This is a genomic window from Rhodovulum adriaticum (assembly GCF_004345735.1).
GTDB lineage: Bacteria > Pseudomonadota > Alphaproteobacteria > Rhodobacterales > Rhodobacteraceae > Rhodovulum > Rhodovulum adriaticum.
The window spans coordinates 1-55276 of record NZ_SLXL01000003.1; the positions used below are offsets into that span (position 1 = coordinate 1).

Annotated in this window: 58 protein-coding genes and 1 tRNA gene (1 of these 59 cut by a window edge); 30 read left to right on the forward strand and 29 right to left on the reverse strand. The window is 65.5% G+C overall.

The window, feature by feature from the left end:
* Positions 1-459: 459 nt before the first annotated feature.
* Positions 460-536 (reverse strand) — tRNA-Ile (locus EV656_RS06105).
* A gap of 103 nt (positions 537-639) precedes the next feature.
* On the opposite strand from EV656_RS06105, the gene purM reads away from it, so the two are divergent.
* From purM to rnd, 3 genes are all read left to right on the forward strand, one after another.
* Entirely contained in the window at positions 640-1686 is a 1047-nt protein-coding gene (purM, locus tag EV656_RS06110; RefSeq protein WP_132600965.1) for a phosphoribosylformylglycinamidine cyclo-ligase, read from the forward strand.
* Positions 1683-2273 (forward strand): phosphoribosylglycinamide formyltransferase, encoded by a 591-nt coding sequence (gene purN / locus EV656_RS06115; protein WP_132600968.1) that lies wholly within the window; start codon positions 1683-1685, stop codon positions 2271-2273. Before purM ends, purN begins: the two co-directional genes overlap by 4 nt.
* Before the next feature lie 90 nt (positions 2274-2363).
* Positions 2364-3524 (forward strand): ribonuclease D, encoded by a 1161-nt coding sequence (rnd, locus tag EV656_RS06120; protein WP_132600971.1) that lies wholly within the window; start codon positions 2364-2366, stop codon positions 3522-3524.
* 21 nt (positions 3525-3545) lie between these two features.
* Here the strand turns inward: rnd and EV656_RS06125 are convergent, their stop codons facing one another.
* The gene (locus EV656_RS06125; protein ID WP_132600974.1) at positions 3546-4013 is read right to left on the reverse strand and encodes a hypothetical protein; all 468 of its coding nucleotides are present in this window, start codon (positions 4011-4013) and stop codon (positions 3546-3548) included.
* A gap of 128 nt (positions 4014-4141) precedes the next feature.
* Between EV656_RS06125 and EV656_RS06130 the strand changes: the two genes are divergently transcribed.
* A complete protein-coding gene (locus tag EV656_RS06130; RefSeq protein ID WP_132600976.1) occupies positions 4142-4573 on the forward strand; it encodes a SufE family protein in 432 nt (143 codons plus the stop codon).
* Positions 4574-4664: 91 nt separating this feature from the next.
* Here EV656_RS06130 and EV656_RS06135 read toward each other — a convergent pair whose 3' ends face one another.
* From EV656_RS06135 to EV656_RS06150, 5 genes are all read right to left on the reverse strand, one after another.
* Complete coding sequence (locus EV656_RS06135) at positions 4665-5300, reverse strand: DUF1638 domain-containing protein (RefSeq protein WP_132600979.1); 636 nt, start codon at positions 5298-5300, stop codon at positions 4665-4667.
* Positions 5297-5455: a hypothetical protein gene (locus EV656_RS16500; RefSeq protein ID WP_165918948.1), complete on the reverse strand. Its 159-nt coding sequence runs from the start codon at positions 5453-5455 to the stop codon at positions 5297-5299. The genes EV656_RS06135 and EV656_RS16500 overlap by 4 nt, the downstream gene beginning before the upstream one ends.
* A gap of 52 nt (positions 5456-5507) precedes the next feature.
* The gene (locus EV656_RS06140) at positions 5508-6212 is read right to left on the reverse strand and encodes a corrinoid protein (protein ID WP_132600982.1); all 705 of its coding nucleotides are present in this window, start codon (positions 6210-6212) and stop codon (positions 5508-5510) included.
* Between the two features lie 119 nt (positions 6213-6331).
* The gene (gene bmt, locus EV656_RS06145) at positions 6332-7342 is read right to left on the reverse strand and encodes a betaine--homocysteine S-methyltransferase (protein ID WP_132600985.1); all 1011 of its coding nucleotides are present in this window, start codon (positions 7340-7342) and stop codon (positions 6332-6334) included.
* Between the two features lie 134 nt (positions 7343-7476).
* The gene (locus EV656_RS06150; RefSeq protein WP_132600988.1) at positions 7477-7791 is read right to left on the reverse strand and encodes a DUF1476 domain-containing protein; all 315 of its coding nucleotides are present in this window, start codon (positions 7789-7791) and stop codon (positions 7477-7479) included.
* Between the two features lie 198 nt (positions 7792-7989).
* On the opposite strand from EV656_RS06150, the gene purC reads away from it, so the two are divergent.
* The 6 genes from purC (at position 7990) to EV656_RS06180 (ending at position 16037) form a co-directional block, all read left to right on the forward strand.
* Complete coding sequence (purC, locus tag EV656_RS06155; RefSeq protein ID WP_132600991.1) at positions 7990-8751, forward strand: phosphoribosylaminoimidazolesuccinocarboxamide synthase; 762 nt, start codon at positions 7990-7992, stop codon at positions 8749-8751.
* A 14-nt stretch (positions 8752-8765) separates the two neighbouring features.
* On the forward strand, positions 8766-9005 hold the full coding sequence (purS, locus tag EV656_RS06160) for a phosphoribosylformylglycinamidine synthase subunit PurS (protein WP_132600994.1): 240 nt from the start codon (positions 8766-8768) through the stop codon (positions 9003-9005).
* Between the two features lie 21 nt (positions 9006-9026).
* A complete protein-coding gene (gene purQ / locus EV656_RS06165) occupies positions 9027-9695 on the forward strand; it encodes a phosphoribosylformylglycinamidine synthase subunit PurQ (protein WP_132600997.1) in 669 nt (222 codons plus the stop codon).
* Between the two features lie 46 nt (positions 9696-9741).
* On the forward strand, positions 9742-11502 hold the full coding sequence (locus EV656_RS06170; protein WP_132601000.1) for a sensor histidine kinase: 1761 nt from the start codon (positions 9742-9744) through the stop codon (positions 11500-11502).
* Between the two features lie 7 nt (positions 11503-11509).
* Positions 11510-12841, forward strand: coding sequence for a sigma-54-dependent transcriptional regulator (locus tag EV656_RS06175; RefSeq protein ID WP_132601003.1), 1332 nt, complete (start codon positions 11510-11512; stop codon positions 12839-12841).
* A 409-nt stretch (positions 12842-13250) separates the two neighbouring features.
* Entirely contained in the window at positions 13251-16037 is a 2787-nt protein-coding gene (locus EV656_RS06180) for a ribonuclease E/G (RefSeq protein ID WP_132601006.1), read from the forward strand.
* A gap of 60 nt (positions 16038-16097) precedes the next feature.
* Here EV656_RS06180 and EV656_RS06185 read toward each other — a convergent pair whose 3' ends face one another.
* A complete protein-coding gene (locus EV656_RS06185; protein ID WP_132601009.1) occupies positions 16098-16325 on the reverse strand; it encodes a sulfurtransferase TusA family protein in 228 nt (75 codons plus the stop codon).
* Positions 16326-16431: 106 nt separating this feature from the next.
* On the opposite strand from EV656_RS06185, the gene EV656_RS06190 reads away from it, so the two are divergent.
* The 4 genes from EV656_RS06190 to EV656_RS06205 all read left to right on the forward strand — a co-directional run bounded on the left by EV656_RS06190 (position 16432) and on the right by EV656_RS06205 (position 20819).
* Positions 16432-17184 (forward strand): cytochrome c biogenesis CcdA family protein, encoded by a 753-nt coding sequence (locus tag EV656_RS06190; RefSeq protein WP_132601012.1) that lies wholly within the window; start codon positions 16432-16434, stop codon positions 17182-17184.
* Positions 17185-17226: 42 nt separating this feature from the next.
* Complete coding sequence (locus EV656_RS06195; protein WP_132601015.1) at positions 17227-18438, forward strand: lipase family protein; 1212 nt, start codon at positions 17227-17229, stop codon at positions 18436-18438.
* Positions 18435-19781 (forward strand): cytochrome P450, encoded by a 1347-nt coding sequence (locus EV656_RS06200; RefSeq protein ID WP_132601018.1) that lies wholly within the window; start codon positions 18435-18437, stop codon positions 19779-19781. The genes EV656_RS06195 and EV656_RS06200 overlap by 4 nt, the downstream gene beginning before the upstream one ends.
* Positions 19782-20060: 279 nt before the next feature.
* Positions 20061-20819 carry a helix-turn-helix transcriptional regulator gene (locus EV656_RS06205; protein ID WP_132601021.1) on the forward strand — a complete coding sequence of 253 codons (759 nt, stop codon included), beginning with the start codon at positions 20061-20063 and terminating at the stop codon, positions 20817-20819.
* Between the two features lie 370 nt (positions 20820-21189).
* Here EV656_RS06205 and tsf read toward each other — a convergent pair whose 3' ends face one another.
* Both tsf and rpsB read right to left on the reverse strand, forming a co-directional pair.
* Entirely contained in the window at positions 21190-22065 is an 876-nt protein-coding gene (gene tsf, locus EV656_RS06210; RefSeq protein WP_132601783.1) for a translation elongation factor Ts, read from the reverse strand.
* Positions 22066-22145: 80 nt separating this feature from the next.
* A complete protein-coding gene (gene rpsB, locus EV656_RS06215; RefSeq protein WP_132601024.1) occupies positions 22146-22928 on the reverse strand; it encodes a 30S ribosomal protein S2 in 783 nt (260 codons plus the stop codon).
* A gap of 310 nt (positions 22929-23238) precedes the next feature.
* On the opposite strand from rpsB, the gene EV656_RS06220 reads away from it, so the two are divergent.
* The 3 genes from EV656_RS06220 to EV656_RS06230 all read left to right on the forward strand — a co-directional run bounded on the left by EV656_RS06220 (position 23239) and on the right by EV656_RS06230 (position 24914).
* Positions 23239-23991: a DUF502 domain-containing protein gene (locus EV656_RS06220; RefSeq protein WP_132601027.1), complete on the forward strand. Its 753-nt coding sequence runs from the start codon at positions 23239-23241 to the stop codon at positions 23989-23991.
* A gap of 8 nt (positions 23992-23999) precedes the next feature.
* Positions 24000-24608, forward strand: coding sequence for a LysE/ArgO family amino acid transporter (locus EV656_RS06225; RefSeq protein ID WP_132601030.1), 609 nt, complete (start codon positions 24000-24002; stop codon positions 24606-24608).
* Between the two features lie 126 nt (positions 24609-24734).
* Positions 24735-24914 carry a hypothetical protein gene (locus tag EV656_RS06230; RefSeq protein WP_132601033.1) on the forward strand — a complete coding sequence of 60 codons (180 nt, stop codon included), beginning with the start codon at positions 24735-24737 and terminating at the stop codon, positions 24912-24914.
* A gap of 66 nt (positions 24915-24980) precedes the next feature.
* Here EV656_RS06230 and EV656_RS06235 read toward each other — a convergent pair whose 3' ends face one another.
* Positions 24981-25754 carry a 3-hydroxybutyrate dehydrogenase gene (locus tag EV656_RS06235; protein ID WP_132601036.1) on the reverse strand — a complete coding sequence of 258 codons (774 nt, stop codon included), beginning with the start codon at positions 25752-25754 and terminating at the stop codon, positions 24981-24983.
* Positions 25755-25828: 74 nt separating this feature from the next.
* On the reverse strand, positions 25829-26608 hold the full coding sequence (locus EV656_RS06240) for an ion channel (protein WP_132601039.1): 780 nt from the start codon (positions 26606-26608) through the stop codon (positions 25829-25831).
* Positions 26609-26764: 156 nt separating this feature from the next.
* Here EV656_RS06240 and ssb point away from each other — a divergent pair, with 156 nt between their 5' ends.
* Entirely contained in the window at positions 26765-27280 is a 516-nt protein-coding gene (gene ssb / locus EV656_RS06245) for a single-stranded DNA-binding protein (protein ID WP_132601042.1), read from the forward strand.
* Between the two features lie 40 nt (positions 27281-27320).
* Entirely contained in the window at positions 27321-28406 is a 1086-nt protein-coding gene (locus EV656_RS06250; RefSeq protein WP_132601045.1) for a site-2 protease family protein, read from the forward strand.
* Between the two features lie 6 nt (positions 28407-28412).
* Here EV656_RS06250 and lpxB read toward each other — a convergent pair whose 3' ends face one another.
* The 13 genes from lpxB to pyrH form a co-directional block, all read right to left on the reverse strand.
* On the reverse strand, positions 28413-29579 hold the full coding sequence (lpxB, locus tag EV656_RS06255) for a lipid-A-disaccharide synthase (protein WP_132601048.1): 1167 nt from the start codon (positions 29577-29579) through the stop codon (positions 28413-28415).
* Positions 29576-30415 carry an LpxI family protein gene (locus tag EV656_RS06260; RefSeq protein ID WP_132601051.1) on the reverse strand — a complete coding sequence of 280 codons (840 nt, stop codon included), beginning with the start codon at positions 30413-30415 and terminating at the stop codon, positions 29576-29578. Before EV656_RS06260 ends, lpxB begins: the two co-directional genes overlap by 4 nt.
* Positions 30412-31212 carry an acyl-ACP--UDP-N-acetylglucosamine O-acyltransferase gene (gene lpxA, locus EV656_RS06265; protein WP_132601054.1) on the reverse strand — a complete coding sequence of 267 codons (801 nt, stop codon included), beginning with the start codon at positions 31210-31212 and terminating at the stop codon, positions 30412-30414. Before lpxA ends, EV656_RS06260 begins: the two co-directional genes overlap by 4 nt.
* A 6-nt stretch (positions 31213-31218) precedes the next feature.
* Entirely contained in the window at positions 31219-31680 is a 462-nt protein-coding gene (fabZ, locus tag EV656_RS06270) for a 3-hydroxyacyl-ACP dehydratase FabZ (protein WP_132601057.1), read from the reverse strand.
* An 87-nt stretch (positions 31681-31767) separates the two neighbouring features.
* Positions 31768-32367, reverse strand: coding sequence for an OmpH/Skp family outer membrane protein (locus EV656_RS06275; RefSeq protein ID WP_132601060.1), 600 nt, complete (start codon positions 32365-32367; stop codon positions 31768-31770).
* The gene (gene bamA, locus EV656_RS06280) at positions 32367-34742 is read right to left on the reverse strand and encodes an outer membrane protein assembly factor BamA (protein WP_132601063.1); all 2376 of its coding nucleotides are present in this window, start codon (positions 34740-34742) and stop codon (positions 32367-32369) included. The genes EV656_RS06275 and bamA overlap by 1 nt, the downstream gene beginning before the upstream one ends.
* A 124-nt stretch (positions 34743-34866) precedes the next feature.
* Complete coding sequence (locus EV656_RS16885) at positions 34867-34992, reverse strand: hypothetical protein (protein ID WP_274610539.1); 126 nt, start codon at positions 34990-34992, stop codon at positions 34867-34869.
* Positions 34993-35070: 78 nt separating this feature from the next.
* Positions 35071-36417 carry an RIP metalloprotease RseP gene (gene rseP, locus EV656_RS06285; protein ID WP_132601065.1) on the reverse strand — a complete coding sequence of 449 codons (1347 nt, stop codon included), beginning with the start codon at positions 36415-36417 and terminating at the stop codon, positions 35071-35073.
* A 15-nt stretch (positions 36418-36432) separates the two neighbouring features.
* Positions 36433-37614, reverse strand: coding sequence for a 1-deoxy-D-xylulose-5-phosphate reductoisomerase (gene dxr, locus EV656_RS06290; RefSeq protein ID WP_132601067.1), 1182 nt, complete (start codon positions 37612-37614; stop codon positions 36433-36435).
* Between the two features lie 4 nt (positions 37615-37618).
* Positions 37619-38416, reverse strand: coding sequence for a phosphatidate cytidylyltransferase (locus EV656_RS06295; RefSeq protein WP_132601069.1), 798 nt, complete (start codon positions 38414-38416; stop codon positions 37619-37621).
* On the reverse strand, positions 38416-39141 hold the full coding sequence (gene uppS / locus EV656_RS06300) for a polyprenyl diphosphate synthase (RefSeq protein ID WP_279432458.1): 726 nt from the start codon (positions 39139-39141) through the stop codon (positions 38416-38418). Before uppS ends, EV656_RS06295 begins: the two co-directional genes overlap by 1 nt.
* 41 nt (positions 39142-39182) lie before the next feature.
* Entirely contained in the window at positions 39183-39749 is a 567-nt protein-coding gene (gene frr / locus EV656_RS06305; RefSeq protein ID WP_132601071.1) for a ribosome recycling factor, read from the reverse strand.
* 46 nt (positions 39750-39795) lie between these two features.
* A complete protein-coding gene (gene pyrH, locus EV656_RS06310; RefSeq protein WP_132601073.1) occupies positions 39796-40533 on the reverse strand; it encodes a UMP kinase in 738 nt (245 codons plus the stop codon).
* Positions 40534-40621: 88 nt separating this feature from the next.
* On the opposite strand from pyrH, the gene miaA reads away from it, so the two are divergent.
* Together miaA and EV656_RS06320 are read left to right on the forward strand one after the other, a co-directional pair.
* The gene (gene miaA, locus EV656_RS06315) at positions 40622-41497 is read left to right on the forward strand and encodes a tRNA (adenosine(37)-N6)-dimethylallyltransferase MiaA (protein ID WP_132601075.1); all 876 of its coding nucleotides are present in this window, start codon (positions 40622-40624) and stop codon (positions 41495-41497) included.
* A gap of 132 nt (positions 41498-41629) precedes the next feature.
* Positions 41630-42418 carry a helix-turn-helix domain-containing protein gene (locus tag EV656_RS06320; RefSeq protein ID WP_132601077.1) on the forward strand — a complete coding sequence of 263 codons (789 nt, stop codon included), beginning with the start codon at positions 41630-41632 and terminating at the stop codon, positions 42416-42418.
* 19 nt (positions 42419-42437) lie between these two features.
* Here EV656_RS06320 and EV656_RS06325 read toward each other — a convergent pair whose 3' ends face one another.
* The gene (locus EV656_RS06325; protein WP_425057168.1) at positions 42438-43052 is read right to left on the reverse strand and encodes a helix-turn-helix domain-containing protein; all 615 of its coding nucleotides are present in this window, start codon (positions 43050-43052) and stop codon (positions 42438-42440) included.
* A gap of 69 nt (positions 43053-43121) precedes the next feature.
* Between EV656_RS06325 and EV656_RS06330 the strand changes: the two genes are divergently transcribed.
* The 3 genes from EV656_RS06330 to EV656_RS06340 all read left to right on the forward strand — a co-directional run bounded on the left by EV656_RS06330 (position 43122) and on the right by EV656_RS06340 (position 46575).
* Positions 43122-44651, forward strand: coding sequence for a class I adenylate-forming enzyme family protein (locus tag EV656_RS06330; protein ID WP_132601081.1), 1530 nt, complete (start codon positions 43122-43124; stop codon positions 44649-44651).
* Positions 44638-45291 (forward strand): DsbA family oxidoreductase, encoded by a 654-nt coding sequence (locus EV656_RS06335; protein ID WP_132601083.1) that lies wholly within the window; start codon positions 44638-44640, stop codon positions 45289-45291. Before EV656_RS06330 ends, EV656_RS06335 begins: the two co-directional genes overlap by 14 nt.
* A gap of 87 nt (positions 45292-45378) precedes the next feature.
* Positions 45379-46575, forward strand: coding sequence for a multidrug effflux MFS transporter (locus EV656_RS06340; RefSeq protein WP_132601086.1), 1197 nt, complete (start codon positions 45379-45381; stop codon positions 46573-46575).
* A gap of 72 nt (positions 46576-46647) precedes the next feature.
* Here EV656_RS06340 and rpsI read toward each other — a convergent pair whose 3' ends face one another.
* Together rpsI and rplM are read right to left on the reverse strand one after the other, a co-directional pair.
* Positions 46648-47139, reverse strand: a complete 492-nt coding sequence (gene rpsI, locus EV656_RS06345; protein ID WP_132601787.1) for a 30S ribosomal protein S9 — start codon at positions 47137-47139, stop codon at positions 46648-46650.
* On the reverse strand, positions 47139-47603 hold the full coding sequence (gene rplM, locus EV656_RS06350) for a 50S ribosomal protein L13 (protein ID WP_132601089.1): 465 nt from the start codon (positions 47601-47603) through the stop codon (positions 47139-47141). Before rplM ends, rpsI begins: the two co-directional genes overlap by 1 nt.
* A 372-nt stretch (positions 47604-47975) precedes the next feature.
* On the opposite strand from rplM, the gene speD reads away from it, so the two are divergent.
* The 4 genes from speD to EV656_RS06370 all read left to right on the forward strand — a co-directional run bounded on the left by speD (position 47976) and on the right by EV656_RS06370 (position 50665).
* On the forward strand, positions 47976-48482 hold the full coding sequence (speD, locus tag EV656_RS06355) for an adenosylmethionine decarboxylase (RefSeq protein ID WP_132601092.1): 507 nt from the start codon (positions 47976-47978) through the stop codon (positions 48480-48482).
* Positions 48479-49324: a polyamine aminopropyltransferase gene (speE, locus tag EV656_RS06360; RefSeq protein ID WP_132601095.1), complete on the forward strand. Its 846-nt coding sequence runs from the start codon at positions 48479-48481 to the stop codon at positions 49322-49324. Before speD ends, speE begins: the two co-directional genes overlap by 4 nt.
* Before the next feature lie 233 nt (positions 49325-49557).
* On the forward strand, positions 49558-49821 hold the full coding sequence (locus EV656_RS06365; protein WP_132601098.1) for a YjhX family toxin: 264 nt from the start codon (positions 49558-49560) through the stop codon (positions 49819-49821).
* Positions 49822-49918: 97 nt separating this feature from the next.
* Positions 49919-50665: an SAM-dependent methyltransferase gene (locus EV656_RS06370; RefSeq protein WP_132601101.1), complete on the forward strand. Its 747-nt coding sequence runs from the start codon at positions 49919-49921 to the stop codon at positions 50663-50665.
* A gap of 84 nt (positions 50666-50749) precedes the next feature.
* Here EV656_RS06370 and EV656_RS06375 read toward each other — a convergent pair whose 3' ends face one another.
* Positions 50750-51622 carry an NAD(P)-dependent oxidoreductase gene (locus EV656_RS06375; RefSeq protein WP_132601104.1) on the reverse strand — a complete coding sequence of 291 codons (873 nt, stop codon included), beginning with the start codon at positions 51620-51622 and terminating at the stop codon, positions 50750-50752.
* 76 nt (positions 51623-51698) lie between these two features.
* On the opposite strand from EV656_RS06375, the gene EV656_RS06380 reads away from it, so the two are divergent.
* Entirely contained in the window at positions 51699-54167 is a 2469-nt protein-coding gene (locus EV656_RS06380; protein WP_132601107.1) for a penicillin acylase family protein, read from the forward strand.
* Positions 54164-55276: the 5' portion of a trimethylamine methyltransferase family protein gene (locus tag EV656_RS06385; protein ID WP_132601110.1), read on the forward strand. The gene runs 402 nt beyond the window's last position; 1113 of the gene's 1515 nt are visible here — the first part of the coding sequence; it begins with the start codon at positions 54164-54166; its stop codon lies off the right edge, out of view. The genes EV656_RS06380 and EV656_RS06385 overlap by 4 nt, the downstream gene beginning before the upstream one ends.

The following is a 55276-nucleotide window of genomic DNA, read 5'->3' on the forward strand; positions in this document are numbered from 1 at the left end:
CCCTCCACGTAAGAGACGTCATTTGCGACGTCGCTATGCACGTGTCTTAGGCGATCACGCCACCTTCAGGCAGGCGGTGCAAATCGGGGGCTTACCTTGCAAGAATGACAAGGCAGGCTCTTGATGAATGACGGTTGCGGCGCGTCAGCGGAACGGGCGGACCTCCCGCCACGACCGGTTCCGAGATGAAGCGCCGCCCCAGCCCCGCAGAACAATCCTGAGCGAGAGTTTTTCCAAAGTTTTCAATGCTACCGCATGAAAACGTAAGGCGCTTAAAACCGGGGGTTTACGTTGGAAATCACCCGTAGCCTTTGAAAAACGGCCCGCTTAATATATTCACCTGACCGAAACGGAACCGGTACGGGTCCAACATTGACCTCTGGCCAGATGGACCACGTCACTTTTCCGCTGCTCACAGTCGCCTACAGGTCATTGTAAATCATGCACAAATAATCGGAATGGTAGGCCCGGAGGGACTCGAACCCCCAACCAAAGCGTTATGAGCGCTCTGCTCTAACCAATTGAGCTACAGGCCCGACCTGACCCTTTGCCTAGGGCGCCTCGCGCGGGGCGTCAAGCGGGGGCGTGGACAGCCGGCGGGGGATCGGCTAACGCATGCGCGACATCAGGAGGGCGGCGATGAGCGAGCGCAAGAACGGTCTGACCTATTCGCAGGCGGGCGTCGATATCGAGGCGGGCAACGAACTGGTAGAGCGGATCAAACCCGCCGCCAAGCGCACCGCGCGGCCGGGGGTCATGGCGGGGCTGGGCGGCTTTGGCGCGCTGTTCGATCTGCGCGCGGCGGGCTACACCGATCCGGTGCTGGTGGCCGCGACCGACGGGGTCGGCACCAAGCTGCGGATTGCCATCGACACCGGCCAGGTTGGCGGCGTGGGCATCGACCTGGTGGCGATGTGCGTCAACGATCTGGTCTGCCAGGGGGCAGAGCCGCTGTTCTTCCTCGATTACTTCGCCACCGGCAAGCTGGCGGTGGACGAGGCCGCGCAGGTGGTCGAAGGGATCGCCGAAGGCTGTTCGCGGGCGGGCTGCGCGCTGATCGGCGGCGAAACGGCCGAGATGCCGGGTATGTATGGCGACGGCGATTTCGACCTGGCCGGGTTCGCCGTGGGTGCGATGGAACGCGGCGCGGATCTGCCCGCCGGGGTGGCCGAGGGCGACGTGCTGCTGGGGCTGGCCTCGGACGGGGTGCATTCCAACGGCTATTCGCTGGTGCGCAAGGTGGTGGAACGGGCCGGTTTGGCCTGGACCGACCCGGCGCCCTTTGCCGAGGGCCGCCTGGGCGCGGCGCTGCTGACGCCCACGCGGCTGTATGTGAAACCGGCGCTGGCCGCGATCCGGGCGGGCGGCGTGCATGCGCTGGCCCATATCACCGGCGGCGGGCTGACCGAGAACTTGCCGCGCGTGTTGCCCGAGGGGCTGGGCGCTGACATCGACCTGTCCGCCTGGGATCTGCCGCGCGTCTTTGCCTGGATGGGCGAGGTCGCGGGACTGGACCAGCCCGAGATGCTGAAGACCTTCAATTCCGGCATCGGCATGGTGCTGTCCGTGGCACCCGACCGGGCCGACGCCTTGGCGGATCTGCTGACGGCAGAGGGGGAAACCGTGTTCCGCATCGGCAAGGTCACGCCGGGGCAGGGCATCCGCTACAGCGGGAGCCTGGTTTGAAACGCGTCGCGATCCTGATTTCCGGCTCGGGCTCCAACATGGTGGCGCTGGCCGAAAGCATGGTGGGCGACCACCCCGCGCGGCCCGTTCTGGTGCTGTCGAACGTGCCGGGTGCGGGCGGGCTGGCCAAGGCCGAAGCACTTGGAATTCCCACCGCGCTGGTCGATCACAAGCGCTTTGGCAAGGATCGCGCGGCGTTCGAGGCCGCGTTGCAGGCCGAGTTGGACAAGGTTCAGCCCGACATCCTGTGCCTTGCGGGGTTCATGCGGGTTCTGACCGAGGGGTTCGTTTCCTTTTGGGAAGGGCGGATGCTGAACATTCATCCGTCGCTTTTGCCGAAATACCGCGGGCTGAACACCCACGCCCGCGCGATCGAGGCAGGCGACGCCGAGGCCGGGTGCAGCGTGCACGAGGTCACCGCCGAACTGGATGGCGGCCCGGTGCTGGGACAGGCGCGGGTGCCGATCCTGCAAGGCGATACCGCCGACACTCTGGCCGCGCGGGTTCTGCCGATGGAACACCGGCTGTATCCGGCGGTTTTGCGCCGCTACGCGGCAGGCGACAGGACGCCCCTGCACCTGCCCTGAGCGACGGGCCGGGCGATGTGCCCTTTCATTGGCGGCGCCTTTTCCGTATCAGGGGCGGGTGCCGGACTGCGGCAATCGAAACGGGCGACCATGAGAACACTGACCACGACCCAAGACCTTGCGGCATTTTGTGACGCGGCGGCCAGCGCGCCATATGTCACGCTCGACACCGAATTCCTGCGCGAACGCACCTATTACGCCAAGCTGTGCCTCGTTCAGATGGCACTGCCCGGGGACGAGGGCGAGGCGGTGCTGATCGACCCGCTATCCGAAGGCCTGTCACTGGAACCGTTGTTCGAATTGTTCCGCAACCGCGATGTGGTCAAGGTGTTTCACGCCGCGCGGCAGGATCTGGAAATCTTCTTCACCGAGGGCAAGGTTTTTCCCGAACCGCTGTTCGATACCCAAGTTGCGGCAATGGTCTGCGGCTTTGGCGAACAGGTCGGGTATGAAACCCTCGTGCGCAAGATCGCCAAGGCGAACCTGGACAAGACATCGCGCTTTACCGACTGGTCGCGCCGCCCCCTGACCGATGCGCAAAAAACCTATGCCCTGGCCGATGTCACGCATCTGCGGATGATCTACGAACACTTGGCCGCGGAACTGGAACGCACCGGCCGGGCCAAGTGGCTGCATGAGGAACTGGGGGTTCTGACCGATCCCGAAACCTATATCGTGCGCCCCTCCGAGGCGTGGCAGCGGATCAAGACCCGCACGCAATCGGGCCGGTTCTTGGCCGTGGTCCGCGAATTGGCCCGTTTCCGAGAGGCCTATGCCCAGTCGCGGAACATCCCGCGCAACCGCGTGTTCAAGGATGATGCGCTGCTGGAGCTGGCCTCCAGCAAGCCGACCGGCGTGGCGGACCTGTCGCGGGCCCGGCTGCTGCTGCGCGAGGCGCGGCGCGGAGAGATCGCAGAGGGGATCGTCGCGGCCGTGACCGCCGCGATGGAGGTGCCGCCAGAAGAGTACCCCCAGGTCGATCGCAGCAACCAGAAGATGCAGGTCAACCCCGCCCTGGCGGATCTGTTGCGCGTTCTGCTGAAGGCTAAGTCCGAACAGGCAGGTGTCGCACAAAAGCTGATCGCCACGGCGGCGGATCTGGATGCCATCGCCGGCGGGCGGCGCGACGTGCCCGCCCTGCGCGGCTGGCGCAAAGAGGTCTTTGGCAATGACGCACTGCGCCTGTGTGCGGGCGAAATCGCCCTGGCGGCGCGCGGCAACGATGTCATCGTCGTGACGATGGCGGAATAGGGCAGGTGTAGGGCGCGCGCCTCAGCGGCGCGTGCTGCGCTGGTTCTGGGCGCCCCGCACAACGATCTGCCGTATCGGCGCCAAATCCTGATCCGACAGGTACAACGCCACGTCGATTGCACGCGATTGCGGCTGGCCGACGGGTGTCTGCCCGGTCGGCGCCTCTGCCCGCAGGTCGTAGACGCGCAGTCCCTCGCGCTCATCCGGGACGGGGACCAGCGCGGCGTTCCAATACCCCTGCCGCGGCGGCAGGCCGGTCGCCCGCAGGATGGCGCCGCCGGGGATGCGCTCGATCGTCAGGGCGGTGATCTCAGCCACCAGCTGACGCGGATCGGCCTTGGCAGGCTGTTCGCTGGCGGGTGCGGTCCTGACCCGCGTTTCCTGCGAGTTCCCGAACCAGTTGAAGGGGTTCAGTCGCGAGTCCTTTACCGTGGAACAGGCGGCGAGGCCCAGGCTTGCGGACAGGAGGATGACGAGCGGTGCGCGCATGAAAGCTCCGGATCTGTGTATCTCTTTCGGTAGCCCAATCGGCGCGGCTTGAAAAGGGCATCTCCCCCGGTCTGGACCTTGCGCGGCGTTGCGCATAATTGGGAAAGGGGCAGCAAGGAGACAGGGCCATGGCAAGCGCGGCATTCGAAGAGATCGTGGAAACCTTCGAGTTCCTGGAGGATTGGGAAGATCGGTACCGCCACGTGATCGAGATGGGCCGGACCATGGAACCGCTGGAAGAGGCGTTCAAGGTGCCTGCGACCAAGGTCGATGGCTGTGCCAGCCAGGTCTGGCTGATGGCCGATATCGACGGTGCCGGGCCGCAGGCGGTCTATCGCTTCAAGGGGGACAGCGACGCCATGATCGTGCGCGGGCTGATCGCGGTCTTGCGCGCCCTCTATGACAGCCTGCCGGTGGCAGAGGTGCTGAAGGTCGACGCCGGGGGCGAGTTGGCCAGGCTGGGGCTGAACGACCACCTTTCCTCGCAGCGGTCCAATGGGTTGCGGGCAATGGTTGAACGCATCCGTGAACAGGCCGCCGGCGCGGCGGCCGGAATCTGACAGCGCCGAAGGGTTTTTTTTACAAAAACCCTTCGGGCGGAAAAATCTTCGGGAAGATTTTTCCTTTTGGGTATTTAGACCAAGAAGAAGATCAGCCGCGCGGCGTCAAGAACCGTTCGAGATCGCCGTAGCCGGTCAGGCGGCGTTCATAGGCCAGCCCAAGCCGCGCCGCGCATTCCCGCGCACGTGTGTCGAGTGCCGCGTCCTCGGTCTGGGCGAGGTAGACGAGTTTCTCGTAATTCCCGAAATAAGCCTGGATCAGGTCGGGGAAGCGATCCAGACCAAGGGGGCGCCAGACAAAGGCCTCGAACTGCCGGGCCAGAAAGTCGGTCAGATAAAAGGCGGTGACCTCGTCCTCATGGGCGGCAAAGCGGTCGGTCCCCTCGAAAAAGGCATAGCAATGGGGGGCCTCGATCATCTGGACGCCAAGTTCGGCACAGGTGCGGGCCAGCCCCCCGCCGGTGCCGCAATCGCCATAGGCCACCAGGATCGTGTCATAGGCGGCGCGATGCCGGGCCACGGCCTGGGCGACGCCGGGTGCGATCCGTTCGGGGTGGTTGTGCCAGATCGCGGGCAGGCAGGTCAGGTCAAGGTGATCCCAGCCATTCATCCGCTTGAGCGCCAGGATTTCATGGGCCAGCGCCCCGCAGGCCAGCACCAGCACACGGCCAGCGCCGGACGGGGGCAGCCCGCGATCGGTCAGGGTCGCATCGTCGGGGAGGTTCATTTGCGTGAAACCAGCCGCAGCACCAGCGCACCGATGAGTGCCAGCGGCAGAAGAACCGCGATCCCATGGCCGGGCAGGGCGGTTATCAGGGCAACGGTCAGTGCAGCGGCCCCCAGAGCGGCGCACAGGATCGCGGCGAAACGGTGAAATGGCATGACGGCCTCCTCCGCTAGGGAGGTGGGGCCGCCAGGCGGCCCCGGCAAGGGCTTAGCCCGCGGGCATCTGGTTGTGACGCCGCGCGACGAACGACTTGGCAGTTTCCACGGCGACCGCCGCATCCCGGCAATAGGCATCGGCGCCGATGGCCTTGCCGAATTCCTCGTTCAGGGGCGCGCCGCCCACCAGCACGATGTAATCGTCGCGGATGCCTTTCTCGGCCATCGTGTCGATGACGATCTTCATGTAGGGCATGGTGGTGGTCAGCAGCGCCGACATCCCCAGGATATCTGCCTGCTCGCGGGCCAGCGCGTCGATATATTCGTCGGCATCGGTATTGATGCCCAGATCGACAACGTCGAAGCCCGCGCCCTCCATCATCATGCCGACAAGGTTTTTGCCGATGTCGTGGATGTCGCCCTTGACGGTGCCGATCACCATCTTGCCCATCTTGGGCGCGCCGGTTTCGGCCAGCAGCGGTTTGAGAAGGCCCATCCCGGCCTTCATCGCGTTGGCGGCCTGCAGCACCTCGGGAACGAAAAGGATGCCGTCGCGGAAATCGTTGCCGACAACGGTCATGCCGGAGACCAGCGCCTCGGTCAGGATGCGGTAGGGCGCCCAACCGCGATCCAGCAGGATCTGCACCCCTTCGGCGACCTCGTCCTTCAGGCCGTCGTAAAGGTCGTCGCCCATCTGCGGGACAAGTTCGTCATCGGGCAGTTCCGAGAGGATGAGATCGTCTTCTTCCTCGGCCATGGTTTGTTCTCCGGTTCCCGTGGCGCGTGGATCGCGCCTTGATTGCTCAAGTCTTCAGTCTTTTCTTGCCGATCACTCGACCGGTTGCGACATCGCGCATCCCGCGGGCGACCTTGACCTCAGCGGCGGCGCCGACGGTTGCGGGCTGGGGCGGGGGCCGCCTCGCCCGTGCCGTCGCTGGCCGAGGAGAAGCCGCCCAGTTTTCCGGCGATCTCGTCAAGGCTTGGGCGCGGGCCGGCGGGGCGGGTTTCCAGGGCCTCGCGCATCGCCTTGAGGTGTTCGGGCGTGGTGCCGCAGCAGCCGCCGATGATGCGGGCACCGCAATCGCGGGCCAGCACGGCGTAATCGGCCATCAGCTCTGGCGTTCCGTCGTAGTGGATATGGCCGTCTTCGTAGCGCGGGATGCCGGCGTTGCCCTTGGCGATGATCGGGCGTTCGGTGCCGGCGGCGGCAAAGCCCTGCACCGTGCGCAGCAGGTCCGAGGCCCCGACACCGCAATTGGCCCCGAAGGCAAGCGGCGGGTAGGGCAGCTTGTCGACCATTTCCGCCAGATCGGTGGCGGTGACGCCCATCATGGTGCGCCCGGCGGTGTCAAAGCTCATGGTGCCGCACCAGGGCATGCCAGCCAGTTTCGCGGCCTCGCCGGCGGCCTTGAATTCGTCGGGCGCGCTGATGGTTTCGACCCACAGCACGTCGACGCCGCCCTCTTTCAGGCCCTCGGCCTGTTCGTGGAAGATTTCCACGGCGCTGGAATAGGACAGCGGGCCCATCGGTTCCATGATTTCGCCGGTGGGGCCCATGGACCCCGCAACGACGATCTCGCGTCCGGCGGTGTCGGCCAGGTCGCGGCCCAGTTCGGCGGCGACGCGGTTCAGTTCCCGCACGCGGTTCTGGGCGTCGTGCAGTTTCAGGCGCGCGGCGTTGCAGCCGAAGGAATTGGTCAGGAAGATGTCCGACCCGGATTCCACCGCGCCACGGTAGAGCGCGCGGATATTGTCCGGCTTCTCGACGTTCCACAGTTCCGGCGCGTCGCCGGAGCTGAGCCCCATGTTGAACAAATTCGTTCCCGTGGCCCCGTCGGCCATCAGCCAGTCGCGGCTGGCCAGCATGCGGGAAAGCGTGTCGGTCATCTTTCAACTCCTCGCGGAATCAGTGCGGCGGCCAGGGGGCCGCCGGTGATGCAAAGGGGTGCCATGGGCGATGACCCTTCGCAAATGCGTTTTCGTCATAATGATCTTGAGGCCGGGTCCGCGGATCCAGTCGCTCAGGATTCGCTCATGACCTGGTCTTTGGCCACGGCCAGCAGTTCGGTCATCTTGGTGCGGATCGTTGTTTCATCCGCCTTGTCGCCCAGATCGCCGGCCAGTTTGCGGTAGACATCTTCGTCGCCGACCTCTTCGAAATCGGCCTTGACGACTTCCTTGGCGTATTCCAGCGAGGCCTCTTCGGACAGGCCCATCAGTTCGGCCGCCCACAGGCCCAGCAGCTTGTTGCGCCGCGCCTCGGCCTTGAACTGCATTTCCGAGTCATGGGCGAATTTGTTTTCGAATGCGTTCTCGCGGTCATCGAAGGTGGTCATCAGCCTTGCTCCTCCTGTTATCTGGTATTCCGTGCCATTTAAGGGAATATCGCGCCGATGCCTAGCCTTCACGGGGCTCAAAGCGCGCCCATCGGGGGACGGCCCGTCATCGCGCGCCTTGCGGCAGGCCCGGCCTTGCCCTAAAAGCGCAGCCAAACCGCGCGGGCGCCGCCCGTGCGCCCTGAACCCGGAGTTTCCATGGCACGGCGCAAGAAGATCTATGAAGGCAAGGCGAAGGTTCTGTACGAAGGCCCCGAGCCGGGGACGCTGGTGCAGTACTTCAAGGACGACGCCACCGCCTTCAATGCCGAAAAGCATGACGTGGTCGAGGGCAAGGGCGTGCTGAACAATCGCCTGTCGGAATTTTTCATGACCGGCCTGAACGCGATCGGGGTGCCGACCCATTTCATCAAGCGCATCAACATGCGCGAACAGCTGATCCGCTCGGTCGAGATCATTCCGCTGGAAGTGGTGGTGCGCAACGTGGCCGCAGGCAGCATGTCCAAGCGGCTGGGCATCGAAGAGGGCACCGCGCTGCCCCGTCCCATCATCGAATTTTACTACAAGGACGATGCCCTGGGCGATCCGCTGGTCACCGAGGAACACATCATCGCATTTGGCTGGGCCAGCCAGCAGGACCTGGACGACATGGTCGCGCTGGCCCTGCGGGTGAACGACTTTCTGTCCGGCGTGATGATGGCGGTCGGGATCAAGCTGGTCGATTTCAAGATCGAGATCGGGCGCATCTGGGAAAACGACTTCATGCGGCTGATCGTGGCCGACGAAATCAGCCCCGACTCCTGCCGGCTGTGGGATATGAAGACCGGGCAGAAGCTGGACAAGGACGTGTTCCGGCGCGACCTGGGCAACCTGGCTGACGCCTATACCGAGGTGGCCAGGCGGTTGGGCGTTCTGCCCTCCAACGTGACCCACGCCACCAAGCCCACGCTGATCAACTGAAAGGACCGCCGCCGATGAAAGCCCGCGTTCATGTCATGCTGAAAGACGGCGTTCTGGACCCGCAGGGGGCGGCGGTGGCCCATGCCCTGGGTGCGCTTGGCTTTGACGGGGTCGAGGGCGTGCGCCAGGGCAAGGTGATCGACCTGGAACTGGTAGAAACCGATACCGCCGCTGCTGAGGCCCGCGTGCGCGAGATGTGCGAAAAGCTGCTCGCCAACACGGTGATCGAACGCTACGACATCGAGATCGGCTGAGCCGGACGCAGGAGTGACCCGATGAAAGCCGCCGTTCTCGTCTTCCCCGGCTCTAACTGCGACCGTGACCTGGCCGTGGCGTTCCGCAATGCGGGCGCCGATGTCACCATGGTCTGGCACAAGGACAGCGCCCTGCCGCAGGGCGTTGATATCGTTGGCATTCCCGGCGGTTTTTCCTTTGGCGACTACCTGCGCTGCGGCGCGATTGCCGCGCGTTCGCCCATTACCGCGGCGGTGATCGACCATGTGCATCGCGGCGGTTACGCCTTGGGGATCTGCAACGGCTTTCAGGTGTTGACGGAAACCGGCCTGCTGCCCGGCGCGCTGATGCGCAACGCGGGCCTGAAATTCGTCTGCAAACCTGTTGATCTGACGGTTGAAACCACTGACAGCGCCTTTACCGCCGACTATGGCAAGGGGCAGGGCATTACCATCCCGGTGGCCCATCACGATGGGAATTACGTCGCTGCCCCGGACACGCTGGCCATGCTGCGGGACGAGGATCGCATTGCCTTCACCTATCGTGACAACCCAAATGGCTCGGTGGACGATATTGCCGGCATTCTCAGTCAGAACCGGCGTGTTCTTGGCCTGATGCCGCACCCCGAGCGGGCCGCCGAACCCGCCCATGGCGGCACGGACGGGGCTGCAATGTTCACGGGGCTGATCGGCGCCCTGGCGCCGGCCTGAGCGGGCGGCGCTTGAGCCGGCCGCGCGCGCGGCGTAACCTTTGCCCATGACACGCAGCACCATCCCCGCCCGGCTGGCGCTGCCCCCGGGTCGGGGGTGGCACGTCCGGATTGCGCTGCTGCTGATGCTGTGCCTGGCCGTGGCGACGGTCTGGGTCACCAACCGCTGGCTGTCAGAGCGATTTACAGAAACCACCCGCAACCGCGCCGAGGTGCGGCTGGCGCTGTATTCCGGCAATATTATCAGTGAGTTGCAGCGCGCCTCTGTGGTGCCGCTTTTGCTGTCACGCGACCCCACGCTGATCGGTGCGCTGGACTCGGACGATTTCAGCATGAGTTCCCAGCGGCTGATTTCCTATGTCGACGAGATCGGCGCCGCCTCGCTGCGGCTGCTTGACAATACCGGCCGCGTGGTGGCGGCGACGGACCGCGCGCGGATCGGCACGAACCTGCGTAACACCCCGGTCTTTGTCGAGGCGCAGCGGTCCAACGAAACCGTGTTCATCACCTCACGTCGGGATACCGGGGCGTTTTCCTTCAACTACGCCCGTGCGATCCGGGCCGACGGCCGGCAATTGGGCGTGATCGTGGTGGGGGTGGACCTGGCCAAGTTCGAGCAGAGCTGGGCCGGCATCTCAGATGCGATCCTGGTGACCGACAGCGAGGGCCAGATCATCCTGGCGACCGAACCCCGCTGGCGGGGTCGCACGGTGCAAGACGCGCTGGCCGTCACCTCGCCGCCCTCGGCCATCGCGCGTGCGTTGCAGGCCACCACCGACTGGGGCACGTTGCCGCCCGACGCCTATCTGCGGGGCGAGGCGGTGATGCGCAACGAGGCGCGCATTCCCTTCCGCGGCTGGCGGATGACCTCTTTCACCTCTTACATGTCGATCCGCGACCGGGTGAACGCGGTGTTGGCGCTGGAAATCATGGGCTTTGCCATCCTTCTGGCGCTCAGCTTTTACCTGCTGTCGCGGCGCGCGCAGTCCCGATCAGTGGTGTTCCAGCGCGAAACCGCCGAATTGCGAGAGTTGAACGCCCGCCTGCAACGCGAAATCGCCGAGCGCGAGCGCGCGGAAAAGAACCTGGAGGTCGCCGAGCAGACCCTTGCGCAAAGCTCCAAGCTGGCGGCCCTGGGCGAAATGTCCGCCGCCGTCAGCCATGAGTTGAACCAGCCCCTGGCCGCGATGAAGACCTACCTGGCCGGGGCACGCCTGCTGGTGCAACGTCGTCGCCCGGACGAGGCGATGGCCTCGTTCCAGCGCATCGACGATCTGATCGAACGGATGGGCGCCATCACCCGCCAACTGAAAAGCTATGCGCGCAAGGGCGCCGACGCGGTGGAGCCGATGGACCTGCGCGCCAGCGTTTCCGAAGCGCTGTCGATCATGGAACCGCAACTGAAGCGGCGGCGCGTGACGATCACGCGGTCGGTGCCAAGGGAAAAAGTGCTGGTGATGGGCGACCGGTTGCGGCTGGAGCAGGTCATCATCAACCTGTTGCGTAACGCACTGGACGCCACCCGCGCCGTTTCCGACCCCCAGATCGACATCCTGCTGTCGGCGGGGGAAACGGCCACGCTGACGGTGCGCGACAACGGCCACGGCATAGAAGAGATCGAGCGCCTGTTCGAACCTTTCTACACGACCAAGCCGGCCGGCGACGGCGTGGGGCTGGGGCTGGCGATATCCTCGGGCATCGTGGCGGAACTGGGCGGGCGCCTGACCGCACGCAACGGTCGCGAGCGCGGGGCGGTCTTCGAGGTGCAGTTGCCCATTCTCGGGCGTGGAATAGAAGCGGCGGAGTAATGCGGAAATGCCTCAATCCCTGAAGATCGCCATCGTGGACGACGAGCAGGACATGCGCCAGTCGATCAGCCAGTGGCTGGCGCTCAGCGGGTTCGACACCGCCACCTATGCCAGCGCCGAGGACGCGCTGAAAGAAATCGGCGCCGATTTTCCCGGCGTCGTGGTCACGGATATCAAGATGCCCGGCATGGATGGCATGGCCTTTCTGAAACGGCTGATGAGCGCGGATTCGGGCCTGCCGGTCATCATGATTACCGGGCATGGCGACGTGCCCATGGCCGTAGAGGCCATGCGCATCGGCGCCTTCGACTTTCTGGAAAAGCCGTTCAATCCCGACCGCATGACCGAACTGGCCAAGCGCGCCTTGCGCACCCGCCGCCTGACGCTGGATAATCGCGCCCTGCGCCGGGAACTGGCCGCCGGGCCGGAGATGGTGCAAAAACTGATCGGCTCATCCCCGGTGATGCAGCGCCTGCGCGAGGATATCCTGGATCTGGGGCAGGCCGACGGGCATGTGCTGATCGAGGGCGAGACCGGCACCGGCAAGACGTTGGTGGCCCATGCCCTGCATGCGGTGGGGCCGCGGGCTGCGCGCAAGTTCGTGCAGGTCGCCTGTTCTGCCTATGCCCCCGATGCGCTGGCCGCGCGGCTGTTCGGGCCCGCCACCGACGGCGCGGCGCTGCCCGCCGTCGAAGAGGCCCGCGGCGGCACCCTGTGCCTGGAGGATGTCGAGGCGCTGTCGCAACCGCTTCAGGCGCAGTTGCTGACCTTCCTCAATGCGCAGGGCACCCCGGCGGAAACGCGCATCATCGCAGTGTCCAACCTGCAGGAACAGGACAAGACGCTGGAGGACTTGCTGCGCTCGGACCTGTTTTACCGGCTGGCCGCGATGCGGATCACCCTGCCGCCCCTGCGTGCGCGCGGCGAGGATGTGCTGAGCCTGTTCACCCGTCTGTCCGAGCAATTCGCCGAAGAATACGGCTGTAGCGCGCCCGAGGTCAGCGCACAGGAGGCCGCGCAGCTGATGCAGGCGCCCTGGCCGGGCAATGTGCGGCAGCTGATCAACATCGCCGAACGCGCAGTGCTGCAGAACCGTCGTGGTTCGGGGACGATCGCCAGCCTGCTGATGTCGGACAATGCCGCCGCGCAGCCGGTGATGACCACCGAGGGCAAGCCGCTGAAGGAATATGTCGAGGCGTTCGAGCGGATGCTGATCGACAACGCCATGCGCCGGCACAAAGGGTCCGTCGCGGCGGTCATGGAAGAGTTGTGCCTGCCGCGTCGCACCCTGAACGAGAAGATGGCGAAATACGGACTTAGCCGTTCCGCCTATCTGTGATCCTGCTGCAACAGGAAAAAGGGCATTGTGTTCCAAGGGACTTCCCCGCTAATGTCGCAGGGTAGCGGACCGCGCCCCGGTGTGACCGCTTTCATTCGAGATTCGCTGTTTTTCGTGCATAGCCGCGGCCAAATCGCCCGGAGCGGCGCGAAACAGACCGATAGGGCCCATTGGGGCCCACCGCATGCCCGGGGTCGCCGACGATCACCGGGATCCACCAAAGGATGCTGTGCACGACATGGCATCGGAGAAGAACCGCGATGGATCGCGCGAGGCATGACAGGCAGGGATCGGGCCGGCCAGGCGCCGCCGCCCGCGTCGCGCACATGCGCATCCTCGCCCCAACAAGACACCCATGGCTGTGCGGCGCCCCGCCGGGGCCGGCCGTTCCATGGTGCAAAGAGTTCAAATGGCTAAGAAAATGCTCATCGACGCCACCCACGCGGAGGAAACCCGCGTGGTCGTGGTGGACGGAAACAAGGTTGACGAGTTCGATTTCGAGAGTGTCAACAAACGGCAACTCGCCGGCAATATCTACCTAGCGAAGGTCACCCGCGTGGAGCCTTCGCTCCAGGCGGCATTTGTGGATTACGGCGGCAATCGCCACGGGTTCCTGGCCTTCTCGGAAATCCACCCGGATTATTACCAGATCCCGGTCGCCGACCGCGAAGCGCTGCTGGCAGAGGAACGCGCCTACGCTGAATCGCTCCACGAAGAGGAGCCGCCGGTCAAGGAAAAGCCCAAACGTTCGCGTTCGCGGCGGAAATCCAGCCGGAGCAAGGCCGACGCGGCGAGCAATGCCGCCGAAACGCCGGTAACCGAAGGGGCAGAGCCCCAGGAAACGGCCACCCCCGCCGAGGCGGCTGTCGAACAACACCCCGCGCCCGAAGCGCCTGCACAAGATGCACCCGTCGCAGACCCTGCGCCTGACAGCCCGTTGCGCCAGGACGATGCCGCCCCGCAGACCGATGACGCCCCCGAAGCGGCAGACACCGGTGACGGCGAAGAGGGCACCAAGGCGACGCCCTCTCAGGTCGAGGATGACAGCGACAAGGGCACGCCGCCTACGACCATGGCCGCGGCGGCGCGCAGCGACGACCCGGTGGAAACCCGCGAACCGTCGGGGGATATCCCGGGCATGGACGTGGTCGAGCCCGAGGGCGACATCGCCCCCGAAGGCACCATTCCCGAGGAAGATGCCGCGCCCGAGGCGCATGACCACGAAGATGACGCCGAGCCCCAGGCCAAGGGCAGCGATGCCACCGAGCGTGACGACCAGATCGAATCGGTCGCCGATGAAGACGTGACCGAGGAAATCCGCCCGCGCAAACCGCGCCCGCGCCGCTACAAGATCCAGGAGGTCATCAAGGTCCGCCAGATCATGCTGGTGCAGGTCGTCAAGGAAGAGCGCGGCAACAAGGGCGCGGCGCTGACCACTTACCTGTCGCTGGCCGGGCGCTACTGCGTTCTGATGCCGAACACCGCGCGGGGCGGCGGCATCTCGCGCAAGATCACCAATGCGACCGACCGCAAGAAGCTGAAGGAAATCGCCGCCGACCTGTCCGTGCCCGAGGGCGCGGGGCTGATCATCCGCACCGCCGGCGCGCAGCGCACCAAATCGGAAATCAAGCGCGACTACGAATACCTGATGCGGCTGTGGGAACAGATCCGCGAGTTGACGCTGAAATCCATCGCGCCCGCCCCGATCTACGAAGAGGGCAACCTGATCAAGCGCGCGATCCGCGACCTTTATAACCGCGAGATCGACGAAGTGCTGGTCGAGGGCGAGGCCGGGTATCGCGTGGCCAAGGACTTCATGAAGATGATCATGCCGTCCCACGCCAAGAACGTGAAACACTACAACGAGGCGATGCCGCTTTTCGCGCGCTACCAGGTGGAAAGCTACCTGTCCTCGATGTTCAACCCGACCGTGCAGCTGAAATCGGGCGGCTACATCGTCATCGGCGTGACAGAGGCGCTGGTGGCCATCGACGTGAACTCGGGCAAGGCGACCAAGGAAGGCTCGATCGAGGAAACCGCGCTGAAGACCAACCTGGAGGCCGCCGAAGAGGTGGCGCGCCAGTTGCGCCTGCGCGACCTGGCCGGGCTGATCGTCATCGACTTCATCGACATGGAAGAGCGGAAGAATAACACCGCCGTCGAGAAGCGCCTGAAAGACAAGCTGAAAAACGACCGTGCCCGCATCCAGGTGGGGCGCATCTCGGGCTTTGGTCTGCTGGAGATGTCGCGCCAGCGCCTGCGTCCGGGTATGATCGAGGCGTCGACCCAGCCTTGCCCGCATTGCCACGGAACGGGCCTGATCCGGTCGGATGACAGCCTGGCGCTGTCGATCCTGCGCCAGATCGAGGAAGAGGGCGTGCGCGGCCGCTCGAAAGAGGTGCTGGTCAAGGCGCCGGTGGGAATCGTCAACTACCTGATGAACCAGAAGCGCGAGCACGTCGCGCAGATCGAACTGCGCTACGGCGTGTCCGTGCGGATCGAGGCTGACGCCTTCATGATCCCGCCGGACTTCACGATCGAACGGCTGAAGACGGCGACCCGGGCGGTCCCCGAGGTCAACGCGCCGGTAATCTCGGTCGACAGTTCGGAATTGCCCGAACCGGCACAGGCCCCGCAAGAGGCCGCGCCTGAGGAAAGCACTGCGGAAAAACCCGCCGAAGACAAGCCCAAGAAACGCCGCCGCCGCAGCCGCAAAAAGAAAAAGCCCAGCCAGACCGGCGAGGGTGGAAACGGGCAGGGGCAAGACGCCCAGGCCCGGGCCGGTGACGGTCAGGGCGAGGCCACAACCCCGGATCAGGGCGCGGACGCCCAACCGGACGCGGCGACAGACCAGCCGCAGCACCAAGAGGTGCCGCAACAGCCCGCCCCCGAGCAGGCCCCCGTTGCGTCCGAGGATGCCCCCCAGCCGCAAGAGGACGCGCCGGTTGCCGCCAGCACGCATGCACCCGACGCCCAGACAGCGGCAGAGGCCCCTCAGCCCGAGGCAGACACAGATGCGCCGCAGCCCCAGGCCGAGGTCTCGCATCAGCCAGCCCCGGAACCGGCCCCCGAACCCGTTGTTCCCACGCAAACGACCTGGCAGCCCGCTCCGGACCCGTCGCCCAGCCAAGGCACGTCCGAAAGCGATGAAGACGACAAGCCCAAGAAGCGGGGCTGGTGGTCGTTGGGCCGCTAGGAAAACCGCATCTGCGCCCGCGTCCCTAGGGGCGCGGGCGGCACACCGTTCGCAGCCGGATTATCCCCGGCGGACCCGGTATCGCTGGGCGCGGCCGACAGGTTCGGTCCCCAGCAGGATGTGCCCCTCTTGGGTGCAGAAATGCGGGATATCCACCACCGCGACAGGATCATCGGCCAGCAGGTGCAGTTCCGCACCCGGCGGCAGCGATTGCAGGGCCTTGCGCAACCATAGCACCGGCAGGGGGCAGCGCAAGCCGCGCGCGTCGATTTCCAATGCATCGCTCATGGGCGCGGGGTAGGGCGGATGCGTCGCCCTGTCCACGGCTTTGTGAGCGGGGGCCGCGTGACGAAGCGTCCGGTCTGGGCTATGCGGGGCGCAAGGAGGACAGGCAATGTTCGGAATCGAGCTGATCGACGCGGGGCTCTTGCCCGCCATGCTGGTCGCGCTGGCCGCGGGGCTGTTGAGCTTTCTCAGCCCCTGCGTGCTGCCCATCGTGCCGCCCTACCTGGCCTATATGGGGGGCATTTCGCTGGGCGAGTTGACCGGTGGCATGGCGGCGCGGCGGCGTGCCGTGATCGCGGCGCTGTTCTTCGTGCTGGGGCTGTCCACCGTGTTCCTGATCCTGGGCTTCACCGCCTCGGCCTTTGGGGCGTTCTTCTTGCAGAACCAGCAATTGTTCGGCCGGATCGCCGGTGTTGTCGTCATCGTCTTTGGCCTGCATTTCCTGGGCGTGTTCCGCATCTCGATCCTCGATCGCGAGGCACGGCTGGACGCGGGCGACAAGGGGGGATCGGCGCTTGGGGCCTATCTGCTGGGGCTGGCCTTTGCCTTTGGCTGGACCCCCTGCATCGGCCCGCAACTGGGCGCGATCCTGTCGCTTGCCGCGTCAGAGGCCAGCGTGACCCGCGGCACCGTGCTGCTGGCCGTTTATGCCGCGGGCCTGGGCATTCCGTTCCTGCTGGCTGCGATCTTCATCCAGCGGGCGATGGGGGTGATGAACCGGCTGAAACGTCACATGGGCCTGATCGAAAAGGTCATGGGCGCGCTGCTGATCGCGGTGGGCCTGGCGCTGGTGACCGGGGCGTTCAGCGCGCTGTCCTACTTCCTGCTTGAGACATTTCCGACACTGGCCACACTGGGCTGAGGGGCCTAGTCTGCGCGCGGTTGCACAGAACCGGGGGCAGACATGGCGGAAAATCCGGTGCAGGTCCGGCGCAGGCATGTGTTCTACATCCCGGGCTACGATCCGATACATCCGCGCCGCTATCGCGAATTGTACCGGCGCGAAGGGGCCGCCCAGGCCGCCATTTCAGGCTATGAAATCGCTTTGAGCCCCAAGCACGCAGGTGGCGCCTATGGCTGGCATGTGGACGCGCGGATTGATGGGCAGGCGGTCGAAAGCGATTTCGAGGTTCTGGTCTGGTCCGATCTGGTCCGCGACTCGATGGGGCAATCGATTGCGGCGACCTATTGGCAGATGGCGCGCACCGCCTGGACCTATATCGCCTCGGGCGCGCTGTTCCGGCTGGCCCGCCTGCGCAAGGGGCCGACGATTGCCGCGCTGTATCCGGTGGCCTTTCTGCTGGGGCAGCTGGCGCTTGCGCTGATGGTGGCGCGCGGGGCAGGGGCGGTGCTGGCGCTGTCGGGCCTGCCTTTCGTCGGTTGGCTGGGCCTGGGTGCGGTCTGGCCCGTGCTGGCGTGGTTCCGGGCCCATGACAACAAGGTTTTCGCCTATTACCTGATGCATGATTACGCCCATTCGGCCAGCCGCCGGGGCGCCTATCCCCCGGACCTGGAGGCACGGCTGCGCGATTTCGCCGATCGCATCGCCGAGGCCACCGCCAAAGGGGCCGACGAGGTTCTGATTGTCGGCCATTCCTCTGGGGCGCATCTGGCCGTGTCGATCCTGGCCGATCTGATCCGCGCCGACCGGCTGCCCAAGAACGGCCCGGCCGTGGCGTTGCTGTCACTGGGGCAGGTGGTGCCGATGATCAGCTTTCTGCCGCGTGCGGACCGGCTGCGGGCGGACCTTGCGCTGATGGCCGCGCAGGATCGGGTGCCGTGGGTCGATGTGACCGGCCCCGGTGATGGCTGCGCCTTTGCGCTGTGCGACCCGGTCGCGGTGTCCGGGGTGGCGCCCGCGGGCCAGCGCTGGCCGCTGGTGGTTTCGGCCGCGTTCACCCAGACCCTCAGCCCAGAGCGTTGGCGCGAATTGCGCTGGCGCTTCTTCCGGCTGCATTTTCAATACCTCTGCGCCTTCGACCGGCCTGGGGATTACGATTATTTCCGTCTTACCGCCGGGCCGCGCACATTGGGCGCGACCTATGCCGGGCGCAAACCGTCACCCAGCCGGATTACCGCGCCGCTCAGCCCCTATATCACGACGGAGGCCCCATGACCCTGCCGCCCAAGCCCGCGACCCGGCCCGAAAAAGTGTCGCTGATCGACTACCTGCGCCGGTTCCGCCGGGACATCCTGTCGGCGCAGCCGGCCAAGCTTTACCGCGCGCGGATGGCAGAGTTCCGAACGCCGTTCTTCCGCTCTTACCTGGTGAACCAACCCGACCTGGTTCACACGGTGCTGAAGGATCGCCCGATGGAGTTTCCCAAATCCGACCGGGTAGGGGCAGGGCTGCGCCCGCTCTTGGGCAATTCCGTCTTTCTGACCAATGGCGAGACCTGGGCCCGGCAACGCCGGATCATCGACCCGGCCTTCGAGGGCGGACGGTTGCGCGATACCTTCCCGGCGATGGTGGCCGCCGGGAACGCCGCCGTGGGACGTCTGAACGAGGGTATCCGCGAGATAGAGGCCGAAACCAGCCATGCTGCGGCAGACGTGATCTTTCGCACGCTGTTTTCCCTACCGATCGAGGACGAAACCGCCGCCGCCGTGTTCCACCAGTTCCGCGATTACCAGCGCAGCCAGCCGTTGTTGAACCTGGCGGCCTTCGTTCAGGGGCCGGCCTGGATGCCCCGGCTGCACAAGGCGCGCACCCGCAAGACGGCCCGTGCGATCCGCGGTCTGATCCTGCAACTGACCGAGGCAAGAAAGGAACAGATCGCCGCGGGAACCGCCCCGGATGACCTGGCGACCAAGATCATGACCACCGCAGACCCACAAACCAGCAAGACCTTTGCCGCACGCGAAATGGTGGACCAGGTTGCGATTTTCTTTCTGGCGGGGCACGAAACCTCTGCCTCGTCCCTGGCCTGGGCGCTGTACCTGCTGGCCCTCTATCCCGAGGTGCAGGACCGCGTCGCCGCCGAGGCCGCCAGTTTCCCTGAAAACCCTGACTTTTCAGATATGAAGCGGCTGACCTTCACCCGCGATGTGTTCCGAGAGGCGCTGCGGCTGTATCCGCCGGTGCCGATGATGGTGCGCGAAACCACAAAGCCCGAGCGATTCCGGGACCGCGACATCGCCAAGGGCGCACAGATCGTTCTCAGCCCTTGGCATTTGCACCGGCACGAACGGATCTGGGACCGGCCCGACGATTTCGACCCGGACCGCTTCGCCACGGATAATGGCAAGGCGGGGCTGCGCGATGCCTTTATCCCGTTTTCCGAGGGGCCGCGCGTCTGCACCGGGGCCGGCTTTGCGATGGTCGAGGGGCCGCTTTTCCTGGCGATGCTGGTCAAGGCATTCCGCTTCGAACGGGTTCCGGGCTGTGACCCTGTGCCGGTGGCGCATCTGACGGTGCGCTCTAAAGACGGAATATGGCTGAACCTGCACCGACGTTAGGACAAGGTAGAGCTGTCGTCGCGATAAGCACGCGCATCCGCCGTCGGCAGGTGGGCGCGCTGTGGGAAAGGAATGTGGGTCCAGTTATCCGATAATCAATATTATGTTAGTAATATGGATACTAGACCAACGGCAGCCAGAGTTTCGCACCCGAGATCCTTACCAACAGCTTTCTTACCTAGTCCTCTGGCAACGCGCCAAAAAAGCGTCCGGTCGGACGTTGACGCGTCTGCGCGCGCCGTGCACATCTTAGACGTGTTAGTGTGATTGGAGTACAAAATGGTCGAGGATCATTTACGCGCATTGATTGCCGCCGACACGGTCGAAGCGCTTTGGTCCCTGCACACCCGGAAAATGGCCGAATACGGCTTTGACCGCCTTCTTTACGGCTTCACCTATTACAAGACCGAACGCTCTTTCGGGCCGATGGACGATCTGACGATCCTGTCCAGCCATAGCGAAGCCTATAACAAAGGGTTCGTAAACAATCGGATGTTCGAGGATGGGCCCATGGTTCAGTGGGCGGTCGAACACGAGGGCTTTTGCAGCTGGCAACGGACGCAAGATGCCTATGCGTCCGGCCAGCTCCCCGAAAAAGCGCGCCGCGTGGTCGAATTCAACCGCGAGATGGGCGTTGTTGCCGGATACACGATCAGCTTTCGCCAGATTTCCACCCGCAGCAAGGGGGCCATCGGCCTGGCCGCGCGGCTTGGGTTGTCACAGGCCGAGGTCGATGAAATCTGGGCCGAGCACGGCCAGCGGATCATGCTGATGAACGACATCCTGCATCTCAAGATCCACAACCTGCCCTCCAGCGAGGCGCGCCCGTTGCTGACGCCGCGCCAACGCGAAGCCCTGGAATGGGTCGGCGATGGCAAGACGATGCAGGATATTGCCACGATCCTTGGCGTGTCGCAGGCCACCGTGGAAAAGCACCTGCGCCTGGCCCGCACGGCGCTTGGGGTGGAAACCACCGCGCAGGCCGTCCTGAAGGCCTGGTTCCAGCACCAGATATTTCGCGTCACGCGCCAGGATTGAAACGTAAAGGTCAGGAAACCCTGCCTAGCCAGCCATGCAGCATCGGAATAGCGTGATTGCGTTCCGTGAGTGGTGGCTTTGGCCGGGAACATCAGGGGAGCGTGGACCGTCGCGATTTCGGCGACGCGCTCCCCACATAATGTGTGCAGGCAACGCGCGTCGATACTGACATTCAATGCAGCCTGGCGAGTTCAAGAGTATTGTCCTCATCCCCGAGGCATGGTGTGAAGGCACGGGGAGGGCCAAGCGCCCTCCCCGTCCTTTTCATATAGCGCATCCCAGGAACATTCCGGTCCTGAAATGAAAAACGGCGCCCCCAAAGGCGGCGCCGTCTGTTCTGTCAGGCCGCGACTGCGGCGTGGGCCGTAGCTCAGCCCTGGGCGGCCTTGGCGACCTCTGCTGCGAAGTCTTCTTCTTCTTTCTCGATGCCTTCGCCCACCTCAAGCCGGACAAAGCCGGTGATTTTGGCGCCAGCTTCCTCGGCGGCCTTCTCGACCGTCAGGTCGGGATTGACCACGAAGGCCTGACCCAGCAGCGTGATCTCGGCCAGGAACTTCTTCATCCGGCCTTCGATCATCTTCTCGATCACCTGCTCGGGCTTGCCGGACTCGCGGGCGATATCGATCTGCACCTGGCGTTCCTTCTCGACCACGGCGGGGTCCAGGCTGTCGGCGTTCAGGGCGGCCGGGTTGGCGGCGGCCACGTGCATCGCGACCTGGCGGCCAAACGCTTCGTCACCGCCGGTCATGGCGACCAGCACACCGATCTTGCCCATGCCGTCGGCGGCGGGGTTGTGCACGTAGGCAACGATCGTGTCGCCCTCGATCCCGGCCATGCGGCGCAGGGTCATGTTCTCGCCGATGGTGGCGATCTTGTCGGTGATCGTGTCGGCCACGCTCTTGCCGCCCAGATCGGCCGCGTTCAGCGCGTCCAGGTCATCGGCGCCCAGGGCCGCGGCGGCGATACCGGCCACCATGGACTGGAACTCGGCGTTCTTGGCGACAAAGTCGGTTTCAGAGTTGACCTCGACGGCGACGCCCTTGCCACCCTCGACCTTGACGGCGACCAGACCTTCAGCGGCGGTGCGGCCGGATTTCTTGGCGGCCTTGGCCAGACCTTTGGTGCGCAGCCAGTCGATCGCGGCGTCCATGTCGCCGTCGTTTTCGGTCAGCGCCTTCTTGGCGTCCATCATGCCCGCGCCAGTCTTGTCGCGCAGTTCCTTCACCAGTTTCGCGGTGATTGCCATCTCTTGGCTCTCCTCGATTACGGATGCGTTCATCGGGCGCGGTCCTAGCCGCGCCCGGTGTCAAATCGGTGACAGGCGGATCAGCCCTCGGCGGGGGCTTCGGCCTCGGCCTCCGCCAGCAGTTCCTCGGCCGGGGTGTCCTCCAGCGCGCCCAGGTCGACGCCGGCGGCATCCATCTGCGCGCTCATCCCGTCCAGGGCCGCGCGGCTGGCCAGATCGCAATACAGCGAAATCGCGCGCGCCGCGTCGTCGTTGCCCGGAATGACATAATCCACGCCCTCGGGCGAGCAGTTGGTATCGACCACGGCCACAACCGGGATGCCCAGCTTCTTGGCCTCGGCGATCGCCAGATCCTCTTTCTTGACGTCGATGATGAACAGCAGGTCCGGCAGGCCGCCCATTTCGCGGATGCCACCCAGCGAGGCTTGCAGCTTGGCCTGCTCGCGCTCCATGCCCAGGCGTTCCTTCTTGGTCAGGCCCTCGGCACCGGCGGCCATCTGCTCATCGATCTCGTTCAGGCGCTTGATCGACTGGCTGACGGTTTTCCAGTTGGTCAGCGTGCCGCCCAGCCAGCGGTGGTTCATGTAGTACTGGGCGCAGCGCTCGGCGGCATCGGCGATCGGCTTTTGCGCCTGACGCTTGGTGCCGACGAACAGGATACGGCCGCCACGGGCCACGGTTTCACGCACCACGTTCAGCGCGGCGTCCAGCATCGGGACGGTCTGCGTCAGGTCGAGGATGTGAATGCCGTTGCGGTCGCCGTAGATGTATTCGGCCATGCGCGGGTTCCACCGCTGCGTCTGGTGACCGAAGTGAACGCCAGCTTCCAGCAGCTGACGCATGGAGAATTCGGGAAGCGCCATGTCTTTTCCTTTCCGGTTTGCGCCTGGGCGGGACATCAGGGCAAGTGCCCAACCGGCGGACCGTCGCGGGATGTCTCCCCGCGTGGCCCAGCCCCGCCTGTCGAAGTGTGCGCGCGCTTAGCGCGATTTCACCGAGACCGCAAGGCCCATGGACGACAAGGGCCAAAAAAGCGCCGATTTCGGCCGCATGCCGGGCCGATCCCCGCCCGTCTGCTGCGCAGCGGCAAAAACCTGCGCCCTCGCGGGGGCGCTGTCTATTGCAGTACAGGCCGGTCGCGCCTAGCTATGCGAGGCAAGCAGGATCGCAGCGATGTTCGAACAGAACCACCCTTCCCACCGCCCCGAGCCCTCTGACGGCGACCCCCCGCAACGCGGGTTTTTCCGCGCGCTGTTCGCGCGGTTGCGCAACAACTTCATCGCGGGCCTCGTGGTGATCGCGCCGATCGGTCTGACCATATGGCTGATCTGGACGGTGACCGGCTGGATTGACGGGGTCGTGCTGCCGCTGGTGCCCAACAAGTTCAAGCCCGAGCAGTATATCGGGATCGACATTCGCGGCCTTGGCGTGATCTTCTTCCTGTTGTTCACGCTGCTTGTCGGCTGGATGGCCAAGGGCATGATCGGCCGTTTCTTCATCCACTGGGGGGAACGAATCGTCGACCAGATGCCGGTGATCCGGTCCGTCTATAACGGTCTGAAACAGATCGCCGAAACCGTTTTCGCCCAGTCGGAAACCAGTTTCGACAAGGCCTGCCTGGTGGAATACCCGCGCAAGGGCATCTGGGCGGTCGCCTTCATCTCGACCGCGACCAAGGGCGAGGTGAACCGCCGCATTCCCCGCGACGAGCAGATGATTTCGGTCTTTCTGCCGACGACGCCGAACCCGACCTCCGGCTTTCTGCTTTTCGTGCCCCAGGCCGATGTGATCGAACTGGACATGAGCGTGGAAGAGGCCGCCAAGCTGGTGATTTCGGCCGGTCTGGTGGCCCCCGATGAGGATCGGGTCGTCGATGCGCCGAAAATGTTGCGCCGCGCCGCGCAACGCGCGCGCGCCGACGCCTGACACGCGGGATGACTGGCGCGGCGCTGACCGGGTTCTTTACCTCGCTGTCGCTGATCCTGGCCATCGGTGCGCAAAATGCCTTTGTCCTGCGCCAGGGCCTGACCAGAGAGCATGTTTTTGCCCTGTGCCTGTTCTGTGCCCTGTCGGACGCACTGCTGATTGCGGCAGGCGTTGCCGGTTTCGGGATCATCAGCGCGGCCTGGCCCGGTGCGACGACGGCGCTGATCCTGGCCGGGGCGGCGTTCCTTGTCGTCTATGGCGCGATGCGGTTGCGGTCGGCGCTGACGGGTGGGAACGGCATGCACCGACAGGGCCAGGGGCGCTCGGTCTGGCAGGTGCTGGCGCTTGCGGCGGCTATGACATGGCTCAATCCGCATGTTTATCTGGACACGCTGGGCCTGATCGGGGCGGTTTCCGCCGGGTTCGCGCCGGGAGCACCGCGGATGGGGTTCGCCATCGGGGCGGTCACGGCGTCGTTTCTGTTCTTCTTCACGCTCGGCTATGGGGCGCGGCGGCTTGCGCCGATCATGGCCAGCGCCCGGGCCTGGCGGATTCTGGACCTGGCCATCGCGTTGCTGATGTGGACGATTGCGGCAACACTGCTGCTCAAGCTTTGACTCGCCTGCATTTTTTGCTGGAATCTTGGAACGGACCTGTTACCGATTCCCGTGTATGAGGGTCGGGTTGTGCGACGTCTGGGGACTCGCGGTCCCGGCCAAGGCAACCATTGGGGACAGAGATCCATGAAGAAAGTGCTGCTGACGAGCGCCCTCGTGCTGGGCATGGCTGCGCCGGCCTTTGCCGGTGCCTATTCCGAGCCGGTGATCGAGCCGGAAATCATCGTCGAGGATACCGTTTCCTCGGCCCATGACATTCTGGTGCCGATCATGGCGCTGATCATGTTTGCCGCCGTCGCCGACTGAGCGACGCACATCCATGCCATGAAATGGGCCGTCCCGCCGGGGCGGCCCTCTTCTTTTCGGAACGTGTTAAAGCGCGGTCCAGCCGCCATCCACGCTGATCGTGGTGCCGGTGATCTGCGCCGCCGCATCCGAACACAGGAACACCGTGGTTCCGCCCAACTGCTCCACCGTGGCGAACTGGCGCGAGGGTTGGCGTTCCAGCATCACCTCGCGGATGACGGTTTCGCGGTCCATGCCGTGGGTTTTCATCTGGTCGGGAATCTGCGCCTCGACCAGCGGGGTCAGCACATAGCCGGGACAGATCGCGTTGCAGGTGATCGGCTCTTCGGCGGTTTCCAGCGCCACCGTCTTGGTCAGCCCGACGATCCCGTGCTTTGCCGCGATATAGGCCGATTTGTAGGGCGACGCCGTCAGCCCATGGGCCGAGGCGATATTGACCACCCTGCCCCAGCCCGCCGCCCGCATCACCGGCAGCGCCGCAGCGGTGGTGTGAAAGGCCGAGGACAGGTTGATCGCGATGATTGCGTCCCATTTTTCCACCGGGAATTCGTCCACCGGGGCGACGTGCTGAATCCCGGCATTGTTGACCAGGATATCGCAGGCACCGGCCTGTTCGATCAGTGCGCGGCATTCCTCGGGGCTGGACATGTCGGCCTTGATATAGCGCGCCTCGACCCCGTGTTCGCGGCCCAGTTTCGCGGCCAAGGCGTGATCCTCGTCCCGGTCGGTAAAGGAATTCAGCACAACCGCCGCGCCCGCGCGGGCCAGTTCATGGGCGATCCCAAGCCCGATCCCGGAATTCGACCCGGTGACGATGGCGGTCTTTCCTGCAAGTGACATCTGGCGACTCCCTGTTCAGACACCTGGCGCCAGCATAGGCGTGCGCAGCACAAAGGCCACCCATTGCGGGCCGGTCAGTCGCCGTTCACACCCTCGGTTTCGATCTTCAGCGGCTCGCCGCAATGCTTGCAATGGATCGCGTCCGGGTCGTGGCGGTTCAGCCCGCACGAGGGGCATTTGTACTTGATCTTCGAGGGCTGAAACATCGCGCGTGCCAAGCGCACGAACAGCGCGACGCCAACCACCATGATGAACACCGATAGCAGCTTGCCCCCCGGTGTGGTCATGGTGATGTCGCCAAAGCCTGTCGTCGTCAGCGTCGCCACGGTGAAATACAGCGCGTCGACATAGGCCGCCGGGCCGGCGTGTTCCTCGAAAGCCAGCACAAAGACCAGCGAGGTGGTGACAAAGACGAACACGAACAGGTGGACGGTGGCCAGAATCGCATCCTCGTGCCGGCGGAACAGCACGCTTTCGCGCCGCAGGTCGCGCAGCAGGTGATAGGAATGGATCAGCCGCAAGCCGCGCAGAATCCGCAGGAACGCCAGGTTCGCGGCGAAAAACGGCGCCAGCAGCAAAGACCCCACCACCGCCAGATCGGCCAGGGTATAGACTTGGGTCAATTCCCGGCGCCGGTTTTCGGAAATCCACAGCCGCGCGGTGAAATCCAGCAGGATCAACAGGCCAAGCGCCGCGTTCAGCCCTGTCATCCAAGCCGAGACCGGCAGAGACGCCGTCACGATGAAATAGAGGATGGTCAGCGCGTCGAACCCGATCAGCCCGTAGCGGAACCGCCGCGCCCGCTTGCTGCGGCCGGTGTAAAGCAGCCTGACCTGGCGCTGTAGCTCTTCCATGGGTGCCCTTCCGCTTTGCCGATGTTATCCGTCCATGCCCTGCCCGTCAGGTCAACCCGGGCCGCCGATACATGCAGGGACCGGATTCACCTTCCATAAACCTTGTCGGGGTGCTGTATACGGACCACAATTCAAGCGGATTCGAAGGGGGCGCATATGGCAGGCTCGGTCAACAAGGTCATTCTCATCGGCAATCTGGGGCGCGATCCCGAGGTGCGCAGTTTTCAGAACGGCGGCAAGGTGTGCAACCTGCGCATTGCCACCTCTGAAACCTGGAAGGACCGCAACACCGGCGAGCGGCGCGAACGCACCGAATGGCACTCGGTCGCCATTTTCTCTGAGCCGCTGGCCCGCATCGCAGAACAATACCTGCGCAAGGGGTCCAAGGTTTACATCGAGGGTCAGCTGGAAACCCGCAAATGGCAGGACCAGTCCGGCCAGGATCGCTACAGCACCGAGGTCGTTCTGCGCCCCTACCGAAGCGAGCTGACGCTGCTGGATGCCCGCGGCGGCGGCGAGGGCGGCAGCTACGGCGGTGGCGGCGGCAATTACGGCGGTGGCGGCTATGACCAAGGCGGCGGTTATGGCGGCGGCGGCGGCGATTTCAACCGTGGCGGTGGCGGCGGTGGTCCGGCCCCCGCAGGCGATCTGGACGACGAAATCCCGTTCTGAGCGGCAGGCGGGAGAAACCGCAGGGAGATAGGTTCGCGCGATGGTCTGGTCTTTCTCCATAGGCCGGCTGCTGGGGTCCGAGCTTCGGATCCACGCGACCTTTTTCCTGTTGCTGGCCTGGATCGCGGTCGCGGCCTGGATGCAGGCCGGGCCGCTGGCCGCCCTGATCAACGTGGTCTTTGTGCTGGCGCTGTTTGCCTGCGTGGTGGCGCATGAGTTCGGCCACGCGCTGATGGCGCGGCGCTTCGGGATTGCAACGCCGGACATCACGCTGCTGCCCATCGGCGGGTTGGCCCGGCTGGAACGGATGCCCAAACGCCCCGCGCAGGAAATCGCCGTGGCCGTGGCGGGCCCCGCGGTGAACGTGGCGATCTGGGCGGTCCTGATCGCCCTGGGCGCCGAAACCGATCTGGACCGTCTGGCCACGATCGAGGATCCGGCAGCCGGTTTCTGGGGCAAGCTGGCCGCGATCAACCTGTTCCTGGTGCTGTTCAACATGATCCCGGCCTTTCCGATGGATGGGGGCCGGGTGTTCCGCGCGGTCCTGTCCATGGGCATGGGCCGCGTGGCCGCGACCCGGCTGGCTGCACGGGGCGGGCAGGCGCTGGCCTTTCTCTTCGGGTTTCTGGGCCTGACCTGGGCCAGCCCCGTGCTGGTGCTGATCGCGGTCTTCGTGTTCCTGGCCGCCGGTGCCGAAAGCGCGGATGTCAGCCTGCGCGACATGTCCCGGCATTTGCGGGCGCGCGATGCGATGATCACGCAATTTGAATCGCTGGCCCCCTCCGACCGCTTGCAGGTGGCCTCGAACGCGGTGATCCGCACCACCCAGCACGAATTTCCGGTGATCGACGGCGGCGGCGGCCTGCGCGGATTTCTGACGCGGAATGCGCTGTTCGCGGCCCTGGCAGAGGGCAGCGATAGCCGCCCCGTCGCCGAGGCGATGACAGAGGGCATCCCGACCGTGCCGCTGAGTGCCCCGCTGGATGCCGCCCTTGACGCACTGCAGGACAGCGGTGCGCCGGCCGTGGCGGTGACCGAACCCTCGGGCCGGATGGTGGGCTATATCACGCGCGAGAATATCGGCGAACTGATGGTGATTTCCGGCCGCGATGCCCGCCGGGTCTGAGTTTCCTCAGCCCCCCTGCCCCAACCCGTCCAGCACCGCGCGCGCAGCCCGCAGGCCCGGCGCCTCGCCCCCGGCGCCCAGCCGGTCCATCGTCAGGCGTGCGGCCTGAACCTGTGCGTCGCGCGCCGCATTGTCGTCCAGCAAACGCAAAAGCGCCGTGCCGATCGCCTCGGGCTGGCAATCCTTGCCCAGGAATTCCGGCACGGCGCGGGTTTCGCTGACCAGATTGACCAGCGTCACCGTATCCAGCTTCAGCATCCGGCCGATGATCTGCCGGCTGAGCCAGGCCATGTCATAGGCGATGACCATGGGCGTTGCATTGGCCGCCAGTTCCAGCGACACCGTTCCCGAGGCCGCCAGCGCCAGGTCGGCGGCGGCAAAGGCCGCGCGCTTGCGGGCGGCGGCATCCGGGTGGGCCGGGTCCAGCACCACCGGGTTACCGGGCCAACCGGCGGTCAGGCGGCCCACCTCCTCTGCCAGGGAGGGCGCGGCGGGCACGACCACCCGGACAGAAGGGTGGCGCGCCAGAACCGGCCCAAGGGCCGCGCCAAAGACCGGCGCCAGGCGCGTGACCTCGCCCCGACGCGAGCCGGGCAGCACCAGCAGCAGCCGTGTTTCCGCGCCGATCCCCTGGGCCATGCGAAAGGCCGCGGCCTCTGGGGCACGCGCACGGGGTTGCGTGACCACCGGGTGGCCCACGAAATCGCAGCGCATACCCGCAGCCTGCATATAGGGCGGCTCGAACGGAAACAGGGCCAGCACCTGATCGATGACGCGCGCCATCTTGTGCGCGCGGCCCGACCGCCACGCCCAGACCGTGGGGGCGACGTAATGCACCGTGCGGATCGTGCTGGCGGCCTTGACCCGCCTAGCCACGCGCAGACAGAAATCCGGGCTGTCGATGGTAATCAGCGCATCGGGCGAAAGGTGCAGAACCTTTTCCGCGCATTGGTCGATCCGGCGCATCAGGGCACGGTAGCGGGGCAGCACCTCGGCGATGCCCATCACCGACAATTCGTCCATTGGAAACAGGCTGGTCAGCCCCTCGGCCTGCATCAGCGGCCCGCCGACCCCGTGGAATTCCACCCCGGGTGCAAGCGCCTTTAGACCGGACATCAGCGCCGCGCCAAGCGCATCGCCGGACGCCTCCCCCGCTATCAGGAACAGTTTCACGGGCTGCGCACCCACAGGAACAGGTCCAGCGCATCGGCCCGGGCGCGGGTGGCCTCGGCATCCAGGATCATCACGCCGCCCGCCTCTATCACGATCCCGGCCAGGCCCGCGCGGTGTGCGGCCTCGACCGTGGCGGGGCCGATGGCGGGCAGATCCACGCGGCGATCCTGTTCCGGTTTCGGGGCCTTGTAGAACACGCCGCGCGCCCCGTTCGGATCGGGACGGCAGGCCCCGGCCACCTGGGCAACCCAATCCAGCATCGCGTCGGTGCCCGGCAGGGTTTCCACCGCCAGGCACAGCCCTTGGGCAACCACAGCGCCCTGCCCCACATCGGCCGCACCCAGGGTGGCGACAATCCGCGCGGCCCGGTCCGCATCCCCCATATCTGCCTGACTGGGCTGCACATATGTCTGCACCCCCGGCGCGGGCAGCAGGTCCGGGGCAACGGCATCGGCGCCGACCACGGTCAACCCCTCGTCCTCGAACAGGGCGATGACGGCGCGCAGGGTCGCATCGTCCCCCTGCCCCAGTGCGGGCAGGATGCGCGGCAGCAGTTGCGCGGTCTTGGGGTCGATCCGTTCAGGTTCCAGCCGCGGACGGGTAAGGCCCCCGGCCAGCACGACACGGGTCACGCCGCGGTCGTGCAGCATGTCAAACAACAGTGCCAACCGTTCCAGCGCGAAGGGTTCAACGGTCCAGCCCGGTTCGGCAGAGGCGGCAAAGCCCGCCCCTTCGATCTCGGCCACCAGAAACGGCGCGCCCTGCGCCGCCAGGGTGCGGGCCAGATGCACCGGCAGGACGCCGCGCCCGGCGATGATGGCGGTCAGATCGTTCATCTGCCCGGCGTCAGGAAGGACCGGTCGGATTCGGCAAGGATGAACTCCACCACCTCGCGCACATGGGGGCTGTCGGTTTCCTCGGCCAGGCGGCGGGCGCGTTGCATGAAGGTATCGTCATCCTGGGCAAGGGCCTGATAGGCGGCGCGCAGGGCCGAAATCTCGGCCCGGTCCACGCCGCGCCGCTTCAGCCCGACCAGGTTCAACCCGTCCAGCACCCCGCGCGGCCCCTGCACCAGGCCATGGGGGATCACGTCATTGGTGACCATCGTCACCGCGCCGATGATCGCACCCTTGCCGATCCGCACGAACTGATGGATGCCCGACAACCCGCCGATGATGACCTGATCGCCGATGATGCAGTGCCCGGCCAACGCCGCGTTGTTGGCCAGGATCACCCCGTTGCCAACCTGGGCGTCATGGCCGACATGGGCGCCGGTCATGAACAGGCAATCGTCGCCCACGCGGGTCACGCCCCCGCCACCGCGTGTGCCGGTATTCATGGTCACGCCTTCGCGGATCCGGTTGCGCGCGCCCACCACAAGGCGCGTTTCCTCGCCCGCGTATTTCAGATCCTGCGGCACATCGCCGATATTGGCGAAGGGGAAGATCTGGGTGCCTTCGCCGATCTCTGTCAGTCCGGTGACGATGGCGTGGCTCTTGACCTCGACCCCGGCGGCCAGGCGAACCCGCGGACCGATCACCGAAAAGGGGCCGATCCGGCAGTCCGGGCCGATCTCCGCCCCCTCCTCGATCACGGCCGAGGGATGGATGTGCGCGCTTGGGTCGATGGCCATCGGCGCCTACTCCTGCGGAAGGTCCATCATCGCGGTGAATGACGCCTCGGCCGCGACCTCGTCGCCGACCTTGGCAACCCCGTCGAATTTCCAGATCTTGGCCCCGCCGCGCTTGACCTCGACATGCAGTTCCAGAACATCGCCGGGCACGACCTTGCGCCGGAATTTGCACTTGTCGATCGCCATGAAATAAACCAGCAGATCATGGTCGATAGTGTTAAGCGAGATGCCCACCATGACCGCTGCGGTCTGGGCCATGGATTCGACGATGGTCACGCCCGGCATGATCGGCGTTCCCGGGAAATGGCCCTGGAAATGCGGCTCGTTCATCGTGACATTCTTGATCCCCACGGCGCTGGTATTCGGGACGATCTGGGTCACGCGATCGACCAGCAGGAAGGGGTAGCGATGGGGAAGGATCCGCTGGATCAGCTGGATATCGGCTTCCGTGACGGGCGCTTCGCTCATGTGCACTGGGCTCCTTGATTGGCAGGCCGGTGCTGGTCCGGCCCCGGCTGTGCACCTAGCAAGTCGGCCTGCCGGACACAAGCAGGGCTAGGGTTGTGCGGCTGGCCCATCGTCGGGCGTGGCGTCGTCCTCTGCGGTGGGTGGTGTCTGATCATCGTCCAGTTGGGCATCGATCTGCGCAATCGCCGCATCGGTGATGTCGATCTGATCTGCGACCAGCAATGCCGCACTGCGATCCATGACCAGAACCGCGCCGCTGTCGCGCACAAGCCCTGCAATGATCGGCAACGCGTCGCGATAGAATTCCTGTTGCAGGCGTTCGCGGCGCTGTGTCAGCTCCAGGCCCTTCTTGTCCTGCGCGCGGCGGATTGCCACGACCTTTTCGTCGAAAGCCTGGGCAAGCGCGCGGAATTCCTCTGGCGGCAGGATCGGGCGCTGTTCTGTAAGCGCGCGTTCCTCTTCGGTCAGTTCGGCCTCGATCCGGCGATTCTCGGCGGCAAGCTCGGCCCGCTCGGCCTCGGCCTGGGCAAGGACCGCCTGCCCAGCCTGCGATTCAGCGAAAAGCCGCTCGCGGTCAAGCACGAGAACCGGGCTGAGAAGGGGCGCCCGCGTGTCCTGTGCCTGCACTGCGCCCGCCAACACGAACGCCGCAAGACAGGCCGCAAGCAGCAGACCCCTGGACAGCATCAGAATTCCGTCGAAAGCGTCAGATCGAAGGTCTGTTCCTTGTCATAGGACTCTCTCTGGACCGCGTCGGTGAAGTTGAACCGCAGCGGACCCAGCGGCGTGTCCCAATAGATGGCAAAGCCCAGCACCGCCCGCAGGTAGAACCCGTCGTCGTTCCCCAGCGGGTTGTCCAGATCCCAGACCGACCCGAAATCGGCGAAGAAGCCGCCCTCGATCCCGTATTCCTCGGGCAGACCCAGCGGGAACCGGGTGTCGAGTCGCAGCACCGCATAGGTGTTGCCCCCAAGCGCGTCGCCTGTGGCCAGGTCGCGCGGGCCCAGGCCATTCCCTTCGAAACCGCGAATCTTGCCGTTCAGGAAATAGCGTTCCGCAACCCGGCTGTCCTGGCCACCCAGCATCGCCAGCGCGCCGGCTTCGAATTCGGCCCGCAGGCGCAGATCCTCGTTCATGACCGCCGTCTGCGCGATCGCCTTGAACGCCGTTTCGATGAATTCCATGTCACCGCCAAGCCCCGCGTAGTCCTGGCTAAGGCTGAGCATGTAGCGGTTGTTGGGGTTCAGGGCCCGATCTTCGGTATCGAAGCTGAAGGTATAGCCCAGCTTAGAGTAAGACAGCGAGGACTTGCCCGATCCGTTGCCGTAGACAACCACCGGAGGACCCGGATCGGTCGTATTCGTCTCGGTACGGATCAGGTTCGACGTACCCGTGTAGTTGTCGATAGTCGATTCGCCCACCGTGTAGCGCAGTTGCAGGCGCGTCGATTCCGACAGCGGAAATTCGAACGACGGCGAGACAGAGATATTGCGCGTGTCGTAGGACTCGCTGTCCTGGTCGTCAGTCTCGGTGTAATAGGCTGCGAAGGCGAAGGTCAGGTCACGGCCCAGGAAGGCCGGTTCGGCAAAGACCAGCTGCGACGACACATCGTCCACGCCCGTGCTGATCGACGCGCTGAGCAACTGACCACGGCCCAAGAAGTTCGATTCGCTGAAGCCCAGGGTCGCCCCGGCGCCGGATGCCGCCGAATAGCTGAGGCCAACCGAAACCGAGCCGGTCGGCTGCTCTTCCACATCGACGTCAACAATCATCTGATCCGGCGCAGTGCCTTCACGCGCGCTCACATCGGTGGAGGAGAAGAAGCCCAAGGCGCGAATACGGTCAGCGGCCTGGCGAATCTCGCGCGGGTTGAAGGGATCGCCCTCGACGGTGCGGAACTGGCGACGGATGACGCGGTCCAGCGTGGTCGAGTTCCCCTCGATATCGATCCGCTCGACGAAAAGCCGCTCGCCTCTGACAACGGCGAATTCCACGTCCAGTTCAAGCGTGCGGTCGTTCCGGGTGATCCGCGGCTCTACCCGGATGAAGTTCAGCCCCTGGCGCAGGGCCAGACGTTCCAGGCGGGTCACCGCCCCCTCGATCGTGGTGGGCGTGTAGACGCTGCCAGTGCGGATGCGCACGGCGTCCTGATATTCGGCGGGGTCGATCTCGGGCAGATCGGACACGGTGGTGATCTTGCCAAAGCTGAATCGCTGGCCTTCACGGATCGTGAAGGTCACCAGATAGGCATCGCGGCTGCGGGTCAGTTCGGGCGTCACCGACAGCACCTCAAAATCGACAAAGCCACGAGACATGTAGAAATCGCGCAGCACCTGCTTGTCGAACTCGATCCGGTCGGCAACGAAGGTGTCGCGGGAAATCAGCGCGCGCAGCAGGCCCGCTTGCTTGGTCCCAAGCGCGCGGCGCAGGCGAGAGTCGGAGAAGTTGCGATTGCCGACAAAGGAAATACGCTCGATCTCGACGACCTTGCCCTCGACGATCTCGAAGACCAGATCCACGCGATTGTCGCTGCGGCGGATGATCTTGGGGGTCACCGTGGCCGCCAAACGGCCGGATTGTTCATAGGCGGCGGTGATCGACGCCGCGTCGGCCTCGGCCACACTGGGGGAATAGACACGGCGCGATTGCGACTGGACGATCCCCGCAAGGTCGTCATCCTTGATCCGCCGGTTCCCCTCGAACGCGATCACGTTGATGGTCGGATACTCGACCACCTTGATGACCAGCGTTCCGCCCCGGGGCTGCAATTCGACGCTTTCGAACAGCCCGCTTTCGACAATGCTGCGATAAGCATCGTTCAGCCGCGCGGCCGAGACCGTTTCACCGCGTGCGATTCCGGCGTAGCTGACGATCGTCGCGGCATCGACCCGGGCGTTCCCCTCGACCTGAACCGACGAAAAGCTGTAGCTTTGTGCAAGCGCAGCCTTCGGAGTCAGCGTCAAGGCGCTGAAAACGCTGAAGAAAACGATGATCGTTATCGCAGTCGCGACATGCCGAATGACGCCGTTTCCGGCGTGTTCGGCGTCATGATACAGGTTCATCCCCAGCCCCGCAGTGACGCTTCATTGTTCCGTCTTGCTAACGGGATTACCCCGGATTGTCAAAGCGCGCGATCGGTCCAATGCGCTTTCACCGGCACGATGTGGCCGGCAGGCGTCGTCCGGCTCAGAGCGACACCAGATAGGCCGCCAGCACCAGCGCCAGGCTGATCGCACCGGGAAACAGCAGGCGGTCGATGTTCAGATCGAACAGCAGATGAAGCCCGCGAACGGAATTTTGTATGGCGTGCATCGTGACCTCCTCGGAGTGAACGGATTCAACCCGTCGAGTGCCAAGGGTAATGCAAGATTGTGGCCGGAATTCGACCGATCAGGGGCAAAGGATGTCGTTGCTCAGGGCAAAGGCCATCAACGCCAGCAGGATGCTGAGACCCAGCGTCATCAGAACCCGGATGGCGCGGTCGCTGGGCGGGCGCCCGGTCACTGCCTCATAGGCGTAAAAGACCAGGTGACCGCCATCCAGAACCGGGATGGGAAACAGGTTCAGCAGGCCGACCGCGGTCGACAGCATCGCGATGAACCAGATGAAGCTGAGCGCGCCCTGGCTGGCCGCCGCGCCAGAGCTTTCGGCGATGCCGATCGGCCCGGACAGGTTGCACGAGCTGATGGCACCGGTCACCATGTGGTACAGCGCCGACAGGCTGGACTGGATGATGTAATATATCTGGTCGACGCCATGCACCAGCGCCCCCCAGGGCCCGGGCGTCCGGGTCGCCGGGTCGAAGACAAGCCCGCCGGTCATCCCGATCAGCCAGCGCTGCTCGAACCCGCCATCGGGCAGCGGCAGATCCATGCGGCGGGGCGTCAGGCCGAATTCCAGATCCGTGCCATCGCGCCAGACACGTAGGGTGACCGGGGTGCCGCCGGCCTCTGCGATCAGGCTTTGCAATTCGGAAAAGGCGATGATCTCCTGCCCGTCGACGGCGCGGACCACATCGCCTTCCTTCAGGCCGACCTCTGCCGCGGCCGAACCGGGCTGGACGGACTGGATCAGCGGCGGGAACGGATACGGCCCCGTAAGGTCCAGCCGCTGGCCCTCCCGCTCGACCGTGTAAAGCGTCTGCCCATCCAGGGGCAGCGCCGCGACCGCGTCGTAGAACGTCTGGAAATCGGGGGTGTCCACGCCGCCCAAGGCAACGATACGGTCACCCGGTTGCAGACCGTTGCTGTCCATCGCGGCCGCAGGCAGTTCGGCCATCTGCCCGACCGTCGGCGGCTCGATCGCCTCGCCGCGGAACATCACCAACCCGGCAAAGATCAGGATCGACAGGGCGAAATTGAACAGCGGCCCCGCGGCCACTGTGGCTGTGCGCGCCCACAGCGGCGCACCGTGCATCGTGTGGCGCCGCGTATCGTCATCCAGCTCGGACAAGAGCGCATCACTCTTGCCGCTTGCCGCGTCCGCATCCCCCAGAAAGCGCACATATCCCCCCAAGGGCAGCGCCGCGATCTGCCAGCGGGTGCCGTTCTGATCCTCGCGCGAGAACAGCACCGGCCCAAATCCCAGCGAGAACACCTCGGAGTGGATCCCGGACCACCGCGCGACGATGTAGTGCCCGTATTCGTGGATCGTCACGATGATCGACAGCGCCACAACGAACGCCACCAGCGTAAAGGCGACGTTCCCGAAGGTCGGGATCTGGGACAGGATATCCAATTGGAAGCCTCTGTTTTACTGCTCGATCATCTGAACGACCGACACGGCGGTCTGCCGTGCCAGATGGTCCACCTCAAGCACTTTCTCAAGGCTGATCGCGTCATTTGTGAGGCCGCTTTCGCGCGAAAGCCTGTCGAGCACCGCCTCGACCACCTCGGACATCTGCGTGAATTTGATCTGCCGCGCCAGGAAGGCATCCAGCGCCGCCTCTTTCGCGGCGTTGAAGGCCGCGCCGGTCAACCCGCCGGCCTCCATCACCTCGCGGGCCAGGCGCAAGGCGGGCCAGCGTTTTTCGCAGGCCGGGCGGAAATTCAGTTGACCGATCTCGGTCAGGTCCAGCCGCGCCACGGGCAAGTCCGCCCGTTCGGGCCAGTTCAGCGCATACCCGATGGCGTGGCGCATGTCCGGCGGCCCGACATGGGCCATGATCGCCCCGTCGCGAAAGCCGACCAGGGCGTGGATCAGCGACTCGGGGTGGACGACGGCCTCGATCCGCTTGGGGTCGACGCCGAAATACTCTTTGGTTTCAATCAGCTCCAGCGCCTTGTTGAACATGGATGCGCTGTCCACGGTGATCCGCTGGCCCATAGCCCAGTTCGGATGGCTAGAGGCCTCTTCGGGGGTCGCCTTTTCCAATGCCTCGATCGGCCAGTCGCGGAACGCCCCGCCCGAGGCGGTGATGATGATCCGCTCGACGGCCTCCATCTCTTCGCCCACCAGCGCCTGAAAGACGGCGGAATGCTCGCTGTCCACGGGCAGGATGCGGGCCTTGTTCTGTTCGGCAGTGGCCAGCAGCAGCGGCCCCGCGGTGACCAGGCTTTCCTTGTTGGCAAGGGCCAGGGTGGTGCCATGTTGCAGCGCCCGCATCCCCGGCACCAGCCCCGCGGCCCCGACGATGGCCGACATGATCCAGTCCGAGGGGCGGTCCGCGGCATCGACCAGCGCCTGCGGCCCCGCGGCAACCTCTACCCCCGTGCCATCCAAAGCGGTTTTCAGGTCTTCGTAAAGTTCGGGATAGGCGGTGACGGCAAGGTCGGCCTGCAATTCGCGCGCCTGTTCCGCCAGCCGCGCGATGTTGCGACCGCCGGTCAGCGCGACCACGTCATAGGCCCCTGCCCCGCCCTGGCGGATCAGCAGATCGACCGTGTTTTCACCGATCGAGCCCGTGGCGCCGAAAATCGTGATCCGCTTGCGCATGCCGTCAAAACCTCACTTCGGGGATGTAGATCAATTGCGCGACGAGCAGCATGAAGAGCGCCGCCCCCATCAACCCGTCGAACCTGTCGCAAAGCCCGCCATGGCCGGGCAGCAGTGCCGAGCTGTCCTTGACCCCCATGCGCCGCTTCAAGGCGCTTTCGGAAAGATCGCCGACCTGGCTGGCCACCGACAGCAGCACAGAAAACGCCGCCAGCCCGACCCCGGCCCCGGCCCCGGCCCCGGTAAAGGCCGCAAAGATCAGCCCGACGCAAAGCGCCGCCAGCCAACCGCCCAAGGTGCCCGACCATGTCTTTTTCGGGCTGACGCGAGGCCAGAATTTCGGCCCGCCGATAAAGCGACCGGCGAAATAGCCCGCGACATCGGTGGCGATGACCACCAGCACCAGCCAAGCCAGCCAGGCCATGCCGTAACTGTCGCGAAACAGCGACAGCGCATAGCCGGCCAGCAGGATAGCTGCGGCAAAGCCCACGAAAAGCGCCCGGTTGCGCCCGATCTGCCCGGCACCGACCAGAACCGGCGCCAGCAGAACAGGCAGCACATAGATCCCGGGCAAGGCGCGCGCCAACAACACCGCGCTGGCCGCCAGCATGCCCAGTTGCACCGCCGCCGCGCGGTTGTCAGGGGCGGTCATCCGGGTCAGTTCCCAGATCATCACACCCACCACAGCGGCCGCCAGGCCCGCGAACCACGGCCCGCCCAGGCCGATCATCACCACGCCCAAAACCGCCAGCGCCGCGCCAGAGGCCAGCCGGGTTCGCAGATCCTCCCAGCTTCCGGGCATCAGGCCTTCACCGCGCCAAAGCGGCGGTCGCGCGTGGCATAGTCTTGCATGATCTTCTCGAAATGGGTCCGGGTGAAATCGGGCCAGAGAACCGGCGTGAACTCGTACTCCGCATAGGCCGATTGCCAGAGCAGAAAGTTGGATATGCGCGCCTCGCCGCTGGTGCGGATCACGAGGTCGGGGTCGGGCAGCAGACAGGTATCCAGAAAATGCGCCAGCGTTTCGGCATCCACATCCTCGGGGTCAAGGCGCCCGGCGGCCACCTCGCGCGCCAGCCGCTTGGTCGCGCGGGCCACCTCGTCGCGGCCACCGTAGTTGATCGCGATGGTCAGGTGCACAAGGTCGTTGTCCGCGGTCAGATCCTCCAGCGACTGCATCAAAGAGACCAGCTTGCCATCCAGCCGGTCACGATCGCCGATAAAGCGCACGCGCACGCCCTCATCGTGCAGCGCTTCGGCCTCTTTCTGGATGTAGCGGCGGAACAGCATCATCAGCCCGGCCACCTCGGCCTGGGTGCGTTTCCAGTTCTCGGTCGAGAAGGCAAAGATCGTCAGGTAGCGAATGCCCAGATCCGGGCAGGCCTCGACGATCTCGCGCACGCGGCGCGCGCCCGCCTGATGGCCGTACAGGCGCGGACGCCCGCGCATCTGCGCCCAGCGGCCATTGCCGTCCATGATGATCGCGACATGGGCCGGACCGGCTTGTGTGCTGTCTCTTGCGGCCACGCCGTCCCCCTATCGGCCCCGGATCATGGGACCGCTTCGCCTCAGACCTGCATGATCTCCGCCTGCTTGGTCTCCAGCGCCTTGTCGATCTGGGCGATATGCTTGTCGGTCAGTTCCTGGATCTCGTCATGCCAGATCTTCTGGTCGTCCTCGCTCATCCCGGCATTCTTGGCCTTCTTGAGCTGTTCCATGCCATCACGACGCACGTTGCGGACCGCGACACGGGCCTGTTCGGCATATTGCGCGGCGACCTTGGTCAGTTCGCGGCGGCGTTCCTCGTTCAACTCGGGGATCGGCAGCATGATGATCGTGCCGTTGGTCTGGGGATTGATGCCCAGGCCGGATTCCATGATCGCCTTTTCGACCTTGTTCACCAAGGACTTGTCCCAGACGTTGATCGTGACCATCCGCGGTTCGGGCACATTGACGGTGCCCACCTGGTTGATCGGCGTCGTCGCGCCGTAGGCGTCCACCATGACCGGGTCCAGCATGCTGGCCGAGGCCCGGCCCGTGCGCAGCGAGGCGAATTCATGTTTCAAGGCGACCATCGCGCCGTCCATACGGCGGGTGAGGTCGTCGAGGTCGATTTCCAGATCGTCTTCAGACATTGTCGTCTCTTCTCGTTCTTTCGGCGCCCTGAAGCGCTCTATACCGCTAACCGTGGACGATTGTATAGGTGCCTTGCCCGGCTAGGATGCCGCGGAAGCCACCGGGTTCGTCCAGCGAAAACACGATGATCGGCAGGTCATTGTCCCGCGCCAGCGCGATGGCAGAGGCATCCATCACCTTCAGGTTCTTCTGCAACACGTCGTCATAGGTGATCTCGTCATACCGATTTGCGTCGGCATGCTTGACGGGATCCTTGTCATAAACACCGTCCACCTTGGTGCCCTTAAAGATCGCCTCGCAGGCCATTTCGTTGGCGCGCAGCGTCGCGGCGGTATCGGTGGTGAAATAGGGGTTGCCGGTGCCCGCAGCAAAGATGATGACGCGCTTCTTTTCCAGGTGGCGCACGGCGCGGCGGCGGATATAGGGTTCGGCGACCTCGTCCATACGGATCGCGGTGATGACCCGGCAAAAGACGCCCAGGCTTTCCAGCGCCGATTGCATGGCCAGGGCGTTCATCACGGTGGCCAGCATGCCCATGTAATCGGCGGTGGTCCGCTCCATCCCCTGCGCCGACCCCTGCAACCCGCGAAAGATGTTGCCGCCGCCGATCACCATGCAGATTTCCACGCCCAGATCGCGCACTGCCTTCACCTCTCGGGCGATCCGTTCCACGGTGGGGGGGTGCAGCCCGTAGCCCTGGTCGCCCATCAGCGCCTCGCCCGAAATTTTCAGAAGCACACGGCCATAGGCCGGCGTCGGTTGATTGGCGCTGCCGTCGCTCATAGGGTCCCCGCTATCCCATTGTTTGGCTTGCCGGCAAAATGTCGGAAAACCACGGCGGGTTCAACGGGCAAAGACGGCAGGCAGGCACATGACGATCCCCTCTCTCGATCCGGCGCGACCGGTTCTGATCGCGGGTCCCACGGCAAGCGGCAAGTCCGCGCTGGCGCTTGCCATCGCGCGGGCGCAGGGGGGCGTGATCGTGAATGCTGACGCGCTGCAGGTCTTTGCGGGCTGGCGCATCCTAACCGCGCGCCCCTCGCCCCGGGACATGGCGCAGGCGCCACATGCGCTCTATGGCCATGTGCCTGTCGACGGGGCCTATTCTGTGGGGCACTGGCTGCGGGACGTGGCGCCGATCCTGCAAGGGGCGGACCGGCCGATCATCGTGGGCGGGACGGGTCTGTATTTCACCGCCCTGACCGAGGGGCTGGCCGAAATCCCGGCCACGCCCGACCAGATCCGCGCCGAGGCCGATACCCGTATTGCCGACGCGGGCATCGCCGCCCTGTTGGCGGAGCTGGACCCAGACACCGCGGCCCGGATCGACACGGCCAATCCCCGCCGGGTGCAACGCGCCTGGGAGGTGCAGCGCGCCACCGGGCGCGGGCTGGCCGCCTGGCAGGATGCCACGCCCCCGCCCCTGTTGCCGCTGGCCCGCACCCAACCCCTGGTGATCGACGCCCCGCGCGAGCAGTTGAACGCCCGGATCGAGGCCCGCTTCGACGCGATGATCGCCGAAGGTGCCCTGGAGGAAGTGCGCGCCAACCTGTCCCGCTGGGATCCGGCGGCGCAATCGGCCCAGGCGATCGGCGCGCCCGAACTGGTCGCCCATCTGCGCGGAGAAATTTCCCTGGATGCCGCCATTGCCGCGGCCAAGACCGCCTCGCGCCAATATGCCAAGCGTCAGCGCACCTGGTTCCGCTCGCGGCTGAAACAGTGGCCGCGCTGGCGGCCCGATTGGTGATCGGCCGGAACTGGCTGGGCGAAAACTGGACGAATCGGACAGGGTTTCCTTTGCCCGACGCTGCGAATCGGGCCAAAGTTGCCCCATCCGAACCTGTCTGCCCCTTTCTGTCCGCTGCCCCGAGACGCTGCCATGTCCCTGTTCCCGGAAATTCGCTTGGTTCCTTTCTCACGCCTGACCCAGGGCGGGCGCTGGCGGGTACAGGCGATGCGCAGTTACTCGGCACCGCAATTGCTGTGGATCACACGCGGCCAGGGCCGGATCACGGTGGGCGGGGTCACGGGCGGCTATGGCGCCCATAACGCGGTCTACATCCCGGCCCACACCATGCACGCCTTTGAGGTGACGGGGGCCGTCTACGGGACGGCTGTGATTTTTTCGGGGATGCCGGATCTGGAACTTCCTGAAACCTCGCATCACCTGCGTATCCGCGACGGCGCGGTGCAGGGCGAGTTCACCGGCCTTCTGGAAAGCCTGCAACGCGAGCTGGAGGGCCGCCGCCCCGCCGCCCGGCGCGCAGTTCAACATTATGCCGGTTTGATCTCGGTCTGGCTGGAACGCCAGATCGCCGAAGCCGAGGAACCCGTTTCCGCCACGGACTCGGCCCGCCGGCTGGCCGCGGGCTATGCCGCGCTGGTGGAAAAGGACTTTCGCAGCGACAAATCCGTGTCCGACTACGCCGCGGCCCTGGGCGTCACGCCCACCCATCTGACGCGGGTGTGCAAGCAGACCTGCGGGCGCACCGCGTCGGACCTGCTGACCGAGCGCAAGATCAGCGAAGCGCGGCGCCTGCTGGCGGACACATCGGCCCCGGTCAAACAGATCGCAGGCGCGTTGGGATACGGCTCTCCGGCCTATTTCACCCGCGTCTTTCACGACCGCACCGGCCAGGCCCCGCTGGCGTTCCGCCAGGCGATCTGAGCCCCCCGCCAGCCGATGCCTAGCCCAGCGACGTAACCCACAGGACGGTCGCGTCCTCTTCGCTGACAGAGATCACGTTGTGCCCCATCTCGGCATCATAATAGGCGCTGTCCCCGCGGCGCATCTCTACCGGGGCGTAGAATTCTGTAAACAGCTGCACGACGCCGGTCAGGACGTACAGGAACTCTTCGCCCGAATGGCGCACCCAACCGTCGAACTCGGCGATGTCGCGGGCGCGGATCCGGGTGCGGTAGGGCATCATCCGCTTCTGGCTCAGCGCGCCGGCCATCAATTCGTGTTCATAGGTGGCCGTCGCGTGAGAGGCCCCCTCGCCCATCCGGGTCACCGCCATGCGCCCGCCCCCCTGCGAGGCACGCGGCGGCGTGAACAACTGCGGCACGGTCACACCCAAGCCGGTGGCCAGCTTCTTCAGCGCCTCGTAGGTCGGTGACATTTGCGCGTTTTCGATCTTCGACAGGGTAGAGCGGGCAAGCCCCGCCTGTTTGGCGGCCTGTTCCAGGGTCCAGTTCTTGTCGGTGCGCAATTCGCGCACACGCTGGCCCAGATCCACGGCCTCGGGCGGCGCGTCGGTGCCGCTGGCGCGGGTAATGTGGATCAGGCTGTGCTCGCGCATTTCCTCCATGCTTTAAGGGTCTAGTCCTTGCCCCTTGCAACCGCAAGAGCGCGGGGCTAGCACCGCCGCATGCTTGCACTTTATGACGAAGGGGCCCCGACCCCCTGCCCCGCCCCGTTCAACCTGACCGCCCATGTGCTGGCCACGGCCCTGACCGACCCCGACAAGATCGCCCTGGCGATCATCGGCCCCCACGGCGCCGACAGGTGGAGCTATGGACGGCTGGCCGCGGCCGTGCGCGGCCTGGCGGGCGGGCTGGCCGAGATGGGGCTGGCGCCCGGTACGCATGTCCTGTTGCGCCTTGGAAACGGGGTTGAGTTTCCCATCGGGTTTCTGGGCGCCATCGCGGCGGGGCTGATCCCGGTGCCGACCTCGGCGCAACTGACCGGCCCCGAGATCACCAAGCTGGCCGCCGAGGTGGAACCGGGCGTGATCCTGGCCGGTCCCGACATCGCCCTGCCCGAGGGGTGCGCAGCGCCGGTGCTGGATATCGACGCGCAGCGGGCGTTTTACGAAAGCGACCCGGCGGATTATGTGATGGGCGATCCGAACCGCCCGGCCTATGTGGTCTATACCTCGGGCACATCCGGGCGGCCGCGTGGCGTAATCCATGCCCACCGCGCAGTCTGGGCGCGGCAGATGATGTGGGACGGCTGGTACGGGCTGACCCGCGATGACCGTCTGCTGCATGCGGGCGCGTTCAACTGGACCTACACGCTGGGCACCGGGCTGCTGGATCCCTGGGCCATCGGGGCAACCGCGCTGATCCCGGCGCCGGGGGTGCGGCCCGCGCAGCTGCCGCTGTTGCTGAAGCGCTTTGACGCGACGATCTTTGCCGCCGCGCCCGGCGTCTACCGGCCGATGTTGCGGGATTTTCCCCATCTGGTGCTGCCCAAGCTGCGCCATGGCCTTTCTGCGGGCGAAAAACTGCCCGAGGCCACCCGCGCCGCCTGGCAAGAGGCCACCGGCACCAAGGTCTATGAGGCGTTGGGCATGTCGGAATGTTCCACCTTCATTTCCGGCAACCCGGCCCGCCCCGCACCCGCCGGTGCCTCTGGCTATCCGCAGCCGGGGCGGCGCATCGCGGTTCTGGGCCCCGACCACACCCCCGTCGAACGGGGCGAGCCGGGACAGCTGGCCGTGTCCAACCGCGACCCGGGCCTTATGCTGGGCTATCTGCGGGCCGAGGCCGAGGCGCGCCACCGCTTTGACGGGGAATGGTTCCTGACGGGGGACATGGTCAGCATGGCCGAGGATGGCGCAATCACCTATCTGGGCCGGGCCGACGACATGCTGAACGCGGGCGGCGTGCGCGTCTCACCGTTGGAGGTGGAGCGCGCCCTGCTGGAACACCCCGCGATCCAGGAAGTCGCTGCAACTGAAATCGCCATTAAGGCCGACACCACCGTCATCGCCGCCTTCTACACGGGCGAGGTGCAGGACGAGGCCACCTTGCAGGGCTTTGCCGCCGAACGGCTGGCCCGCTACAAGCAGCCGCGCCTTTACATCCACATGGACGCCCTGCCCAAGGGCGCGAACGGCAAGCTGAACCGCCGCCTGATCCGTCAGGACTACGAGGGCGCGCATGGTCTTGCTTGATATCTTTGCCGATCCGATCTGCCCGTGGTGCTATATCGGCAAGCGGCTGCTGGACACGGCCCTGCAGCGCCATCCCGATCATCCCTTTGCGATCACCTGGCATCCGTTCCAGTTGAACCCGGACATGCCGAAACAGGGCATGGATCGCCGTACGTACCTGGAGGCCAAGTTCGGCGGCAAGACGCAGGCGGCGCAAACCTATGCCGAGATCGCCGAGCATGCCCGCGAGGCCGGACTGGACCTGAACCTGGCCGCGATCACCCGCACGCCCAACACACTGGACGCGCACCGCCTGATCCACTGGGCGGGGATCGAGGGGCGGCAGCAGGCGGTCATCTCTTTCCTGTTCGAGGCATATTTCCAGAACGGGCAGGATATCGGCGACCCGGACATTCTGCGCGCCATCGCCGAGCGGGCCGAGATGGACGGGGCGATGATCGCCCGGCTGCTGGCCAGCGATGCCGATGTCGAAGATATCCGCGCCCGCGACGCCCATGCGCGCGAGCGCGGCGTGACCGGCGTGCCGACCTTCATCGTGGCGAACACCCATGCCCTGGTGGGCGCGCAGCCAACCACGCTGTGGGAAGACGTGATCGCCGAGTTGCGGGGCGGCGCACCGCAGGGAACCCGCCTGCAATAGCTTGTGATCTGTCGCGTTTTCGGCTGGCGCCGCCCTGCGATCTGTTCCAAGACGGGCGCACTCAGACCCAGTTGAAAGGATGGCAGCATGACCCCCCGGCGCCTCTCGCGGACGGAATTCATCGCGATGATGGCCCTGCTTTATGCCACGGTCGCCTTTTCCATCGACGCCATGCTGCCAGCCCTGCCCGAAATCGGGGCGGAACTGACGCCGGACAAGCTGAACCAGGCGCAATTCGTCGTCACGTTGTTCGTTGCCGGGATGGGGACAGGGACGCTGCTGGCAGGCCCGCTGTCCGATGCGTTGGGGCGCAAGCCGGTCATCCTGGGCGGTGCCGCGCTTTACATGGTGGGGGCCTTCCTGGCAGGAACGGGCGAAACGCTGGAGGCGATGCTGCTGGGCCGGTTCGTACAGGGGCTGGGCGCAGCGGGTCCGCGCGTTGTGGCGCTGGCGGTGGTGCGCGACCTTTATTCCGGCCGCGACATGGCCCGGATCGTATCCTTCGTGATGATGATCTTTACCCTGCTGCCCGCCCTGGCGCCCACGGTGGGGGCCGGGCTGATCGCGCTGTTCGGGTGGCGCGGCATTTTCGGGGCATTTGTCGTGTTCGCGCTGATTTCCGTCAGCTGGTACGCCATTCGCCAGCCCGAAACCCTGCCGCCCGCCCGCAGGCGCCAACTGGCCACGGGCCCCCTGATGGAAGCGGCGCGCGAGGTCTTCGCCGACCCGGTGGCGCGCACGGCAACGCTGGTACAGACGCTGATCTTTTCGGTGCTGTTCATGGTGCTGACCTCGACCCAGCAAATCTTTGACCAGTATTTCGGGCGGGGCGATACGTTCCACTGGTGGTTCGGGCTGATCGCGGTCATCTCGGGCAGTGCCAGTTTTCTGAACGCGATGCTGGTGGGCCGGATGGGCATGCGGTTTCTGATCCGCACCACATTGATCGTGCAGCTGTGCCTTTCGGCGCTGATGGCGGTGACGCTGTGGGCGGGCCTGTGGCCGGCCTGGGCCGAGTTTCCGGCCTATGTGATCTGGTCGATCACGATCTTTGGGATGCTGGGGCTGACCATCGGCAACCTGAACGCCCTAGCGATGGAACCGCTGGGCCATATCGCGGGCATGGCGGCCTCTATCATCGGGGCCTTGGCGACGGTCATGTCGGCGGTTCTGGCGATGCCGGTGGGGCAGTTGTTCGACGGCACGCCCCGGCCGCTGGCAACGGGGGCGCTGTTGGCCGTGGCCGGGGCGCTGATCCTGATGCGGCGCCTGCCCGACCGCTAAGCAATCCTGCGCAGCGCAAAACAAAGGGGCCGCGCAATTGCGCGGCCCCGATGCCAAACATGGTATACCCGATCAGCGCTTGGAGAACTGGAAGCTGCGGCGGGCCTTGCGGCGGCCGAACTTCTTGCGTTCCACGACGCGGCTGTCACGGGTCAGGAAGCCGGCAGCCTTCAGCGGCGCGCGCAGGCTGGGATCGTACAGTTGCAGCGCCTTGGAGATGCCGTGCTTGACCGCACCGGCCTGGCCCGACAGGCCGCCGCCCTTGACGGTCGCCTGCACGTCGAACTGGTCCTCGACGCCGGCCACGGTGAAGGGCTGGCGAAGGATCATCTGCAGCACCGGACGGGCGAAATAGGTGTTCAGCTCTTTGCCGTTCACCGTGACCTTGCCCGAGCCGGGCTTGATCCAGACGCGGGCGACCGCGTCCTTCCGCTTGCCGGTGGCGTAGGAACGGCCGAACTCGTCACGGACGGGTTCGCGCGGCGCTTCGGCCTCGGCGACGACAGCGGCCTCGCCCGAGACGGCCTCGTTCAGCTGGTCGAGGGATTTGATTTCTTCGGCCATCATGCGCTCCGGGTGTTTTTCTTGTTCATGGACTTCACGTCCAGGACTTCGGGGTTCTGCGCCACGTGCGGATGCTCGGCCCCGGCATAGACGCGCAGGTTGGTCATCAGCTTGCGGGACAGGCGGTTGCCCGGCAGCATGCGCTTGACCGCCTGGGTCACGACGCGCTCGGGGTATTCGCCCTCCAGCACCTGGGCGGCAGTGCGGTGCTTGATGCCGCCCGGGTGGCCCGTGTGCCAGTAGTATTTCTTGTCGGCGCGCTTGCGGCCGGTCATCTGCACCTTGTCGGCGTTGATGACGATCACGTTGTCGCCCATGTCCATATGCGGGGTGAAGGACGCCTTGTGCTTGCCGCGCAGGCGCATGGCGACGATCGAGGCAAGACGGCCGAGCACGACGCCCTCGGCGTCGATGACGATCCACTTCTTGTCGATATCCGCCGGAGTCGCGGTAAAGGTTTTCATATCTTGGCCCTATCGGCTGGATTGTCCTGAGGCGCAGCGAATTCCACGCCCCGTTCGGGATTGCGCCCTTCTAAGGGTTCTGCACGCACAGTCAAGTGCATCAATCCCGCATTATCGACATAAAAACAATGGCTTATAAATTAGGTATATAGATACCCCACTTTTCGCCATTCGCCAACACCCCCTGCCCCCTGCGGCGCATCCGCTTTCGCCGGGGAAATTTGCCTGATCTTTCAAATCTATCCTTGATCGACTCGAATGAAGGCCTTAGGTGCCCCTCTCACACGATCGGGACCGATCCCAACTTCGGGCCTTCCGGGGGGGCGCTAAGGGACCGACTGGATTCAATCTGCTGGTACGAAGGGGAGCGCCATGAAAGACGCCAACCTCTTCCAACTGGGGATCGGTCTGGAGACAGGCGCCCATGCGGAAGACACCCGCAGCCAATCGGCTGCAATCGCCACCCGTGACGTTTTCGACGATGATCGCGAGGACCACTTCGTCCGTCGCGATGGTGTCGTCTTTGCGGGTACGCATCTGATTATCGAGGTCGTCAACGGCCACGGCCTGGACGAAGAGCCGCGCATTCAGCAGGCGTTCCGCGATTGCGTGGACGAATGCGGTGCAACGCTTTTGCATATCCACACGCACAAGTTCAGCCCCCAGGGCGTCAGCGGCGTTGCCGTGCTGGCCGAGTCTCACATCTCGGTCCACACTTGGCCGGAAATCGGCTACGGCGCCTTCGATGTCTTCATGTGCGGCGATGCCGACCCGTGGGCGGCTGTCGGTGTCTTGCAGCGGGCCTTTGGCACCCAGGACGTGCGGGTCAAGGAACTGCTGCGCGGCGAAGGGCTGGTCACGGAGAGCCAGGCGGCATGAGCGACTGGGTCCGCGAAACCCTGCACCGCGACTACGCGCAATCCCTGCGCGTGGACGAGATGCTGTATGACAGCGAAACGTCGCATCAACGGCTGAAGGTGTTCCTGAACGGCACCTTCGGCCGCGTGCTGACGCTGGACGACGTGGTGCAGACCACCGAGGGCGACAATTTCATCTACCACGAGATGCTGACCCATGTGCCGATCCTGGCCCATGGCGCGGCGCGGCGCGTGCTGATCGTGGGCGGCGGCGATGGCGGCATGGCGCGCGAGGTGCTGCGCCACAACTCGGTCGAACATGTGACCATGGTCGAGATCGACGCCGGCGTGGTGGAGTTTTCCAAGCAATACCTGCCGATGCTCAGCGCAGGCGCGTTCGACGACCCGCGGCTGAACCTGGTGATCGACGACGGTGCGGCCTTCATGCGCAACACGTCGGAGAAATTCGATGTCATCATCGTTGATTCCACCGATCCGATCGGCCCCGGCGAGGTGCTGTTCACCGACACCTTCTACGGCCATGCCAAGCGCGCGCTGACCGAACGCGGCATCCTGGTCACCCAGAACGGCGTGCCCTTCATGCAGGGCGGCGAGTTGACCAACACGATGCGGGCGTTCAAGGCGCTGTTCACCGATTGGACCTGCTACCTGGCCACGATCCCGACCTATGCGGGCGGGCCGATGGCCTTTGGCTGGGGCACCGATGGGGATGCGGGTCAGGTCACGGTCGAGGAGTTGGAGGCGCGCTTTGCCGCCGCCGGGATCGAGACCGATTATTACACCCCCGCCGTGCACAAGGGCGCCTTTGCCCTGCCCGCCTATGTGGCACGGCTGATGCCTTAACGCCACGCGGCCCACGCAACCGCCCTGAACGGGTCACGGCGGTTGCTTTCCTCCCCCATCCCACTTAGACGTTCAGGTCAGAGCCGGTGGCACCGCCGCCGCTCTCCCCAAGAGGACTGGATGTCAGAGCTTGTGTGATAAGGCTCTCTGAAGCGCAGAGAGCCCGGTGAATTCAGAACCGCCGGACGCATCGCGTCCGGGGTGTTTTCTCACACCTGTCGCACGAGCATTCCATGAATATCTCACGAACCGAGCAACGTGTTCTGCACGTTCTGGCCCTGGGTGGCCTCATCATCCATGAACGGGGTGACGGCCCCAAGATCAACGCCATCACCTGCGTCACGCGCGAGGGGATGGTGCTGTCCGACTGCGATCTGAACGTCTTCTATCGTCTGCGCAAGAAACGCCTGATCGAGTCCCGCGACGGCAAGCCCTATCGCATCTCGAAACGCGGCCGAATGTCGGTGCGCGCCCAACTCGACAACCGGGGCGCATGACATGTCGACCACAAATCCCCCTGCCAACGGGCCGTCCCGCGCGGCGGCGCGGCCCGTTGCCCGCACGAAAAATTCCCTGCCCGAAGGAGCACAAGACATGGATATTCCACGTATCTTTACCATCACGGAAAGCACGCACCGCATCCACAACCCGTTCACCTCGGCCAAGTACGACACGCTTGGCAGGGTTCTTCGCCTTGCGCCGGGCACACGTATCCTGGACCTTGGCAGCGGGTCGGGCGAGATGCTGTGCACATGGGCACGCGATTTCGGAATCTCGGGAACCGGCGTCGATCTCAGCCCGCTGTTCTCTGAACAGGCAGCACGCCGGGCAGAGGAACTGGGCGTGGCCGACCGGGTCCGCTTCATCCACGGGGACGCGGCCGGGTTCGTGTCCGAGGACAAGGTCGGGGTCGCCGCCTGCATCGGCGCCACATGGATCGGCGGCGGCTTTGCTGGGACCATCGACCTTTTGTCCCGCAGCCTTGCGCCCGGCGGGATCATCCTGATCGGAGAGCCCTACTGGCTTGCCCACCCGCCGAGCGATGAGGCGGTGAAACGCTGCGGGGCGACAGCGCTGTCGGATTTCCCGACGCTTCCCGCGCTGTTGGGGGCGTTCCAGGCACTCGGCTACGATGTTGTCGAAATGGTCCTGGCCGACCGCGAAGGCTGGGACAGGTACGAGGCCGCCAAGTGGATGAACATGCGCCGCTGGCTGGACGACAACCCGGACGACGATTTCGCGGACGAGCTGCGCGAACATCTTTCGTCAGAGCCGACGCGCTATGCAGCCTATACGCGCGAATACATCGGCTGGGGCGTTTTCGCGCTGATGGCGCGCTGACGAACGCAAAGCGGATCGAGCGGTCCAGTGCCGCTCGATCCCGACCCGTGGCACATGGCGCGGCATTTGTGCGCGCCAGCGCCGCTATCCCATCGCGCGCAGCCGCCGGATCAGGCTGGAGGTATCCCAGCGGCCACCGCCCAGATTCTGCACATCCTTGTAGAACTGGTCGACCAGCGCGGTCACCGGCAGGCTGGCGCCGGTCTCTTCGGCTGTGGCCAGGCAGATCGCCAAATCCTTGCGCATCCAGTCCACGGCGAACCCGTGTTCGAACGCGTCGTCCAGCATGGTCTGATAACGGTTGACCATCTGCCAGCTGCCCGCCGCGCCGCCGCCGATCACCTCGACCACCGCGCGCCCGTCAAGGCCGGCCTTCTCGGCGAAATGTAGCCCCTCGGACAGGCCCTGCACCAGCCCGGCGATGCAGATCTGGTTGACCATCTTGGTCAACTGCCCCGCCCCGGTATCCCCCATCCGCTTGGAGAGCTTGGCATAACAGGCAATCACCGGCTCGGCACGGGTATAGATAGCCTCTTCGCCGCCGCACATCACGACAAGCTGTCCGTTTTCGGCCCCGGCCTGCCCGCCAGACACCGGCGCATCGATGAAACCGATCCCGCGCGCGGCGGCGGCGTCCGCCATCTCGCGCGTCACCTTGGCCGAAACGGTCGTGTGATCGACAAAGATTGTTCCCTCGGCCATGCCTGAAAACGCACCATCCGCACCGGCACAGACCGCGCGCAGGTCATCATCGTTGCCCACGCAGGCCATAACGACTTCCGCGCCCTTGGCGGCCTCGGCGGGTGTGGGCGCCGCTTGGCCGCCATGTTCGGCAACCCATTTTTCCGCCTTCGCGGCGGTGCGGTTATAGACGGTGACCTGGTGCCCCTTGGCGGCCAGGTGGCCCGCCATCGGATACCCCATCACGCCCAGGCCCAGAAACGCGACTTTCGCCATTCTTCCCCCCGATTGCATGTCCCTGCGATTGCCCTTACCTAACGGCTGGGTCCGGGGCGTCAACAACGGGGCAGAGATGGGCACGCTTTTCCGCTGGCTCCTGCGGCTTTCCTTGGCAGGTATGGCCTTTATCCTGATCGGGTTGATCGCGGTCTATTACCTGGCCAGCCGGTCCCTGCCCGAATACGATGCGGATCACCGCGTCGCGGGACTGTCCGCCCCGGTGGAAATCGTCCGCGACAACAACAATGTTCCCCATATCTTTGGCGACAGCGATGCGGACGTGTTCTTCGGCCTTGGCTTTGCCCATGCCCAAGACCGGCTGTGGCAGATGACCATGATGCGGCGCACCGCGCAGGGGCGCCTGTCCGAACTGTTCGGCGAACGCACCCTGAAGATCGACGAATTGCTGCGGCGGCTGGACATCTACCGCCTGGCGCAGGACTCGGTCGCCGTACAGGATCCAGACACCCGCGCCGCGTTAGAGGCCTATGCAAGGGGCGTGAACGCCTGGATCACGACCGTCAACGACCAGGCCAAGGGGCGCGGTGCGCCCGAGTTCTTTCTCTTCGAACCCGAGGTCGCCTATTGGCAGCCCGCCGACTCGCTGGCGATCATCAAGCTGATGGGCCTGCGCCTGTCCGCCCACCTGGAACAAGAGGTGCTGCGCGCCCGCCTGTCGCTACTGCTGGATGAGGGACGCGTGCGCGACCTGATGCCCGACGCGCCCGGCCGCGGCCTGATCGATCTGCCCGATTACGCATCCCTGGCCCCGGGTGTCCAACCCTCCACGGCGCCGCTGACCCGGCTGGCGGCGGGGCCGCTCTCGCCCTTCCCGCGCCGTGCCCTTGCGGGGGCCTCCAACGCATGGGCGGCCGCACCCGGACGTGCGGCGGCGGGCGGGACATTGCTGGCAAACGATCCCCATATGGGCTTTGCCGCTCCGGGGCCGTGGTACCTGGCCCGGCTGGATCTTTCCACGGGCGCGGTGATCGGCGGCACGATCCCGGGCATGCCGCTGGTGCTGGCGGGCCGCTCGGATCGGCTGGGCTGGGCTGTCACCTCGTCCTACCTGGATGATCAGGACGTGTTCCTTGAACAGTTGAACCCCGACAACCCCGAGGAATACCGCACCCCCGACGGCTTCAAGCCGTTCGAAACACGCCGCACGATCATCAAGGTCGCCGACGCGGCGCCGGTCACGGTCACCCTGCGCTGGACGGAAAACGGCCCGGTGCTGCCCGGCACCCATTACGACCTGGCCTCGGTGACGCCGCCGGGCCATGTCTCCACGCTGGGCTGGACGATCTTGTCGGGGGCGGACACCTCGATGAGTGCAGCCCTGGGCATCATGCGCGCACAGACCGTGGACGCGGCGATCGAGGCCGGGCGCTTCTTCGTGGCGCCGTCCCAGAACCTGACCGTTGTCGATCAGGAACGGATCGCCCTGCAAACCATCGGCGCGATGCCGCGCAGGCTGGCCGGTCATCAAAGCATGGGACGCATGCCGGTGCCCGGTTGGCGGGCCGAAAACCGCTGGCAAGGGCGACTGAACTATGCCGCCAACCCCCGTGTGATCGACCCCGACAGCGGCATCCTGGGCAATACCAACAACAAGCTGGTCGATCGGCCCTTCCCGTTGCATGTCAGCTATCACTGGGGCGACACGCAGCGCATCCAGCGCTGGCGCCGCCTGATGGAAAGCCGCAAGGTCCACACCCGCGAAAGCTTCATCGAGGCCCAGCTGGATACCGTGTCCTTTACCGCGCGGGCGCTGCTGCCGCTGATCGGGCGGGATCTGTGGTTCACCGGCGAACCGGCCCCGGCCGGCAGCCCCGAACGCCGGCGCCAACAGGCCCTGGACCTGCTGGCCGAGTGGAACGGCGAGATGAACGAGCACCTGCCCGAACCGCTGATCTACGCCGCCTGGTTGCGCCGCCTGCAAGACCGTCTGATCCGCGACGACCTGGGCCCCTTGGCCGACGAGTTCACCCATGTCGACCCGCTGTTCATCGAGCGCGTGTTCCGCAATGTCGACGGCGCGTCTGCATGGTGCGACATCCGCCAGTCCGGCCCCGTCGAAAGCTGCACCGAGATCGCCCGCCGCGCCCTGGACGAGGCGCTGCTATGGCTGGACGAAACCTATGGCGGCCAGCTCCAGTCGCTGCGTTGGGGTGAGGCGCACCAAGCCTGGCACGACCACCCGGTCCTGGGCGAAACCCCGTTCCTTAAATGGGTCGTCAACATCCGCCAGCCGACCTCGGGCGGGGACAATACCCTGAACCGGGGCCTGACGCGGGGCAGCGCGCCCGACCCCTTCACCAATGTCCATGGCGCAGGCTATCGCGGGGTCTACGATTTCGCCGACCCCGAAAGCTCGGTCTTCATCATCGCCACCGGGCAATCGGGCCACCCCCTCAGCCGCCATTACGACGATCTGGGCGAATTGTGGCGGCGCGGGGAATACATCCCGATGACGCTGGACCCGGACCTCGCCCGCGCGGCCGCTGTGGGCATCACCCGTCTGCGACCCCGCCGGAAATGAGACGCCGGCCCCGCAAGCGGTTCGTCACACCGCCCGCCGCGGACGCGTTCCGCCTTGACACCCCTGCCCAGGCGGCCGATGCCGTGGCGGTGTTGCGCGGCCGGGCACTGGACCTGCTGGCCGGGCATGGCGTCGTAATCCGCCACCCCGCGCTACAGGCCGCGCTGCGGCGCGCCGGCGCCCGCCCGGCCCGTGACGCCGATCGCCTGCGCCTGCCCCGCCCCCTGGTCGAAGAGGCGCTGGCAGCCACCCCGAAAACGGTCGCCCTCGCGGGCAAGATACCGGCGCGCGACATCGCCCTGCCCCGCGCCGATGGCGGTTTTGTCATGCGCACCGGCACCGGCGCACATCGCTACATCGCCCCCGATGGCACCAGCCGCCCGATGGACCTGCGCGCTGTGACCGAGATCGCCGCCGTGGCCGAAACGCTGTCCCAGGTCGGGTTCATCGCACACCCCTTCGTCCATGGCGTGCCCGAAAAGACGGCCGATATCCACGGCTACGCGGCCCTGATGGCCCGCACGACAAAACATGTCTGGATGCAGCCCTACCAGCGGCGCAACATCGGCTACCTGATGTGCATCGCCGCCGTCGCCGCCGGCGGCGAGGATGCCCTGCGCGCCCGCCCCCTGACCAGCGCGATTACCTGCGCCTTCAGCCCGCTGGAATTCAAGCGGATGGACAGCGAGGTGATCGTAGAGGCCGGGCGCTTCGGCGTTCCGCTGCATGCCTGTTCGCTGCCCTCGGGCGGGGGGACCGCCCCGTTTTCCGAAGGCGGCACCGCCTTGATCGCCGTGGCCGAGATCCTGGCGATGGTGACGATCGCCCATCATCTCGCACCGGGCACGCCCGTCATCGCCACGCCGCTGATCTTTACCCTGGACATGGCCACCGGCGCGGCGCAGATGGCCTGTGTGGAGTCGATACAGGCCGCCGCCCTGGCCGTGCGGGTTCTGAAACAGGGGTTCGGGCTGATCACGCACAGCTACGGGATGGGATGCGACACACCCCGCCCCGGCGCCCAGTCGATGGCCGAGCGCAGCCTGCTTGGCCAGGCCGTCTCGGCCGCCGGGGCGGATATCCTGGGCGGTGTCGGTCAGTTGCAGACC

Coding starts and splice junctions, on each gene's coding strand:
- EV656_RS06240 (WP_132601039.1), bottom strand. CDS start 26,608: ATGGAAGAGCTACAGCGCCAGGTCAGGCTGCTTTACACCGGCCGCAGC.
- ssb (WP_132601042.1), top strand. CDS start 26,765: ATGGCAGGCTCGGTCAACAAGGTCATTCTCATCGGCAATCTGGGGCGC.
- tsf (WP_132601783.1), bottom strand. CDS start 22,065: ATGGCAATCACCGCGAAACTGGTGAAGGAACTGCGCGACAAGACTGGC.
- pyrH (WP_132601073.1), bottom strand. CDS start 40,533: ATGAGCGACGGCAGCGCCAATCAACCGACGCCGGCCTATGGCCGTGTG.
- purC (WP_132600991.1), top strand. CDS start 7,990: ATGGCACGGCGCAAGAAGATCTATGAAGGCAAGGCGAAGGTTCTGTAC.
- EV656_RS16885 (WP_274610539.1), bottom strand. CDS start 34,992: ATGCACGCCATACAAAATTCCGTTCGCGGGCTTCATCTGCTGTTCGAT.
- EV656_RS06230 (WP_132601033.1), top strand. CDS start 24,735: ATGAAGAAAGTGCTGCTGACGAGCGCCCTCGTGCTGGGCATGGCTGCG.
- bamA (WP_132601063.1), bottom strand. CDS start 34,742: ATGAACCTGTATCATGACGCCGAACACGCCGGAAACGGCGTCATTCGG.
- EV656_RS06380 (WP_132601107.1), top strand. CDS start 51,699: ATGGGCACGCTTTTCCGCTGGCTCCTGCGGCTTTCCTTGGCAGGTATG.
- purS (WP_132600994.1), top strand. CDS start 8,766: ATGAAAGCCCGCGTTCATGTCATGCTGAAAGACGGCGTTCTGGACCCG.
- EV656_RS06225 (WP_132601030.1), top strand. CDS start 24,000: ATGACTGGCGCGGCGCTGACCGGGTTCTTTACCTCGCTGTCGCTGATC.
- EV656_RS06180 (WP_132601006.1), top strand. CDS start 13,251: ATGGCTAAGAAAATGCTCATCGACGCCACCCACGCGGAGGAAACCCGC.
- purQ (WP_132600997.1), top strand. CDS start 9,027: ATGAAAGCCGCCGTTCTCGTCTTCCCCGGCTCTAACTGCGACCGTGAC.
- speD (WP_132601092.1), top strand. CDS start 47,976: ATGAAAGACGCCAACCTCTTCCAACTGGGGATCGGTCTGGAGACAGGC.
- EV656_RS06330 (WP_132601081.1), top strand. CDS start 43,122: ATGCTTGCACTTTATGACGAAGGGGCCCCGACCCCCTGCCCCGCCCCG.
- lpxA (WP_132601054.1), bottom strand. CDS start 31,212: ATGGCCATCGACCCAAGCGCGCACATCCATCCCTCGGCCGTGATCGAG.
- EV656_RS06325 (WP_425057168.1), bottom strand. CDS start 43,052: ATGCGCGAGCACAGCCTGATCCACATTACCCGCGCCAGCGGCACCGAC.
- EV656_RS06220 (WP_132601027.1), top strand. CDS start 23,239: ATGTTCGAACAGAACCACCCTTCCCACCGCCCCGAGCCCTCTGACGGC.
- EV656_RS06375 (WP_132601104.1), bottom strand. CDS start 51,622: ATGGCGAAAGTCGCGTTTCTGGGCCTGGGCGTGATGGGGTATCCGATG.
- EV656_RS06170 (WP_132601000.1), top strand. CDS start 9,742: ATGACACGCAGCACCATCCCCGCCCGGCTGGCGCTGCCCCCGGGTCGG.
- EV656_RS06195 (WP_132601015.1), top strand. CDS start 17,227: ATGGCGGAAAATCCGGTGCAGGTCCGGCGCAGGCATGTGTTCTACATC.
- EV656_RS06340 (WP_132601086.1), top strand. CDS start 45,379: ATGACCCCCCGGCGCCTCTCGCGGACGGAATTCATCGCGATGATGGCC.
- frr (WP_132601071.1), bottom strand. CDS start 39,749: ATGTCTGAAGACGATCTGGAAATCGACCTCGACGACCTCACCCGCCGT.
- EV656_RS06200 (WP_132601018.1), top strand. CDS start 18,435: ATGACCCTGCCGCCCAAGCCCGCGACCCGGCCCGAAAAAGTGTCGCTG.
- rpsI (WP_132601787.1), bottom strand. CDS start 47,139: ATGGCCGAAGAAATCAAATCCCTCGACCAGCTGAACGAGGCCGTCTCG.
- EV656_RS06320 (WP_132601077.1), top strand. CDS start 41,630: ATGTCCCTGTTCCCGGAAATTCGCTTGGTTCCTTTCTCACGCCTGACC.
- bmt (WP_132600985.1), bottom strand. CDS start 7,342: ATGACCGACACGCTTTCCCGCATGCTGGCCAGCCGCGACTGGCTGATG.
- EV656_RS06135 (WP_132600979.1), bottom strand. CDS start 5,300: ATGAACCTCCCCGACGATGCGACCCTGACCGATCGCGGGCTGCCCCCG.
- EV656_RS06140 (WP_132600982.1), bottom strand. CDS start 6,212: ATGGCCGAGGAAGAAGACGATCTCATCCTCTCGGAACTGCCCGATGAC.
- EV656_RS06295 (WP_132601069.1), bottom strand. CDS start 38,416: ATGCCCGGAAGCTGGGAGGATCTGCGAACCCGGCTGGCCTCTGGCGCG.
- EV656_RS06365 (WP_132601098.1), top strand. CDS start 49,558: ATGAATATCTCACGAACCGAGCAACGTGTTCTGCACGTTCTGGCCCTG.
- EV656_RS06335 (WP_132601083.1), top strand. CDS start 44,638: ATGGTCTTGCTTGATATCTTTGCCGATCCGATCTGCCCGTGGTGCTAT.
- EV656_RS06250 (WP_132601045.1), top strand. CDS start 27,321: ATGGTCTGGTCTTTCTCCATAGGCCGGCTGCTGGGGTCCGAGCTTCGG.
- EV656_RS06185 (WP_132601009.1), bottom strand. CDS start 16,325: ATGAGCGATGCATTGGAAATCGACGCGCGCGGCTTGCGCTGCCCCCTG.
- EV656_RS06130 (WP_132600976.1), top strand. CDS start 4,142: ATGGCAAGCGCGGCATTCGAAGAGATCGTGGAAACCTTCGAGTTCCTG.
- purM (WP_132600965.1), top strand. CDS start 640: ATGAGCGAGCGCAAGAACGGTCTGACCTATTCGCAGGCGGGCGTCGAT.
- speE (WP_132601095.1), top strand. CDS start 48,479: ATGAGCGACTGGGTCCGCGAAACCCTGCACCGCGACTACGCGCAATCC.
- dxr (WP_132601067.1), bottom strand. CDS start 37,614: ATGCGCAAGCGGATCACGATTTTCGGCGCCACGGGCTCGATCGGTGAA.
- rpsB (WP_132601024.1), bottom strand. CDS start 22,928: ATGGCGCTTCCCGAATTCTCCATGCGTCAGCTGCTGGAAGCTGGCGTT.
- rnd (WP_132600971.1), top strand. CDS start 2,364: ATGAGAACACTGACCACGACCCAAGACCTTGCGGCATTTTGTGACGCG.
- EV656_RS06275 (WP_132601060.1), bottom strand. CDS start 32,367: ATGCTGTCCAGGGGTCTGCTGCTTGCGGCCTGTCTTGCGGCGTTCGTG.
- EV656_RS06125 (WP_132600974.1), bottom strand. CDS start 4,013: ATGCGCGCACCGCTCGTCATCCTCCTGTCCGCAAGCCTGGGCCTCGCC.
- EV656_RS06175 (WP_132601003.1), top strand. CDS start 11,510: ATGCCTCAATCCCTGAAGATCGCCATCGTGGACGACGAGCAGGACATG.
- EV656_RS06370 (WP_132601101.1), top strand. CDS start 49,919: ATGGATATTCCACGTATCTTTACCATCACGGAAAGCACGCACCGCATC.
- EV656_RS06205 (WP_132601021.1), top strand. CDS start 20,061: ATGGTCGAGGATCATTTACGCGCATTGATTGCCGCCGACACGGTCGAA.
- EV656_RS06260 (WP_132601051.1), bottom strand. CDS start 30,415: ATGAACGATCTGACCGCCATCATCGCCGGGCGCGGCGTCCTGCCGGTG.
- miaA (WP_132601075.1), top strand. CDS start 40,622: ATGACGATCCCCTCTCTCGATCCGGCGCGACCGGTTCTGATCGCGGGT.
- EV656_RS16500 (WP_165918948.1), bottom strand. CDS start 5,455: ATGCCATTTCACCGTTTCGCCGCGATCCTGTGCGCCGCTCTGGGGGCC.
- rplM (WP_132601089.1), bottom strand. CDS start 47,603: ATGAAAACCTTTACCGCGACTCCGGCGGATATCGACAAGAAGTGGATC.
- EV656_RS06235 (WP_132601036.1), bottom strand. CDS start 25,754: ATGTCACTTGCAGGAAAGACCGCCATCGTCACCGGGTCGAATTCCGGG.
- EV656_RS06150 (WP_132600988.1), bottom strand. CDS start 7,791: ATGACCACCTTCGATGACCGCGAGAACGCATTCGAAAACAAATTCGCC.
- EV656_RS06190 (WP_132601012.1), top strand. CDS start 16,432: ATGTTCGGAATCGAGCTGATCGACGCGGGGCTCTTGCCCGCCATGCTG.
- fabZ (WP_132601057.1), bottom strand. CDS start 31,680: ATGAGCGAAGCGCCCGTCACGGAAGCCGATATCCAGCTGATCCAGCGG.